Genomic DNA, 57671 nt, shown 5'->3' on the forward strand with positions numbered 1-57671 from the left:
GTAAATACAATCCAATAGAAAAACTGCCTTAACAGCTATGAATCATGTGCTGTTAAGGCAGTGTCGTTTTGCATTACTTATTTTGTTGTTTTCGTGCTTCGCGTTCCAATCGTCTGAAACGGCGTAATTCAGATTTGCGGATCGGCGGTGCTTCGCCGCGGATGATTTTGGTGAACGACCAAAGCATCAGCAGCAACAGCACCGTAAACGGCAGGGCCGATATGAGCGAGGCGGTTTGCAAGGCGCTAAGTCCGCCAGCGTAAAGGAGGACAGCTGCGATTGCAGACATCAAAACGCCCCAAATGACTTTGAACAATGTTGGCGGGTTCAAGCTGCCGAAACTAGTCATTGTCGCCAAGATGTATGTAGCGGAGTCAGCTGATGTCACTAGGAAAGTGAAGATCAGCAAAATCGCCAATACGGACATAATGGTCGACAACGGGAGCACGTCAAAGGTTTGGAACAATGCAGAAGTCAAATCTACATTGACCGCTTCCGCAATGCCTGATTGCTGGTTCAGGTCATACCATAAGGCCGTACCGCCGAAGACGGCGATCCACACGCAAGCGATGGCTGGCGGAATGACCAGCACACCAAAGACGAATTCGCGGATGGTGCGCCCGCGTGAAACCCGTGCAACGAACGCTCCGACAAATGGAGACCAAGCAGTTGCCCAAGCCCAGTAGAAAATGGTCCAGCCAAGCACCCATTCTCCTTCAGTATAGGGCTCCATGCGCAAGCTATACTGAACAAAATTGGTGATGTAATCGCCGATTGCGAGCGTAAACGTATCCATAATGAATACTGTCGGGCCTGCAAAGAAAACGAAGACCATTAACACAAGTGCCAAGCCTAAGTTCAAATTACTTAAATAAGCAATCCCTTTATGAAGACCTGTGGAAGAAGACAAAGTATAGGCGGCGAACATGACACCGATAATCGCCAATTGGATCGGAAAGGCATTGTCGATGCCAAAGACGGCGTTCAATCCGCCATTCATCTGCAAGACGCCTAGACCTAGTGAAGTCGCGATCCCCATGACAGTCGCAATGACGGCGAGTGAATCAATCGTATGTTTGACCACTGGTTTTGCACCGAGGACTGGTTCAAGTGCAGTCGAGACAAGTCCTGGCTTTTTGCGTCTGAACTGCAGGAAGCCGATAACCAACCCGACGATTGCAAAAACTGACCATTGGCTAATGCCCCAGTGGAAGAACGAATAGCCCATCGCAATGCGCGCGGCTTCTTCTGTTTGTCCTTCAGTGCCGAACGGCGTGGTGAAGAAGTGACTCATCGGTTCCGCAACGCCCCAGAATACGAGCCCTGCACCGAAACCGGCTGAAAATAGCATGCCGATCCAAGTGAAGAAAGGGAATTCCGGACGGTCAGAGTCGGCGCCAAGCCGAATGCTGCCATATTTACTAATAGCAATGATGATTAGGAAAAGGGTGATGATGAAGACTGCGAGTAAGTAGAACCAACCGAAGTTCAAAGTAGTGAAGTTAAATAAGGTGCCGGCGACTTCGCCGAAACGAATCGGCATGAATGCCCCAGCAACAACCAACAGCAGGATCACGGCTGTTGATATGAGAAACACGGGGTTTGTCAATAATTTTTTATCCATGATGACCTCCTTTAAAATATAGTGATTATCTTTTCCTATACCCTAGCGTATCGAAAATGATGCCTAAAAACCACCCATTTTCCGGAAAAATCAGAATTAGCTGGACAAAAGAGACCATATACACAGCAAATCAACCGTGCTAGAGGGTATGATAATTAGATAGAAGAAACAAGCAATTCACAAGAAAGGGAGTGTCTGCAGAATGAAATTGGATCACATCGTTCACTTTACCCATACAGACCCAAAAGCCAGTAGCAAGTTTTGGAATGACAATGGATTCCACGCCATTACAGGGGGCAGCCATAAAAACTGGGGCACTCACAATGCCCTTATGTACGGCCCGGATTATTATATAGAATGGCTTACAGTTGAAGATGAACATGTGGCACTAGGTTCTAAGCATCCATTAGTCGAGCAACTGCGCTATGACGACAGAGGCTTCGGAACAATTTGCCTGCGCTCTGACGATTTAGATCAATTGGCAAGAGAAATTGAAAGGAAAGGGTTCCAGACTATCGGGCCAATGGACGCTGAACGGTTGACCGAAACGGGTGAGACCATCCGTTGGCGTTTACTTTTCATCGATCAGCCCATTTCATCCGCTTTGCCCTTGCCGTTTTTTATTGAATGGCAAGAGCGGGATGAGGCGCGTTTTGCTGGCTTGAAGAAAAAAGGCGCCATTACGAAACTCAATGAAAGTTTGCGCTTGGAGGCGCTCGTTTTTTCGGTAAAAGATCCAGCGCAAAGTGAAGCGGAGTGGAAAAGCTTGCTCGGAAATTCCCTTGCCCTGGAAAATTGTCAGCTGTTGTTTGAGCTGGGAGATGGGCCGGAACGTTTGCGAGAAGTGCGTTTCGAATCAGTTGAGCGGGAAATCGTTTTTGAGAAAGGGATTTACCAGGCGCCGCGTTTCGGATAGGGCCGGCAGTGGTAGTGTGATACGATAGAAAGAAATGTGAAACGGATACCTATAGGAACGGGTGGAATGAAAGTTCTGCCGAAGGAGGCAACAAGAGATGGAACAATTAGTGGAAAAAGCGATTATTGTGGGTGTTCAATTGCAAAAAGACACTCATTTTGAATACAGCATGGAAGAATTACGGAATTTAGCAGGGGCGCTCGGCGTTGAAGTGGTGGGCGAACTTCACCAAAATTTAGAGCGCGTGAATCCGGCCCATTACGTTGGCACTGGGAAAGTGGAAGAAGCCAAAGTAATGTATGAGGAAACAGATGCCAACTTAATCATCTTCAACGATGAATTATCGCCGTCTCAAATCCGCAATCTGGAAGAAGAATTGGAATGCAAAGTCATTGACCGGACGATGCTTATTTTGGATATTTTCTCGAGGCGCGCCCGCACCCGTGAAGCACAAGTGCAGGTTGAACTGGCGCAATTACAGTATATGCTGCCACGCCTAGTCGGCTTGCGTGCTTCGCTCGGACGACAAGGCGGCGCTAGTAGCGGCGGGCTTGCCAACCGTGGTGCCGGGGAGACAAAACTTGAGCTAGACCGGCGGAAAATCGAAGACCAGATCACCAAGCTTAGACGGGAACTCGACCAAGTGAAAGAGCAACGTACCACACAGCGAAAGCAACGCTTGAAAAAGGGCTTACCGGTTGTATCGCTTGTTGGATACACCAACGCAGGCAAGTCGACGGTCCTCAACAGCTTATTGTTGAAGACGGGGCAGGACGCGGACAAGCAGGTTTTTGAAAAAGATATGCTGTTCGCAACTTTGGATACTTCCATTCGCCAAATCCGTCTAGAAGACAACAAGACGTTTTTGCTGTCGGACACGGTCGGATTTGTCAGTCGCTTACCGCACCATCTCGTCAAAGCATTCCGCTCGACATTAGAAGAAGCACGCAACGCAGATTTATTGCTTCACGTGGTCGACGTATCGAACGATGAGCGCGACTATATGATGGAAGTGACCGAGGCGACTTTGCAGGACGTAGGCGTCGAAAATGTTCCGACTTTATATGTCTATAATAAATCGGACCTCGCTGGCGTCGCGTACCCAAGAAAAAGTACCGATGCGGTCTGGATTTCTGCAAAAGAAGGCGCAGGGCTCGATGAACTGATCGAGAGCATCCGTGACCGGCTCTTTGCGAACCACGTCATGTGCCGAATGGAAATCCCATTTGGACGCGGGGATGTCGTCGCATATTTAAGTGATCATGCGAGCATTAAAGAAACCGAATACGGTGAAACTGGCACCTTGATCACCGTGGAATTAAGCCGCGCGGATTATGACCGTTACGAGCAGTTCGTCGTAGGCAAATAATTAAGCGTCTGAAAGATAAGGGAAGAAGCCGGGGAATATCTCCGGCTTCTTTTTTTTACGGAAAATCCTTATTCTTAGTGCGGGATAATTAAGCGGCTGTAAATTGGGTAAACTGTGAGTAAGGGCAGAATGCTGTATAATGGACGACAAGTCTTGATAAGGAGAGTGAACGCCATGAGAAAATGGGTGGCAGTCATCGGAACGAGTGCTGCTGTTATCGGCCTTGGCGCATGCAGTAGTGCGGAAGCGCCGACAACAACTGAAGAGGAAAATGAAAATCCAACACAGGAAACTCAGGACAAATCACAGAGCGCTTCAAAAGTTTACACACAAGCGGTAGAGGCTTCTCGGCAAGTTGAGAGTTTACGTGCAAAGTCACATACTGAACAACAGATGAAAATGCAGCCAGATGGCATGGAAATCGACATGACGGTGGATTCAGACATGGAAATGACCTATGAGCCTCTGGCATTTCACCAAAAAGGAGAGACCAGCATTGTATCCGAGGATATCGACAACACCAATCCGATGCTGACGGAAATGTATATGACCGAAGAAGGGTTATATATGCATGAAACGTCTGTCGACATGTGGCTGAAGATGCCGGAAGAAATGCAAGAAAACATGCAGTCGATTGCCGGACAGCAATCAGCCGACCCTGCGCGCCAATTGGACGAACTCGGTGATTTCGAGGAGGATTTCGTGCTGGAGGAAACAGATGAAGTCTACATCCTGACGCTCGATGCCTCAGGAGAAGAGTTCCAGGAACTGACGGATGAACAATTGGAGAAAACGCTGGGACAAATGGAGATCGAAGCCCCTCTAGCTCCGGAAGACCTAGAAGTGCATGCTGTGAACTACGTCATCACGCTGGATAAGGAAACGTATTTAGCGGACCGTATGGAAGTCGATATGGAGCTTGATGTCGATGTGCGCGGTGAAATGATGGCGATCGAATCGCAGATGCAAGTGGACTACAGCGATTACAACGCCATCGATCCGATCGAAATCCCGCCGGAAGTATTGGAACAAGCACAGGAAATCGAATTTTAATAATGAGAACGGCAAGCAGAGGGAACTTTCCTCTGCTTTTTTGTATGGGAACGATTCTGTGCAACCGGTGACGCCAAATCCTTCGCTACACTCTAACCCCCAACCCAGGAAGCGATTTCCCTACTAGCCGGAAACGCCTAAAGAAGCAGATCCGGCTAAACACACTTCAATCAATGAAATCTCGCAGCCGACCTGCGTCAAGGGTGAGCCGAAACAATGAGACAAGTGCTCTTTTTGGCTCATTGTGAAAGGCCAACCCAAAGCAGAGCGGCGACTCCACAAGCGACGCCAAATCCTTCGCTACACTCTAACCCCCAACCCAAGAAGCGATTCCCCAACTAGCAGGAAACGCCTAAAGAAGCAGATCTGGCTAAACACACTTCAATCAATGAAATGTCTCAGCCGACCTGCGTCAAGGGTGAGCCGAAACAATGAGACAAGCGCTCTTCTTGGCTCATTGTGAAAGGCCAACCCAAAGCAGGGCGGCGACTCCACAAGCGACGCCAAATCCTTCGTCCAACCTGATTCCCAACCCAGGAAGCGATTCCCCCGCTAGCCGGAAACTGTGTAAAGAAGCAGATCCGGCTAAACACACTTTAATCAATGAAATCTCCCAGCCGCCCAGCGCAAAGGGGTGAGCCGAAACAATGAGACAAGCGTTCTTCTTGGCTCATTGTGAAAGGCCAACCCAAAGCAGGGTGGCGACTCCAAAAGCGACGCCATTCACATGCTAAATTTGAAAACCCCGTGAACACTTAAAAATGCAAGCCTTCTCATTGAAAATAGTTCTCAATTATCCCTTGACGTCACTTTTTATACTGCTATACTAAAAAACAGTTAATCGTTGATAATCATTATCATTCTCAATTGGTAATCGCATTAGATAGGGAGCGGCATTACATGAAAAAACGTATTCTAATACCCATATTGATCCTTTTATCGTTCATCTCCCTGTTTGTCGGAGTTAGCAGTATTAGTCCGCTCGACCTTCTGGATTTTCAATCAGAAGAAACGCAGATTTTCCTCGTTAGCCGTTTTCCTCGACTCGTCGCGATTTTGCTTGCGGGAGCAGGCATGAGCATGGCGGGGCTCATCATGCAGCAATTGAGCCGCAATAAATTCGTCTCGCCGACAACTGCCGGGACGCTCGATGCGACACGTCTCGGGATTCTCGTCTCGATGTTATTGTTTGCGAATGCATCGATGATTGAAAAAATGGCGGTGGCTTTCTTCTTCGCACTCGCCGGCACGTTCTTGTTCATGCAAATCCTCAACCGCATCAAATTCAAAGATGCCATCTTTATTCCGCTCATCGGCTTGATGTTCGGCAATATCCTGTCTTCGATCACCACGTTTTTCGCCTACCGCGCAGACGTTATCCAGAACATGTCAGCTTGGCTGCAGGGCGATTTCTCGATGGTCATGAAAGGTAGTTATGAACTTCTTTACATCAGCGTGCCCGTTTTCATCATCGCTTATATGTACGCCAACCGCTTTACAGTCGCAGGGATGGGGGAGGATTTCTCCAAAAATCTCGGACTGAAATATCGCAGTGTTGTCAACATCGGCTTGACCTTGGTGGCGCTCATTACAGCGACTGTCGTATTGACTGTTGGAATGATTCCATTTCTCGGCTTGATTATTCCGAATATCGTCTCCATCTTCAAGGGAGACCATCTTCAAAAAACCTTGCCGCATACCGCAATGCTCGGAGCCATTTTCTTATTGGTGTGCGACATTCTCGGGCGGGTCTTGATTTATCCGTATGAGATCACGATCAGCCTGATGGTCGGTGTCATCGGAAGCTTTATCTTTCTAATCATGCTGTTTAGGAGGAAAGCATATGCGTGACATACATAAAATGTGGATTTTGATCTTACTTGCCACGGCAGCGTGCGGTTTGTATTTATTCGATAATTTGAATGGCAGTTTCGATTATGCATTGCCAAGACGAGGTGTCAAAGTCTTTGCGATGGTGCTGACAGGTGTGGCGATTGCTTATGCGACAGTGGTATTCCAAACCATTACACACAACCGCATTTTGACACCGAGCATTATGGGCTTGGATTCGCTGTATATGCTATTGCAGACATTGTTGATATTCTTCCTGGGGTCAGGGCACATCACGATCATCAACCAGCAAGTGAACTTCTTGCTGTCAATCGCCGTCATGGTCGTCTTCGCGTTATTGTTCTATAAATTACTGTTCAAAAAAGATAACCAGCCGATTTATTTCTTATTGCTAATCGGTATCATTCTCGGTACGTTTTTCGGCAGCGTCTCGACTTTCCTGCAGGTACTGATCGACCCGAACGAATTCCAGATCGTCCAAGACCGGATGTTCGCGAGTTTCAATAACGTCAATGCTGATTTGGTGTGGATATCACTGTTCTTCATTATTGTCTTGCTCGGTTTGGCTTGGCGCCATAATGCGTCGCTCGATGTGCTGTCTTTAGGTCGGGACACCGCGGTGAACCTTGGTGTCGGGTATGATGCACTTGTCAAAAAGATGCTTGTGCTTTCTGCAGTATTGATTGCGATTGCCACTGCCTTGGTCGGTCCGATTACGTTTTTCGGCTTGATCGTCGCCAATCTATCCTATCAATTTTTCAAATCCTATAAGCATTCGGTCGTCATTGCCGGTGCGAGCATCATCAGCATCGTGGCACTGGTCGGCGGGCAATGGGTCGTCGAACATATCTTCACGTTTAATACGACGCTCAGTGTCATCATCAATTTCATCGGCGGTATCTATTTCATCTATTTGCTATTAAAGGAGAGTCGGTCTAAATGATCCAAGTACGTGAACTGACGAAATTGTATGGAAAAAAACAAGTGGTGGAAAATGTTTCGGTCGATATTCGGCGGGGCCAGATCACTTCATTCATTGGGCCGAACGGGGCAGGGAAGTCGACGCTCTTGTCGATGGTCAGTCGTTTATTGGATGCAGATACCGGAGAAGTGTTGATCGACAAGACCAATACCAAAGCCATGAAGTCTAATGAATTCTCAAAGCGTGTGTCCATTTTGAAGCAATCGAATTTTATGAATGTGCGCTTGACGATACGAGAATTGGTTTCTTTCGGCCGCTTTCCGTATTCTAAAGGACGCCTGGACGCAGAAGATGAGCAAATGGTCGACCAAGCAATCGGTTATATGGACCTTGAGGACATGGAGCATTCCTATTTGGATGAATTGTCGGGCGGCCAGCGCCAGCGTGCATTTATCGCGATGGTCATTGCGCAAGATACTGATTATGTCCTGCTCGACGAACCATTAAATAACCTGGATATGAAGCACTCGGTACAAATCATGAAAATTTTGCGTCGTTTGGTCGATGAACTCGGCAAAACGGTCATTATCGTTCTTCACGATATCAACTTTGCTTCCGTGTATTCCGACCGCATCGTCGCGCTGAAAAATGGCCGCGTCGTCAAAGACGGGCCGACAGAAGAAATCATTCAATCGGATGCCTTGAAGGAAATTTACGATATGGACATCCCGATCCAACAAATGGATAACTGTCGAATTTGCGTCTATTTCAATTCCTGAACGGCGAAGTTATTGTGTGCGAAAACAAGGAAATGTGGAACCTGTGTGGAAGTGTATTCCATGCAGGTTTTTTAGTGCGCGAAGATTTCTAGAGTGACTGATCGATGTGGCAGGAAAGAAGGTGCAGAGATGAAGCGAGTCTTTTATCCGTTGGCGATGGCGACCTTACTTGGTTTTTTCGGCATCCTTTATTATTATCAACAAGAACCGGCCCGTGAACTGGACGAGCAGGCGGCATCTTGGTTCGGTGGGTTCGGGTGGCTTCAGGCCATGTCGTTCATCGGGGAGCAATGGACGATTTTTGCAGTGAGCTTTTTGCTTCTTGTGTTCTTATGGGCGTTCCGCCAAAACTACAGGGGGATGCTTTTCGTCTTTTTGACGGTGGGGGCAGGAAATGCGTTAAATCATTTGCTGCAGCAATGGTTCGCCCGGCCGATGCCGGGGTTTCCTGAGGAAGTAGCGTCTTATGGCTTTCCGTCCAATCACGCAATGGTTGGCTTATTGTATTTGTTTACCCTTGCTTATTTTCTTGGCGAAAGAGTTGGCACGAAATCGCTTCGCCTGGCGATCTGGCTGGCTGCGATTTTGCTGACATTGCTCACCGCTTTATCGCAAGTGGCCAGCGGTGTTCAATACTTGTCGGATGTGCTGGCAGGGCTGTTCCTCGGCTATACCTTATTCGTTTTGGTGGCCATTTGGTATGAAATGAGGGAGCGGCAATTCCGCAAGCGCCAGTATATGCGCACTGTCGAGCGGGAAGATGTAAATTAGGCCAATAAAAAAACGAACGGAGAATTTATCTCCGTTCGTTTCAGACTGTTGAAAAAGACGCTCTCAACTATGAGAAAGAGCGTCTTTTTCTGATTTTAACAATCAATGACCTCTCTAAGTATTTGGAGAAGCGTTCGCTCGACTCCGGTGGATCAGCGAGACGACCGAGACCCCGCAAGTCGCGAAGCGGCTGAGGAGGCTTGGGCGCGAGCCCACGGAAAGCGAGCGATAAGCTTCGGAAAATACGGTTATTTAACTTTCTCGACAAACTGAAACGAACGGAGAATTTATCTCCGTTCGTTCTTTGTTGAGAACCCCCAAGTTTTTTCTCTCTCTATTTTTATGCTTTGTTTGAAGCTGGCCGTTCTTCCCCCAGTTGGTTCAGGCGGTCTGCGAAATTATCCGCTCTGCCAGATGAACCGCGCAGCACATCTTGCATCGAATAAGCTTGCGAGCCGTGCTCTGCAAAATCCAAACCGGTTTCTTCTTCTTCTGCCGTTACGCGCAGTGGCGTCACGACGCTGATCAATAGCAGGACAGCTCCTGTGGACAAGGAAGCCCAAGCGATAACAGCCAATACACCGACAGCCTGGATGCCGAGAATTTCAGCTCCTCCTCCATAAAGCAATCCGCTGTTGACATCGAAGAATCCGATCGCGAGCGTTCCCCAAACCCCGGCGATTCCGTGAACCGATACAGCCCCTACCGGATCATCCACGCGGATTTTCGTATCCAATAGATGGACAGCTTCCGTCATGATGATACCGGCGATCAAGCCGATCAAGATGGCGCCAAGGAACGACACATTGGCAGCGCCGGCAGTGATGCCGACAAGACCAGCGAGCGCGCCGTTCATCGTCAAAGTGCCATCAATGCGGCCGTAGCGTAAGCGAGTGTAGCCGGCAGTCGCTAGAACACCAGCCGATGCTGCGAGCAAAGTGTTGGCTATGACAGGCGGCACGAGTGCAGGGTCTGCAGCGAGCGTACTGCCGCCATTAAACCCGAACCATCCGAGCCATAGGATGAATACGCCGAGTGCGCCGAGTGGCAAGCTGTGGCCAGGGATCGTATTGACTGTTTTGCCGGAATATTTACCGAGGCGCGGGCCGATTTTCCAAGCCGCGATAAAGGCGGCGACGGCTCCTGTCAAGTGGACGACGGTAGAACCGGCGAAGTCGATAAAGCCAATTTCAGCAAGCCATCCACCTCCCCATACCCAATGGCCGACAACTGGATAAATGATAGCAGTCATAGCGACGGTCAAAAGGATATAGGCAGTCAAATGCATGCGTTCTGCGACGGCGCCAGAAATGATTGTGGCACACGTTGCGGCAAAAACCGCTTGGAAGACGAAGAATCCAATATCCGTAACACCTGATAAAGCGAAACCTTCCGTGCCGATCAAGCCGAACGACGATGGTCCGAACATTAAAGCATAACCGACGATAAAGTAAAGGATTGAGCCGAGTGAGATGGTAATCATGTTTTTCATCAAAATATTAAGGGTATTTTTAGAGCGAGTGAATCCTGTTTCGACCATGGCGAATCCGGCGTGCATGAAAAACACAAGCATGGCACCGAGCATGATCCACAGCATATCAACTGAGCTTTGTACAGCTTCCATAATAATCTCTCCTTATCCTATCGCGACGGTGCCGCGTTCTTTTGTTCTAATCCGGATGGCTTCTTCTAAGGGATAGATGAAGATTTTTCCATCACCGACTTCGCCAGTAGAGGCATAATCGAGGAGTGCTTGGATGATGTCTTCGACTTTTTCATCTTCAACGACCATTTCTAACTTGAGCTTCGGAGAAAACTCCATGCGGTAGGCGTTGCCTCGAAACAGGCCAACGCGTCCTTCTTGTTTGCCGATTCCCGCGATTTCCGTTACGGTCAAGCCGTCGATTCCTTCAAGGGCCAGAGCTTGCCGAACGTCGGCAAAAACAGAATGGCGAATAATAGTTTCAATCTTTTTCATGCTACTTCCTCCTTATGTTAGGTTTTCTAACATGGTTTGCGTGTTAGGTTTGTTAACATATTAATCAATATTTTCTGACAATGCAAGTGTTATTTTTAATATATGTTAGGTTTTCTTACGTGAAAGCGATTGCAAATCGCGCTAATTAACGAAAAAATAAAATTCGATGAATGTAGGAAAGGGTGATAGGAATGTATAGAATTTCTCAAGAATTAGCGGAAATGGGCAAGAAGCGTATCGAAGGGTTTCCGGTAGATGGTTTTGTCTGGGGAACTGGCCCGGAGTCTCCTGCTTTGATGCTGGTTGGAGAAGCGCCAGGGGAGAACGAAGTGGAAACGGGCATCCCGTTTACTGGTCGCGCCGGCAAAGAATTGATGGCATCACTCGAAGGCGTCGGACTCACGCGAGAGGATGTCTATATTACGAGTGCGGTCAGAAGCCGGCCGTATAAATGGGGAGAAAAACGTAGCCGCGGGGGTGAAATGATAAAGCGTAAGTACAACCGTGCCCCCACCAAAAAAGAAATCATTGCTCATGCACCGATTCTGGATGAAGAAATCCGTGCGGTAAAACCGCCTGTAATTGTAACGCTCGGCAATGTCGGCCTGCAGCGACTCATTGGGCGAGAGGCTAAGATCATGCAATTGCACGGAGTTTTAATGGAAACGCCAATTCTTTACTGGGACGAAGAAGCGAGCGCGTTCTTGGAAACGAAAGAGAGCTATCATATTTTTCCGACGTTTCATCCGGCAAGCGTCTTTTACAACCCGCCTGTTCGGGAGCATAAAGATGCGGATTGGGAAAAGCTCGGGCGGTTACTGCGCAACGAAGTGTATAAATAATGGAAAAGCTCTCTTCATTGAAGAAAGTTGTGCAAAGGAAACTTCTGGAGTAGAATAGCTTTATTCATTACTACTGGAAGGAAGTTGGCTCTATGGACAGTACGGTTTTATTCGCCCTTGGCTTGACGCTTTTTGCAGGGCTTGCAACCGGGATCGGCAGTTTGATCGCATTCTTCGCTTCGCGCACCAATACGAAGTTCCTGTCCGTATCACTCGGATTTTCGGCGGGGGTCATGATTTATGTCTCCATGATCGAAATTTTCTTTAAAGCGAAAGACGCGTTGACAGCAGCGCAAGGAGAGACGACTGGCTATTGGCTGACGCTCGCGGGCTTTTTTGGCGGGATGGTTTTCATGGCAGTTCTTGACCGCATCCTGCCGCAAATGGGTAATCCCCATGAAGTACGGACGGTGGAAGACATGGATGAAGGGCCGACGAATGACGAATATGCCCGGCTCCGCAAGATGGGAATTTTCACGGCGCTCGCCATTGCGATCCACAATTTTCCGGAAGGCATCGCGACATTCATGTCAGCGATTCAGGATCCTGCGCTCGGCATCGCCATCGCGATCGCAGTGGCAATCCACAATATTCCGGAAGGCATCGCAGTGTCGGTACCCATCTACTATGCGACTGGCAGCCGCAAGAAAGCATTCCAATACAGCTTTCTCTCAGGGGTCTCCGAACCAGTCGGCGCGATTGCCGCATGGCTGTTTTTGATGCCGTTTTTGAGCGATACTTTGTTCGGCATTATTTTCGCGGGCGTTGCGGGGATCATGGTATTCATCTCGCTGGATGAGTTGTTGCCAGCTGCGAAGCGCTACGACGAAGCCCATCTATCGATTTACGGATTGGTTGCCGGAATGGCAGTTATGGCTCTTAGCCTTGTTCTTCTCGTATAACTTGAAACCTGACGCTTCTTTGGCCGTATAACGGGTCAAGGAGGCGTTTTTCGATGGAAGTCAAAAAAATCGAGGAAACTTACGAGCGGATTTCAAAAGCGCTAGGCTGGACGACTGATAAGCAGGTATCGCTTGCAGTTGCGATGATTTATTTGAGCCGCGGCCGTGAATTTGATGAGGACGCTCATCATCAGGTTTCTCAGCTTATCAAAAATCAAGAAGGATTCTTGTCGCCGCTGCGTGCGCACCTTCACCATATCGTCACGGCTTACCTGACGCTTGGAGAAAAGCCTGCACAAGAAGCGTTGGAATTGCTAAATGCTAACCAACGAGCTTTGAACGAGCACAAGTTCTGGAAGAGTTCCTATACTTATCTCGGCGGTTTGATGATGACAAAGCCAGAAGAAGCGGGGCGTGCGAGGGAATTGTATAAGGCCATGCAAACCCACCATCCTTTCCTTACGTCAAGTGAAGATATCCCATACGTTGCCTTGTTGTCGAATCAAGAAGGTGATGTGCGGGAGCGTGCGGAAACCATGAACCGTTATTATAAGGAGTTGCGCCCTCAAGGGTTTTCAGCCGGCAACCAGCTGCAATGGCTAAGTCAGGTCCTGACATTCGATTCGCCCGTATTTCAGCCGGAAGTGGCAGGTCGAGTCGTGGCAATTCGTGATTTTCTGAAAGCGGAAAAGATAAAAGTGCGTGTGGAACATTATCCCGTGCTGGGCTTTTTGGCTGTCGCAAAAGCGGATGGAGAAGCTTTGCGTAAGGTTGTGGATATGGCCCGTGAGCTAGAAGCGTCGAAATTATTCCGTTGGTACGGTCAGTGGGTTCTCCCATCAGCAATCCAATTGACCTTGGCAGAATCAGTGCAGCTTCATGAAAAAGGCGTGGCGGTATTCGCGGCTTCGATCGAAATGCTTTTGCAGGCCCAGCAAGCAGCGATGATGCTCGGCATGAGTGCAATCATCGCTTCTTCTAATAATTCCGGGAGCTGATTACGAAGCTCTCAGACATCCCTTGTCACTTTATGCCTGTAGCGGTATAGTTAGGGTGTAAAAAATAACAGACAAGTGTCAAGACAAGGGGAAAGAATATGACAACTACGACAGAAAAAAATACAAAACCTATTTCACAACGAAAATTATTGGGCGTCGCGGGACTTGGTTGGCTGTTTGATGCCATGGACGTCGGAATTTTGGCGTTTGTTATTGCGGCGCTTCACGAAGATTGGGGACTGACTTCCCAGCAGATGGGCTGGATCGGCAGCGTCAACTCGATTGGGATGGCTGTGGGCGCATTCGTCTTCGGCATTTATGCCGACCGTGTCGGGCGCAAGAAAATTTTCATCATCACCTTATTATTGTTCTCGCTGGCGAGCGGCATCTCGGCGTTTACTACGACGCTTGCCGCTTTCCTAATCTTGCGTTTCTTTGTCGGCATGGGACTTGGCGGAGAATTGCCGGTCGCTTCGACTTTGGTGTCAGAAAGTGTCCCGGCAAAGGATCGCGGTCGGGTGGTTGTATTGCTTGAAAGTTTTTGGGCTGCCGGCTGGCTGGTTGCTGCGATTATTTCGTACTTCATCATCCCTGAATACGGCTGGCGGATCGCGCTATTGCTGACGGCCTTGCCTGCTTTTTATGCATTGTATTTGCGCATCAATTTGCCGGATTCGCCGCAGTTCACAGCGAAAAAAGACGTGCTGCGCTCGGTTTCGACGAATATCCGTGATGTCTGGTCGAAAACTTACCGGCGTCCGACAATCATGCTGTGGATTGTTTGGTTTACTGTGGTGTTCTCTTATTATGGAATGTTCCTGTGGCTTCCGAGTGTTATGGTCATGAAAGGCTTTCCCCTCATTCAAAGTTTCCAATATGTGCTGATCATGACGCTTGCGCAATTGCCAGGATATTTCTCAGCAGCTTGGCTGATTGAGCGCGCTGGCCGGAAATTCGTGTTGGTGACGTATTTGATCGGAACAGCCGCTTCCGCACTAGCTTTCGGCAACGCCGATACGGTTACTGCGCTGGTAGTGTCTGGAGCGTTCTTGTCATTTTTCAACCTAGGGGCATGGGGAGCGCTTTACGCTTACTCGCCTGAACAGTATCCAACCGTTATTCGCGCCACAGGCACAGGAATGGCCGCGTCGTTTGGGCGCATCGGAGGCATTCTCGGGCCGCTTCTTGTTGGTTCCATGCTGACGGCAGGATTTGGGCTCAATGTGATTTTTGCGATTTTCTGCGTCTCGATATTGATCGGCGCAATGGCGGTCGCTTTCCTTGGGACTGAAACGAAACAGATGGAATTGGAATGAAGAAACGTGGGCCTGGGAGGGTCCGCGTTTTTATTTTCACTAAATCGTAAAGGGGAATGAGGGGGAAATGGCCAATAAGTTAAGAAACAACTGAATTTAATGGAAATGGGTGTGGGAACATGGAGTGGAAATGGTACCGAGAAATTGATTTGTATATGGAAAAAGTACGTCCGTTGTTGGAGCAAAGGGAAGATCTATATAGTTTATTTCTCGGCGTGCTCGGCCAGATCGAACAAGGGCGCTACAATAGCTTCTTTTTAGGGCTTGCAGAAGATGCGGAAGGAATGGCTGCACTGGCCTTGATAACACCGCCACATCCTTTGCAATTGATCGTTTTACGTGAGGAAGAAGTTGTGACAGCATTGGCGGCTGCAGAATTCCGCCGTGCCGAGATCGCTGTTTCCGGGGTCATCGGGGACAAGGCGACAGCTAGTAAATTTGCTGCGGCTTGGGGAGGAACTGCAGACATTGCGATGGACCAAGGCTTGTACCGAATCGACGCAGTGCAGAGAAAACTAGAAAAAAGCCCCGGCAGCTGGCGAGTGGCGAATCGTCTAGATGCGCCTTTGTTAGTGGAATGGTATCAATTGTTTAGTGAAGAAACCGATATTGGAAATCCCTCATTAGAAGAGTCCGAAGAAAAAATCGGCGACTTCATCTTGCGCAAGGAAGTATTTCTCTGGGAAGACGAAGGGCACGTTGTGTCTTGCATGAAAAAAGCGCGTCCATCCAAGCATGGCATTACCGTTTCGTTTGTTTTTACGCCCAAAGAATGGCGAAAAAAAGGCTATGCCCGGACACTTGTTGCCGAAGTTACAGAAGAGCTGCTGAATGAGTATGATTTTGCTATGCTTTATACAGACCTGTCAAACGGCACTTCCAATAAAATTTACAAGGAAATCGGCTATGAACAGATCGCCAATCCGGTCCACTTGAAACTTGAAGAGCCGGCGGGGGAGTAAAGCCCTGTGTATAAGGGTATAGAAAAACGACCAATTGAAAGGGGGCGAAGCGAATGATCCGCTTTGACAAGGTCACAAAACGCTTTCCAGATGGGACGGAAGCGTTGAAAGACATTACGCTCGATCTGCCCGCGCGCCAGCTAACGGCCATTATTGGCCCAAGTGGTTGCGGCAAAACGACCTTAATGAAAATGGTGAACAAGCTGGAAAATCCGACAGCAGGCGCCATATACATAGACGATGAGCCGATCACCGGCATGGACGAGGTGAAGTTAAGGCGGTCGATTGGTTATGTCATCCAACGCATCGGCCTGTTTCCGCATATGACCATTGCTGATAATGTCTCGCTGGTGCCGAAGCTATTGAATTGGCCTGCAGATAAAACCAACGAACGTTCAAGAGAACTGCTGCAACTTGTCGGATTGGATCCGGACGTCTTTATGGACAGGTATCCGTTGGAATTGAGCGGAGGCCAGCAGCAACGAGTCGGCGTCGTCCGTGCGCTCGCGGGAGACCCGAACATCGTCTTGATGGATGAACCGTTTTCGGCTCTCGACCCAATCAGCCGGGAACAATTGCAGGACGAGCTGCGCCATTTGCAGCAAGAAATCCATAAAACGATTATTTTTGTCACCCACGATATGGACGAGGCCTTGAAAATTGCCGATACCATCGTCGTGATGAAAGATGGCCAAGTCGAGCAAATTGGAACGCCGCAACAATTGATCGATGAACCCGCAAACGAATTTGTGCGGAATTTCATCGGTACCGAACGCATTAACCAGAAACGTTCATTTGGAGAGCGGCGTTTGAAGGAGTTTGTGTCTCTTTTTGAGACAGATTGGGCTGGAGAGGCCGAGCCGGCAGAGGCAGGAATGTCAGTCGGCGATGCCCATCAGCTATTGGAGCAAAGCGGCAAGCCGCGCCTCGCTGTAGTCGATAAAGGTGAAGTGGTCGGATTCGCCGGAGAACGTGAACTCTTGAGAGCTGCTCTTCAGGCAGGGAAGGGGGCAACGGCATGAATGCATTTTTCGATACACTTATTAGCAGGCAAGATATGATACAAGATGCCTTTATTGAACACATCTATTTATCATTTGTAGCAGTGGCGATTGGTATTGCTATCGCTTTGCCGACGGGCGTCATTATCGCTCGCTACCGGCGCTTTGCTGAACCGGTTATCGGTGTGACGGCGATATTTCAAACGATACCAAGTTTAGCGTTGTTCGGGTTTTTAGTGCCCATTCTTGGCATCGGCTCGCCGACAGCTTTAATTGCATTGATCATCTATGCGCTATTGCCAATCTTACGGAATACATATGCCGGCATTGTCGGAGTTGATGGATCGACGATTGAGGCAGGGCGCGGTATGGGCATGACGAGAACGCAGATTTTACGTCAAATCGAACTGCCGCTTGCGCTGCCGTTTATCATGGCAGGCGTCCGTACTGCAACGGTTTTGACGGTCGGCATCGCGACGCTCGCCACTTTTGTTGGTGCGGGCGGGCTTGGCGACATTATTTACCGCGGTCTGCAATCGTATAATAACTCTTTGGTGCTTGCGGGCGCCTTGCCGGTTGCTTTATTGGCGATCGGGTTCGACTTGATCTTGAAATGGATCGAAAAACGGGCCACGCCAAAAGGCTTGAAAATCTAAAGCAGGCAGTGATGCCGTGAGCGGAAATGGTATGATAAATAAGGAAAGTAGGCTCGAAACGGGCCGTAAAGGGGGAGCATCAATGAAAAAAACAGCATTTGGCATCTTGCTTGGAACGTCCGCAGTCTTAGCGGCATGCAGCGGCGGGGGAGCGGATTCGGAACCGATCATTATCGGAGGCAAGCCTTGGACAGAACAATACATTCTGCCACATATTGTCGGACAGTATATCGAGGCGAATTCCGATTATAGCGTGGAATACGAAGAAGGGCTCGGGGAAGTATCGATTTTGACGCCAGCACTTGAGCAAGGCGATATCGACATGTACGTCGAATACACCGGAACCGGCTTGAAAGACGTCTTGAAGCGGGAGTCGACGCCAGGACAGTCTTCTGAAGAAGTATTAGAAGAAGTGCGGGCGGGTTATGAAGAAGAATTGGGTGCTACATGGCTCGAACCACTCGGATTTGAAAACGGTTATACGTTGGCATACGCCAAAGACTACGACGCGGACACTTATTCGGATCTTGCGGAAATCTCGAAATCTGAAGACATGACTTTCGGGGCACCGCATCCATTTTATGAACGCCAAGGAGACGGCTATGATGACATGGTTGCCACATACCCATTCGAGTTTTCAGCGACTGAAAGCTTCGATCCGGCGATTATGTATGAAGCGGTCCAAAATGGAGACGTCGATGTGATCCCGGCCTTCACAACCGACAGCCGCATCGACTTGTTCGACTTAAAAACGACAGAAGACGACCAGTCGTTTTTCCCGAAATACGATGCAGTACCGGTCGTCCGGATGGAAACGCTCGAAGAATATCCTGAACTTGAGGAGTTGCTGAACGAACTTGCCGGACAGATCACAGAAGAAGAAATGCTTGCGATGAACTCGCGGGTTGATGCAGACCAAGAAATCCCGAACGAAGTAGCGCGTGAATTCCTGATTGAAAAAGGTTTAATCGAAGAATGATCACAAACTCTGCGGCATGTTGCTGCAGGGTTTTTTTATGTGCAAGAATGGTTGGTAGTTTTCCGTGTAGTAATCCGTGGAAGAGTCTTGTACAATAAATGAAGGTGAGTGAATAGTCATTCAATTCAGTTTAATATAATGAAAGCGATTTCATATTAGGAGTGATAGTAGATGAGAGAGGTAGTCATCGTTGAAGGGGTTCGGTCGCCAGTCGGCAGGCGCAAAGGCAAATTAAATGAAATGCGCCCGGATGAACTGGCAGCTGTCGTGCTAGAGGGATTGATGAAACGGGCGGGCGTCGACAAAGGCTTGGTAGAAGACGTCATTCTCGGTTGTGTTTCTCAATCGGGAGAACAAGGCGGCAATATCGCAAGAACCGCGGCATTGATCGCCGGCTTCCCGGATTCTGTGCCTGGGGTAACCATCGACCGCCAATGCGGATCGAGCCAGCAAGCTGTTCACTTTGGTGCGCAGGCGATTCTTGCGGGTGATATGGATATTGTTATTGCAGGCGGCGTGGAAAGCATGACGCGTGTCCCGATGTTCTCTAATATGCAAGGGGCGCAGCCGAGTGGAAAATTGACCGATCAATACGAAATCATCAATCAAGGTTTATCAGCAGAACGCATTGCGGCACAATGGGGATTCAGCCGGCAGCAATTAGATGCGTATGCAGTTAAGAGCCATGAACGCGCGCAAAATGCTATTGAAAGCGGACACTATGACAAGGAAATTGTCTCGATTGAAGTGCCGGAAGAACAAAGCGGTTTCCAGAAAGTCGCGACAGACGAAGGGCCAAGAGCTGGGACGACCGAAGAGGTGCTCGCTGGGTTGAAACCTGCTTTTGATGAACAAGGCGTTATTACGGCAGGCAACGCCAGCCAAATGAGTGACGGGGCATCCGCTGTCTTATTGATGTCGAACGAAAAAGCGCAGGAGCTTGGATTGAAACCGAAAGCGCGTATTCTTGCCCGCACAGTAGTCGGATCCGATCCAACGTTGATGTTGACGGGGCCGATAGCGGCGACGAAAAAAGTGCTGGCGAAAGCCGGACTGTCAATTGAAGATATGGACCGCTATGAAGTGAATGAAGCCTTTGCGCCTGTTCCGCTCGCATGGCTTTCAGATATCGGGGGAGATCCGGATAAGCTTAACGTCAACGGTGGCGCGATTGCATTGGGGCATCCTTTAGGTGCGACCGGAACGAAATTATTGGTATCGCTCGTTCACGAACTTGAGCGCTCGGATAGCCGTTACGGCTTGCTGGCTATTTGTGAAGGCATGGGAATGGCCAATGCGACGATCATTGAACGGCTTTCTTAATTTGATCAAGACATAATTAAAGGGGAGAGAGAAATGGATTTTTCTAAAGTGAAAGCAATCGTCACTGGAGGAGCTTCTGGATTAGGGGAAGCAACAGTGCGCCACATTGCAGAAAGCGGAGGTCGTGCAGTCATTTTCGATCTTAACGAAGAGCGTGCGCAGGCAGTCATGGCTGATTTCGACGAGGGGCAAGTCGGTTATATCGAAACGGATGTGACGAATGCGCTTCAAGTGGAAGAAAGTGTGGGAATAGCAGTCGATCAACTAGGCCATATCAATCTGCTGGTTAATTGCGCAGGCATCGCCACGCCAGGAAAAGTCGTGTCAAAAGGACAGCCGCTAGCATTTGAACGTTTTGAAAAAGTTATCCAAGTCAATTTAGTCGGCAGTTTCAATGTCTTGCGTGTGGTAGCGGCCGCAATGCAAGGCAACGAATCGAATGAAGAAGGAGAGCGCGGCGTCATTATTTCGACCGCCTCTGTCGCAGCCTTTGAAGGGCAAATCGGCCAAGCAGCTTATAGCGCATCAAAAGGTGGGATCGTCTCAATGACTTTGCCGATTGCCCGTGAACTCGCACGTGATGGCATTCGCGTCTTAGCGATTGCGCCAGGACTTATGCAAACGCCAATGTTCGAAGGCTTGCCAGAATCCACCATCGCTTCGCTGTCTGCGACGGTGCCGTTTCCCGCACGCCTAGGCCGTCCTGTTGAATACGCCAAATTGGTCAAAAGCATTGTCGACAATCCGTTATTGAATGGCGAAGTGATTCGTTTGGACGGCGCGATTCGCATGCAACCGAAATAAGGGAAGTAAAGGGAGTGGGAATGATGGCGAGATATCGTTTTGAAGAAGAAGAACATACAATGTTCCGTAAATCCTTGCGTAAATTTTTAGAGAAAGAAGCGGTGCCCTATTACGAACAATGGGAAAAAGACCGCCTCATCCCAAAATCATTCTGGAGAAAACTTGGGGATATGGGCTTTTTATGCCCTCAAGTAGAAGAGCAGTATGGTGGGCTTGGCCTTGATTTTCGCTACGGCGTCATTATCGGCGAAGAGATGGAACGCGTCGGGGCGAGTTTGACGGGTGTCGGACTTCACAATGACATTACCGTTCCTTATATTGAAGCATATGGAACAGATCAACAGAAACAAGATTGGCTTCCAGGGTGTATTAGCGGTGAATACATTACAGCCATCGCGATGACGGAACCGGGGGCTGGGTCGGATCTCGCCAGTATTTCCGCAACAGCTGTAAAAGACGGTGACCATTATATTGTTAACGGCCAGAAGACCTTTATCACCAACGGCATCAATTGTACGCATGTATTGGTAGTCGTCAAAACCGATTCGAAAGCGGAGCCGAAGCATAAAGGCATCTCGTTGTTGATGGTCGAAGAAGGGACACCTGGGTTCACGAAAGGACGCAAGCTCGATAAAGTCGGACTTCACGCACAAGACACCTCAGAGTTGTATTTCGAAGATTGCCGGGTGCCTACCGGAAATCTCGTGGGAGAAGAGAACCGAGGCTTTACATACTTAATGGAAAAATTGCAGCAGGAGCGGCTCGTCGTGGCGCTTGCCGCACAAATCGCATCGGAAGACATGCTCGAGATGACGATCGATTATGTGAAATCCCGCAAAGCATTCGGCAAGCCCATCAGCGCATTTCAGAACACTCAGTTCAAGCTAGTGGAGATGGCAACGGAGATTGAACTGGGCAAAGCGTTTTTAGAGTCGTTGATCGAAGACCATATGGCAGGAAAAGACGTCGTCTCGAAAGTGTCGATGGCGAAATATTGGCTGACAGAGACGGCGAAGAAAATTTCGAGCGACTGCATGCAATTACACGGTGGCTATGGGTATATGGAAGAATATAAAATCGCCCGTCGCTACCGGGACATTCCGGTGGCTGCGATTTATGCCGGATCGAATGAAATTATGAAAACCATCATCGCTAAACGGATGGGGCTGTGAAGAAGACGGTTCCAAGTCGCGGGCTTCTAGAAAGCTTGATTGGCTTGCAGGAGTTACCACTTGACAGAATATACAAAACCTTTTAGTATGAAGGACAACTTGTTGGTAGCGGCAAGTCTATTCGAGAGAAGAGTTAGCAAAGATGAGAACAGAACAGTAGAAATCTAAGAGTGAGACGAGTAGGCAGTGGTGTTCATGTAGAGAGTCAGCGGGTGGTGAAAGCTGATTGGATGCGCTGTGCGAATGGACTTATGAGAGCCAGCCGGAAAGCGGAAGCGAGTATGGCGGACGTATCCCTGCGTTAAAGGGAAAGGCTGAAGAAGCCTGATTAAGTGAGTGCAAAATGCATTAATGCGTGGTGGTACCGCGGTTAAAACCGTCCCCGCAACCGGAGTAAGTCCCGGTTGCGGGGATTTTTGCATTTAAAAACGAGACGAGGAGAGATTGAGATGAGCAGAGCAGAGAATATGAATGAACAAACAATGAAGCAACAAGCGATAGAATTATTAGAAGGACGCATGAGTCACCAGCAGATGACAGACTTGTTGAGTGGATTGCACGAAAAAGGTGAGACGGCCGATGAGTTGGTCGGTATGGTCCGCGCAATGCGCGAAAAAGCGGTGAAGCTCCCAGAAATGACGGGCGAACTGGTCGATGTTTGCGGGACGGGCGGCGACAAATCCTTTAGTTTTAATATCAGTACGTTGACAGCGTTTGTCTTGGCAGGATGCGGCATGAGAGTGGCAAAGCACGGCAATCGCAGCGTATCCAGCAAGACCGGCAGTTCGGACTTATTGGAAGAGATCGGGATTTCCACTCAATTGCCCTTAACTGAAATTCCGTCACTGGTTGAACAGACGGGTATCGCGTTTTTGTTCGCGCCAGCGGTTCATCCGGCGCTCGGGGGCTTGCGTGAAGTGCGCAAGGAAATCGGGACGCCAACCATTTTCAATTTGGTTGGCCCTCTCGCGAATCCTCTGCCTATAACCGTCCAAATGAGCGGGGTGTACCGTTCGGACATGATGGAACCGATGGCGGATGCATTGATGCGACTTGGCAGAAAACGTGGAGCCATCGTCCACGGAGCAGGCGGGCTGGATGAATTGTCGCTTTCTGGAACCAACCAATTGATTGTTTTTGACGAAAATGGCAAGCGTAGCATGACGGTTCACCCTCATGAAGTAGGACTTGAGACAGCACCGATCGAAGCGATTCGCGGTGGCGATTCAAAACGCAATGCCGAAATTTTCCAAGAAGTCATCAGCGGGACGCCGAGTGCTTATTTGGATACGGTGGCGCTCAATGCAGGAACGGTCCTTTACGTAAGCGGTCGCGCCGCAAGCATTTCTGAAGGCGTACATCAAGCAAGAAAATCCATCATTTCAGGAGAAACGGCGCGTGTTTACGAACTGCACCGCCTAACATCGGGGGTACTTATATGACCATATTGGATAAAATCATGGAGACAAAGCGGCAGGAAATCACCGCTTATGAAGAAAGCTATCCGGCCACTGAGCAATTTCCGGATAAACCGAAACTCATTGACACCTTGCGAAATGGCCGTGGAGTCATTTCAGAAATTAAGCGCGCATCGCCGTCTAAAGGTGCCATTCGCATGGAAGTGGATGTCGTAGAGCAGGGCTTGAAATACGAAGGAGCCGGTGCAGCAGCCATTTCCGTGTTAACAGATGAACAATATTTTAAAGGCTCTATCGAAGATTTGAAAAAAGTGGCGCGGACTGTTTCAGTACCAGTACTTTGCAAAGACTTCATGGTCAGTGAAATTCAAATCGAGCGCGCGAAAGCGGCCGGAGCGACGATCATCTTATTGATCGTCGCAGCGCTCACGGATGAAGAGCTAGAGCGCCTCTTCCGCTATGCAGAATCGCTTGGTTTGGAAATTTTAGTGGAAGTGCACGATACGGAAGAATTGCAAAAAGCCGTCGCACTCGGGGCGCAGTTGATTGGCGTCAACAACCGCAACTTAAAAACGTTTGAAGTTTCACTCGAACGGACGGCGGAACTAGCTGGTCAATTTCCATTCGGCAGCGGTTCGGTTCTGATCAGCGAAAGCGGCATGAATGACACAGCGGATGCGCACCGGGCTTATGAACTCGGAGCACAAGGTGTGCTGGTCGGAGAAGCGTTGATGCGTTCGGAAGACCCGGCAAGCTGGATCCTCCGGGCGACAGGACAGGAGGGTGCGTAATGACACGTGTTAAAATTTGTGGATTAATGGAAGAGCAGCACGTTAAAGCCGCATCACAAGCGGATGCCATCGGATTTGTCTTTGCCCCGAGCAGGCGGCGTGTATCGATCGAGCGAGCGCAGGAATTGTCGCGTCTTGCGACGAACGAAATGCAGCGGATCGGCGTATTCGTCAACGCTTCGTATGAAGAAATCGACAAAGCTGTCAAAACCGTCCCGCTGACGATGGTGCAATTGCACGGCGATGAACCGGACGAATTGATTCGGCGCATCGAAGTGCCAGTCATCCAAGCATTTTCGATACGCACACCAGACGATGTAGAAAAGCTGAACAACTCGATTGCAGATTATGTATTGGTCGATGCACCAGGCACCGATTACCGCGGAGGAAGCGGGCATGTGTTTGACTGGAGCCTTTTGGAAAACGTGAAATTAGATCATAGCCGCCTGATTTTAGCGGGCGGGTTAAATCAAGACAATGTGAAAGCGGCCATTAGCCAAACCAATCCATTCATGGTCGATGTGTCGAGCGGCGTGGAAACGGACGGCCGAAAAGACGAAGTGAAGATCCAGCAATTCATACTACAGGCAAAGGGTGATTCGATGGAGAGAACGCAGGAGAAAACAATAGATCCAGTAGGGTTTTTCGGGCGCTACGGCGGCCAGTTCGTGCCGGAAACTTTGATGAAGGCGGTCAAAGAACTTGAAGCGGCTTACGAAGATGCGAAAAATGATGCGGAGTTCCAAAAAGAATACCATCATTACTTGAAAGAGTACGTCGGTCGTGAACAACCACTGACGTTTGCGGCGCGCATGACAGAAGCGTGGGGCGGTCCGAAAATTTATTTGAAACGCGAGGATTTAAACCACACCGGCGCACATAAAGTAAACAATGCGATTGGCCAAGCCTTGCTCGCGCAGCGTATGGGCAAGCGCAAAATCGTGGCGGAAACCGGAGCTGGCCAGCATGGCGTGGCGACGGCTACCATTTGTGCGTTGTTCGATTTGGACTGTGTCGTCTTCATGGGTGAAGAAGATATCAAACGCCAGCAACTGAATGTATTCCGCATGAAATTATTGGGCGCGCGCGTAGAAAGTGTTACAAAAGGCAGCGGCACGCTGAAAGATGCGGTAAACGAAGCGCTGCGCTACTGGGTCACCAATGTCGAAGATACGCATTACTTGATTGGCTCAGCTCTTGGGCCGCATCCATTCCCGACGATGGTGCGCGATTTCCAAAGCGTCATCGGCAAAGAAACAAAACGGCAGATCCTAGAAAAAGAAGGGCGTCTGCCAGATGCGATTGTCGCATGTGTCGGGGGTGGTTCCAATGCGATCGGCATGTTCCACCCGTTTATCGAAGATGCATCGGTCCACTTGATCGGCGCAGAAGCGGCTGGAGCAGGCGTGGATACGGATCGCCATGCAGCTACTTTAACTAAAGGATCGGAAGGTGTGCTGCACGGGGCTATGATGAAGATCTTGCAAGACGATGCCGGGCAAGTGCAAGAAGCGCATTCGATTTCTGCCGGGCTCGATTACCCGGGCATCGGCCCGGAACACGCTCACCTTGCGGACAACGGGCGCGTGACCTATGAAGCGATTACAGATGATGAGGCGCTTGCCTCGGTCATTGAGATGTCGCGCCTTGAAGGCATCATTCCGGCTTTGGAATCTGCCCATGCGATTGCAGAGGCGAAAAAACAAGCCCAGTCGATGACAACGGATGAAATACTCGTCATTTGCGTATCCGGCAGAGGCGATAAAGATATGGCGACATACGCCGAGAAATTGGAGGGGCTGTCATGAAACGATTAGCAGAATTAAAGCAAGCAGGACATAAAGCCTTTGTCGCCTATATCATGGCAGGAGACGGTGGAATTGAAAAATTGGGTGAGCAGATCCAGCATTTGCAAGAGCGCGGCGTGACGGCGATTGAAGTCGGCATTCCGTTCTCGGACCCAGTCGCTGATGGCCCGACGATCGAAGCTGCAGGCAACCGGGCGCTTGCTGAAGGAATTACCTTAGAAAAAGTATTGGAAGAGATGCAGCGCTTTGACTTTGAAGTGAAAGTGCCGCTCGTCATCATGACTTATTTGAATCCGGTCATTCGCTTTGGCGCGGAGCGTTTTACACAAGAAGCGAAAAAAGCAGGGGCATCCGGCATCATCATTCCGGATTTGCCGTTTGAGCATCGTCAATTGATCGAGCCATTCGCCAAACAACAGGAGCTTGTGCTGATTCAACTCGTCACGTTGACAACGATCGACAGCCGCCTGGAAGAGATTTTGAAGCAGGCAGAAGGTTTTGTTTATGCAGTGACGGTCACTGGCATTACCGGGAGCCGCGATGAGCTGGCAGAAGAAGTCGGCGCATTTACACGCAAGGTAAGGGATTTAAGCCCTGTACCGGTCTATGCTGGATTTGGCATTTCTAAAGAAAGCCACGTCGATATGCTGCGGGATGATGTCGACGGGTTTATCGTCGGCAGCGCAATCGTCCAAGCTTTCCACGAAGGGCGCATTGAAGACGTGGAACCGTTGATTGATGCAGTAACGGCTCCTCATTCGGTATAATGCCCTCAGGAGGGATTCGTTATGTTCGAACCGTTGAATGCGAAATATTTCGAGGCGCCGACACTAGAGTTGTCGCGCGACTTGTTAGGGAAAATTCTGGTCCACGAAGGGCCTGAGGGAATTGTTGCCGGCCGGATCGTTGAGACCGAAGCCTATATGGGGGCGGAAGACCGGGCTGCGCACAGTTTTGGTAACCGCCGTACGAAGCGGACAGAAGTGATGTTTGGCAGATCGGGCCTTGTATATACGTATCAAATGCATACCCATACGTTAGTGAATGTCGTCAGCGGGCCGGAAGATGAGCCGCGTGCCATCCTGATTCGTGCGGTCGAACCGATTGAAGGCACCGAATTCATGGCAGAGCGCAGAGGCCACCACATGCCGATGAAGCAGTGGACGAATGGGCCGGGTAAATTGACAAAAGCGCTGGGCATCACGATGGACTATAACGGTCATCATTTTACCGAGCGCCCGCTGTACATTGCTGAGGGGGGTGCTGTTCATGCTGTATCGACAGGGCCTCGCGTCGGCATCGGAAATTCGCAGGAAGCGGTCCATTATCCGTACCGCTTCTGGGAGTCGGAAAATCCGTTTGTCTCAAAATTCCGTCCGTAATCCAGATGTTTAAGCTTTCCAATTCGTGGAATACTGAGAGGGAGCACATAAACAGAAGGAGTGAAGGAAAGTGGCAAAAATTGCAACGTTGATTACAGATATGTTCGAAGATGTGGAATATACAGAGCCGGCAAAAGCGTTTAACGAAGCAGGCCATGAACTGATCAATATCGAAAAGGAAGCGGGCAAGAAAGTGACCGGCAAGCAAGGTGAAGCCGTCGTCACGATCGATAAAGGCATCGATGATGTGAACCCGGATGAATTTGATGCGCTGTTGTTACCAGGCGGTTTCTCGCCAGACCAATTGCGCGGTGACGATCGTTTCGTGACGTTCACGAAAGCGTTCATGGATGCGGAGAAACCAGTCTTTGCGATCTGCCACGGGCCACAGCTATTGATCACGGCGAAAGCTTTGGAAGGGCGTAAAGCAACAGGCTTCAAGTCGATCCAAGTCGATATGGAGTATGCCGGTGCAACCGTCGTGGATGAAGAAGTCGTGGTCTGCCAGAATCAATTGGTGACAAGCCGCCAGCCGGACGATATCCCGGCATTCAACCGCGAGTCATTGAAATTGCTCGAAAACAAATAAGGAACCATCCAACCGCTCCCGTAATGGGGGCGGTTTTTTTGTATGAACACTTCTAGAAAATGGAGATGGCCTCTTGTATATATAAGCGATCGCTTATATAATGAAGGCTGTTGCTAAAAGGGGTGGATGAAATGGACTATCAACAAATGGAACAAAGCTTGAAAGCGGTCGGCGATGAAAATCGCATGTTGATATTAAAATACTTGTCGAAAGAGGCCTTGTGTATCTGCGAATTCACGGAGCTGCTGGATATGTCGCAGCCGGCCATCAGCCAGCATATGCGCAAGTTGAAGCAGGCGCAATTGATCTGCGAAGAAAAGCGGGGGCGTTGGACGATCTGGTCGCTTAATGAAGGGCATGAGCTTTTCGAGGTGCTGATCACACTTCTAGCGATGTTGCCAGAGCCCGAAAGAACAGTAGAATCATTGATCGCTGAAGGCAAGAAAGTGAATTGTACTTAAGGAGTTGTAGATGAAATGGATGTTTGGTTAGCAATTATTATTTTCCTTGTGACCTTGCTTTTTGTGATTTGGCAGCCACGCGGATTGTCGATCGGCTGGTCGGCGATTGCTGGGGCTGTGGTCGCGCTGATATTTGGCGTCGTGGACTTTGGCGATGTGTGGGACGTGACGGGGATTGTGTGGAATGCGACATTGACTTTTGTCGCTTTGATTATCATTTCCTTGATTTTGGATGAAATCGGCTTTTTCGAATGGGCAGCTTTACATATGGCGCGTTTTGCCAAAGGCAGCGGCTTGCGCATGTTCTTGCTGGTCACCTTGCTCGGTGCAGTAGTCGCTGCCTTATTCGCCAATGACGGCGCGGCGTTGATCTTGACGCCGATTGTTCTCGCAATGGTCAGGGCGCTTAAATTCCGCGATACGATGATTTTGCCGTTTATCATGGCATCCGGCTTTATCGCCGATACAGCGTCTTTGCCGTTCGTTATCAGCAACTTGGTCAATATCGTCTCGGCTGATTTCTTCGGTATCGGCTTTACGGAATACGCTTTGCATATGGTGGTTCCAAACTTATTCAGTATCCTGGCGAGCATGCTTGTGCTGTATTTATTCTTTAGAAAAGACATCCCGGGCCGTTTTGATCCGAGCGTGTTGAAAAAACCGGATACGGCGATTAAAGATATCCGCATCTTCCGCTTGTCTTGGGTCGTGCTGGCGATTTTACTGGTCGGTTACTTCATGAGTGAATCGCTGGAGATTCCAGTTTCCTTGATCGCTGGTTCCATCGCGATCATCTTCCTGGCGATTGCACGCAACAGCAAGCACGTCGAAACGATGACCGTGCTAAAAGGCGCACCGTGGGCGATCGTCTTCTTCTCGATTGGCATGTACGTCGTCGTCTACGGCTTGCGCAACGTGGGGCTTACGTCGGTGCTCGCACAGGCAATCGAATGGACCGCAGGACATGGATTGTACGCAGCGACGATCGGCATGGGCTTTATCGCGGCGATCTTGTCGTCGGGCATGAACAATATGCCGACCGTCATGATCAATGCATTGGCCATTGCGGAGACAAGTACGAATGGCGTCATGCGTGATGCTTTAGTTTATGCCAATGTCATCGGCTCTGACCTCGGGCCGAAAATCACGCCGATTGGTTCACTTGCGACACTTTTATGGTTGCATGTCTTGAAAACGAAAGGCGTCGAAATTAGCTGGGGCTATTATTTCAAGGTCGGCATCATCCTCACTGTCCCGACCTTGTTCATCACCTTGACCGGGCTGTATCTATGGTTAACAGTACTCAATTAATCGATGCAATAAAAAGCGCCCTCCATTCGACTGTGAATGGACGGGCGTTTTTTGAATTTCTTGGCTCAATCTAAAAACTTAGCCAGGTAGATTTCGTCGTGTTCTTTGCCATCGATGATCAATGAGCGCTGGCGTGTACCTTCTGCTTGGAAGCCTGCTTTTTCATACAGCTTACGGGCGCGGTCGTTAGCTTCGACGACTGTCAGTTCAAGACGCGAGATGTTTTTTTGTTTAGCCCAGTCTTCCGCTTTTTCAAGAAGTGACTTGGCGATGCCTTTTCCTTGCGCCTCCTTGAGCAGGCCGAGAACTAGTCCTGCCCGGTGCTCTGCCCGTTTTGCTTCGTTGCCGATGACCATCAGATAGCCAACGTGCTGGCCGTTCAAGATGGCGATAATAATGGCGGAGTGGCCGCTTTGTTTCCATTCGATGATTTGTTTACGGACGCGCTGGGTAGAGAGGGAACGTTCATCTTTGCCATAAAGCATGAAATCGGATTCAGCCTCTACAGCTTTTTGAAGCAAGGCTAGCGACCGGGCGTCCCCATGTTCTGCTGTGCGGATCAACAAAATGTCTTTATCCTCAGCCTCTGCGTTAGAGGCTGTGTTTTTAGCATCCGCTTTTTCGAACACCACATAACGATCAGGTTCAATATCTGTCACGCGGTAGCCAGCGTCCATCCAGGCATGGAAATGCTTCGCTGGAGGCTTGGATTTTTTCCACCAACTTTTGTTCAAATAGGCAGCGTTGGGCAAGGTCTGGCCCATAATCTGCTCAATTTCCGAGAAGGTCAAACGGATGCTTGAATTGGTGGCTGCTTCAAAGTAATGGGATAGTGGAATGTATTTCTTTTCCAATAATATAGTCACTGGCACCTCTTCCTTCCAAAATTATAGGATTAGTTAGTCATATAATACCATTCAAACGGGCTAAAGTACACATTAATTTTTAAAAATACTGATAATTCTAAAAATTATTGCTTATTTAGTTACAGAAAGCTTTGCTACAATAGGTTTTCTGTCGCAGATTTTTTCTGAAGAGCTAATTTGTGATAGAATAATCTCAGAAACTACACAAGCCAGGAGGCCATCATTCATGTCAAATGTTTTTGTATTAGGTCATAAAAATCCGGACACTGATTCGATTTGTTCGGCAATTGCTTATGCCCACTTGAAAAAAGAACTCGGAATGGACGCTGAAGCCATTCGCCTCGGTGAACCGAACAATGAGACTGTTTTTGCGCTCGAACAGTTCAACGCCCAAACCCCAAGATTCGTGAAACGCGCATCAGACGAAGTGAAGCAAGTCATCCTTGTCGACCATAATGAGCGCCAGCAAAGCATCGATGATATCGATGAAGTGCAAGTGATTGAAGTGATCGATCATCACCGGATCGCCAATTTCGAAACAACGGATCCGCTTTATTTCCGTGCAGAGCCTGTCGGATGTACAGCGACTATTCTTTTGAAACTCTATAAAGAACATGCGGTCGAAGTGCCAACTGATATCGCTGGACTCATGCTATCTGCCATCATTTCGGATTCTTTACTGTTCAAATCCCCGACTTGTACAGAGCAAGACATTCAAGCGGCGAAAGAACTGGCAGAGATCGCTGGTGTCGATGCCGAAGAATATGGCCTTGCAATGTTAAAAGCAGGAGCGGACTTGAGCAATAAAACGCTGGAAGATTTGATTTCACTTGATTCCAAAGAATTCGAAGCCGGCGAACATCGTTTTGAAGTGGCGCAAGTCAATGCGATCGATGTATCTGAAGTGCTGGATCGCCAAGCGGAGTTGGAAGTGCTGATCAACAACACGGTTGTGGCTAAAGACTTGGACCTTTTCGCCTTCGTTGTCACCGACATCCTGAACAATAATTCGGAAGCGATCGTCCTTGGACGCCGTTCAGATATCATCGAATCGGCTTTCCAATCGACTGTCGAGAACAACCGGGTAATCCTGCCGGGCGTCGTCTCGAGAAAAAAACAAATCGTTCCAGTCATTACTGAAGCCTTAAGCTGATTCCCTCATAGGGAGTCAGTTTTTTTGTGCTGGAAATTTTCTTCAAGCAAAAAAATTGTGGCGTATCTATGTCATTGCTATAGTAAGTGGCGAGGTGAATAGATATGGAAATCGAAGTTTGGTCAGATTACGTTTGCCCATTCTGTTATATAGGAAAGCGCACATTAGAACAAGCACTCAAACGTTCAGGCTACGAAAGCCAAGCGGAGATCAGCTTTAAAGCTTATGAATTGGACCCGCATGCGCCAGTGGATTCCAATAGGCTAGCCTACGAACATTTGGCGGAAAAAATGGGTCAAAGCATCGAACAGGCAAAACAAATGAGCACTGGCGTTGCAGAACAGGCGAAAGCATTCAATCTGCAATACGATGTGGAAAACATGCCGCACGCTAATACATTTTCGGCCCATAGGCTTGTGAAATGGGCGGCAACGCAAGGCAGCGAGCATCAGTTGACCGAGCTATTGATGCACCATTATTTCGAACAAGCACAAAATATCAGCAATGCGGATACTTTGTTATTGATTGTTGAAAAAGCGGGGCTAGACCGTGAACAGGCGGCGTCTGTACTCGATTCAGATCAATTTACAAGCGAGGTCGAACGGGACATCCAAGAGGCCGGTCAGATCGGCGTGCAAGGCGTGCCATTCTTTGTCGTCAACCGTAAATACGCCATTTCCGGCGCCCAGCCGCTCGAAGCCTTTATCGAAGCGCTAGAGCAAATCGGCGAAGAAGAAGGCTTGCGTCCAGCGTTGAAGCCAATGGGAAAAGCGAAAACGAGCTTTTGTACAGGGGACGCTTGCGACGGCGAATAGCTTGAGCAAGCGCGTTGACTTTATGTCTCGAATTACTTATAATTAAAAAGTCTCGAATTAAAGAATAATATTAATAGGATAAAGGGGTTTTTTAATTGAAAAATATTCTGGTCGTAAAAGCCAATAACCGCCCAGCTTCTGAGGGCGTTTCTAGTAAAATGCACGAAGTCTTCATGGATAACTTGAAGACGGATGCAGAGGTCAACACGTTTGATGTATTTGCAGAAGACATGCCGTATTTCGGGCAAGACTTCTTCGATGCCATGCAGAAATCCGCACAGGCTGAAGAATTAACGGAATTGGAACAGCGTATTTTGACGGCTGCTAACAAAGCAATGGACGCATTCATGGATGCTGACGTTGTCGTCTTTGCATTCCCATTGTGGAACTTGACGATTCCTGCCGCGTTGCAGACGTTCATCGATTATATCTACCGTGCGGGCATGACGTTCAAATTTACGGAAGAAGGCCCAGTTGGCTTGGTACCGGAGAAGAAAGTCATTATCTTGAACGCACGCGGCGGCGTCTATTCAACACCGGAAATGGCGCCTAGCGAAATGAGCGTCAACTATATCCGTGGCATCATGAATTTCTTTGGCATCATGGATATCGAAGAAGTCATCATCGAAGGCCACAATATGTACCCAGACCGTGCTGAGCAGATCATTGCAGAAGGCATGGAGCGTGTGAAAGAATCAGCAGGAACGCTTTCTAACGTAAATGCATAATGAATAACAAGACGGCAACGCTTCGGCGTTGCCGTCTTTTTTTGTGTAGATTTGCCAGTGTCCGAGCGGCAGCACTACTATCGCTAGTTGGCGCAGTTATTAGATCATTATCAACTTTGCTCGACTTTCGCTTTGCTCGACTTTCGCTTTGCTCAAGCCACGCAAGTGAATGTCTGAGGCAAGCCTCGTTCGCTTGCTCCCACATCTGCGGTGCAGATGCGTCGCAAATAAATAGACTCAGCTGTATTAGCTATTTATTTGCTCGACTTTCACTGCGTTCAAGCCTCGCAAACGAATGTCCGAGGCAAGCCTCGTGCATTCGTTGATTAGTAATTTCCACATGGGGGTAGACAGTCAATAAGCAAAACATTCAATAAAGGAGGGGCAGCATGTCTCAAAATGAACAGCATTACCGAATTCCCGAATCGAACGAATCTTTTTGGAGAGCTCATAAGGAACTGCCGGATTACTCGGAATTTTCCGGCAATAAATCTACGGAAGTCGCGGTAGTGGGAGCGGGCATCGCCGGCGTTATTACAGCCTATTTACTGGCGAAAGAAGGCAAGAAAGTGACGCTTCTTGATGCCGGGAAATTGATCGATGGCGTTACGGGCTATACGACTGCAAAAATTTCGGCACAGCATGGGCTTTATTATGCTTCGTTGATCAAGCTGGCGGGAGAGAAACAAGCGAAGCTTTATTATGAAGCTAATATGGCCGGGTTGAAGTTCATCGAAGAGACAGCCCGGGAATTGAACATCGATTGTGATTTCTCGCATAGAGATGCATTCATTTATTCAACCAAAGATGCCACGGTCAAGCTGTTGGAACAAGAGGCGGAAGCCTATGAAACACTCGGCATTGCCGGCGGTCTTGCGCGCGAGGAGTCCGAGCTGCCGTTTCCTGTGACCGAAGCGCTCGTCATGCGCAATCAGGCGCAGTTCCACCCTGTGAAATTTTTAGCAGGACTGGTCAAAGAAATGGAGAAAATGGGCGTGGACATTCATGAACAAAGCCGCGCCATGAAAATTCTCAGTAAAAAGGACCCGGTCCTCCAGATGGAAAATCTGTCTCATTTGTCTTGCGATCGAGTAGTGGTCGCTACGCATTATCCATTCAATGATTTCGACGGCATGTATTTCTCTAGGCTTTCCGTCAACCGATCTTATGCCATTGCGGTCCGAACCGAAGGCAAGATTCCCGAAGGCATGTACATCAGCGCTGATGGTCCGTCCCGGTCGATCCGGTTTACGCCAGGAGAAGGCGGAGAAAACCTCCTGTTGCTCGGCGGGGATGGTCATGCAACAGGCCAAAGTTCCGTCGAAACGATAGAACATTACCAGAACCTGGCGAAGTTCGGCGAAGATTATTTCGCTGCAAAAGACATTCCCTATCGCTGGTCGTCACAGGATATGACGACGTTGGATAAAATCCCATATGTGGGGACCATCACCGCGGGTTATGAAAATATTCTCGTCGCGACGGGATTCCATAAATGGGGGATGGCGAACGGTGCCATTGCCGGACGGATCTTGACAGACCAAATCGTTGGCCGCGACAACCCCTATGCCGAACTTTTCGACCCGACACGGCCGAAAGTGAAAGCGGCTGATGCAGCAAGCTTCTTGAAAGACAATGCATCGGTGGCGAAAGAACTGGTGAGCGGCAAATTGAAAAAAGCGTCCAAGACCATTGACGACCTGCAAAAAGGGCAGGGCGGTTTAGTCAAAGTGGACGGCAAAAAAGTGGGCGGTTACCGCGATGAATACAACCAAGTGCATCTAGTCAAACCGACTTGTACGCATATGGGCTGTGACGTGGCGTGGAATGACGCGGAAACTTCGTGGGATTGCCCTTGCCACGGCTCGCGCTTCTCGCATACCGGAGAAGTATTGGAAGGGCCTGCAGTCAAACCTCTGAAGAAACTAGAAGGCGGCATATAAAAAAAAGGAAGCAGCGCTGACTGCTTCCTTTTTCTTATGCTGGATTTCCTTGGATTTCCAAGTTCAATTTAATGTCTTCGCCGACGAGTACGCCGCCTGTTTCAAGTGCCTGGTTCCAAGTTAATCCGAAATCTTTGCGGTTGATTTTGCCGTTGACGTGATAGGCCACGACTTCAACGCCCCAAGGATTGGTGGCTTTGCCGCCGTATTCTGCTTCGAATGTTACAGGACGCGTAACGTCTTTGATCGTCAACTCGCCTCGAAGTTCGTATTCGTCATCATCTTTTTTCTGGATATCGCTCGCGTGGAATGTGATGTGCGGATACTGTTCAGCGTCAAAAAAGTCTGCAGAGCGCAAGTGGTTATCACGGTCTTCATTGTTGGTATCAATGCTAGTGACATCGATTTTAAAATCAATCAAGGCATTTTCCAGGTTGTTTTCGTCTGCTTCCACTTGTGCTTCGTAAGAACCGAAAGAGCCTTTTACTTTTGAGATCATCATGTGTTTTACGGAAAACCCAATTTCTGAATGCGCTTGGTCTACTGTCCATTTTTTCATAAGTTATTCCTCCAGTTTCGTATGTGTTAGCTTTACTATAGCTAGTTAATATCTCGAAGTCAATAGGTTTTAATTAATTTATTTTTAATTCAAGATAAAAATAGAATGACTTTAGTCCTTAACAAGGCAATATCACTTGTCAAAACTTGATGAAAAATGGATACTATTAAGAGCGAAAAGTTTAGAAGGGATTTGCTTGGAATGATGAAAGAAACTTGGTTGACGGATCTGCGCCGTTTTGTGGCGGAAGATCACGTTAAAATGGACGAGCCTTTGCATTTGCATACATTGACGAAAATGGGCGGGCCGGCCGATATATTTGTAGCACCGACAACTGAAGATGAAGTAGCTTATACTGTGAAATATGCATATGACAATGATATTCCCTTGTTGATGCTCGGAAATGGCTCTAATATGGTCGTCCGTGATGGCGGCGTCCGTGGAATCGTTCTGACCTTCAAAAAGCTGGATGGCATCATGATTAATGGAACAACGGTCATCGCACAAGGCGGGGCCGACATTAAAGTTGTATCTCGCGCAGCCGCGGACCGCCAACTGACAGGTTTGGAATTTGCCTGCGGCATCCCAGGTTCGATCGGCGGTGCAATGGCGATGAATGCCGGCGCATACGGCGGTGAGATTCAAGATGTGATCGTTCAGGCAACCGTCTTGACGAAAGAGGGAGAAAAGCTGGTCTTGTCTAAAGATGAACTTGACCTCGGCTACCGGAAAAGCATCATCACGAAAAAAGGCTTTTATGTTTTATCTGCTGAGTTTGGGCTCGAAGTTGGCGAACAGCGGGTCATTGATGCGAAAATGACTGATTTGACGTTCCAACGGGAAAGCAAGCAACCGCTTGAATTCCCTTCAGCAGGAAGTGTTTTCAAGCGGCCGCCGGGCAATTTTGCCGGTAAGCTGATTCAGGAAAGCGGATTGCAGGGCAGAGGATTTGGTGGGGCGGAAGTTTCGACAAAACACGCCGGATTTATCGTCAATAAAAACAACGCCACGGCCAATGATTATATTCAAACGATCGAAATGGTGAAAACAGCAGTGTTCGAAAACTTCGGCATCGATTTGGAGCTAGAAGTGAAAATTGTTGGCGAAGACATGGCATGATTTCAGTAAGCGGCACTCCGTATATGGAGTGCCGCTTTTTTAAGAAGGGCCATTATTATGATATAATGAATTCAAAGTAATTTACGGGAGAGGTGGTCAATATACAGAATTTTAGTGTAGACGGCATCATTTTGATCGGCGGGATCTTCCTGCTGGCTGGCGTTTTGATGACCAAAGTATCCGCACGCGCCGGTGTTCCCTCACTCGTTTTGTTTATGTTTCTCGGCATGGTTTTAGGAAGCGATGTTTCTGGTCTTATTTATTTTTCCAATGCAGAATTCGCACAAATGGTCGGAATTGTTGCCCTCATTATTATTCTCTTCGAAGGCGGATTGCAAACTCAGTGGAAGCATATCCGGCCTGTACTCGGTAGTTCAATCGTTCTGGCGACGCTTGGGGTTTTGATCACGACAGGCATTGTCGCTGTCGCAGCGTATTATGTGTTTGAGTTAACTTGGCTGCAAGCTTTGTTGTTAGGCTCCATTGTCGGTTCGACGGATGCCGCAGCAGTATTCTCAGTGCTCGCAGGCCAAAATATCAAATCCAAAATCTCTTCAACGCTCGAAGCGGAGTCAGGAACGAACGATCCGATGGCGATGTTTTTGACCATCGCTTTCGTGCAATTGATCATGATCCCGGATTCATCGGTGTGGACGATGCTCGGCAGTTTCCTGCTTCAAATGGGGTTGGGCTTAGTTCTCGGGCTCGCGCTTGGCTTTTTTGCGTCATGGACCATCAACCGGATCAGGCTTGATGCATCCGGGCTGTACGCGGTGCTTGCCGCGGGTTTTGCGATTTTCATCTATAGTTTTACATCTGTTCTTGGCGGCAGCGGCTTGCTCGCCGTTTACTTGGCAGCCCTTGTCATCGGTACGCGTGATTTGACGCATAGCTATTCGATTATTTCTTTCCATGAAGGATTCGCTTGGCTCATGCAAATCGTCATGTTCGTCATTCTCGGTCTACTTGTTTTCCCGAGCCAATTGGCTGATTGGGAATTGATTTGGAAAGGGCTTGTGCTATCGTTCGTGTTGATTTTTGTGGCGCGTCCGGTCGCTGTTTTCATCAGTACGGCATTTTTCGATTATGATGTGAAAGAAAAACTGTTCATGTCCTGGGCAGGGCTGCGCGGAGCGGTACCGATCGTTCTTGCAACGTTCCCAATGCTCGCCGGCATGGAAAACAGCATCTTGTTTTTCAATATCGTATCATTCATCGTGTTAACGTCTGCCTTGCTGCAAGGGTCGACCATCCCATTTTTTGCAGAGAAACTCGGCTTGAACGGCCGTCCAGTCCCAAAACGCATCCATTCCTTGGAACTGGTGTCGATGGACCGGGCCAATGCTGAAATGCTCGAAGTCGAGCTGTCGGAGAAATCGCCTTTTGCTGGCCAATTGGTTCAGACGATCGGCTTGCCGAACCAAACCTTGATCAGTGCCATCATCCGTTCAGGTAAACTGGTCATGCCGACGGGGACGACGCGTCTCAGAAAAGGGGACGTTTTGTATGTGCTCACGGAAAAGAAGCAAGTGCCAAAAGTGAAACTGGTGCTTGGAGAAGAAGATTTTGTCAATTAAGCTTGCCGCTGCGGCAAGCTTTTTTCAATGGAGAGGAAGGATTTTCCACGCCCTCAGTCGAAAGAAAAACGAAAAGGGGGATTCATTCATGAACAAGAAAAAGTGGGGGAAGTGGCTATTGATCGCATTCGGCACGTTGGTCGTGCTGGGCATCGCCGCAGTTATTTTTGCAAACGTTTACATATCGAAGTCGAAACCAGTCATTGAAGGAGAAGTAGCCGTCGCGGCATTGGAGGAACAAGTGACGGTCGTACGGGACGACATTGGAGTGCCGCATATACGGGCTGAAAGCGACGCGGATCTGTACCGCGCGCAAGGCTATGTACAAGCGCAGGACCGCTTGTTTCAAATGGATTTATCCAGACGGCAGGCAAGCGGCCGATTGGCTGAAGTGATTGGGGAAGCGGCAGTCGATACCGATAAATACTTTCGCACCTTTAGCTTGCGCCGAGCGGGTGAAGCGTCCTGGGATGGCTATGGTGAACAAGCGAAGCAAGTGCTCGAGTGGTATGCAGAAGGCGTCAATGCCTACATCGAGGAAGCAAAAGAAGAGGGGCGACTGAGCTATGAATTCGCGTTGCTCGGCTATGAACCGGAACCTTGGACACCGGTTGATTCTTTGGCAATCGGCAAATTCATGGCTTATGATCTCGGCGGCCATTGGAATTCGCTGGCGGTCAGGCACTGGGCGCTAAATGAATTCCCGGAAGATAAAGCGCGTGAATTGTTCATCCGCTATCCGGAAGAGGCACCTGCGATTTTAGCGGCCAATCAACAACAGCCGGTGACGGTTGCCGGCGCGTTCGATCCAGCGGTCATCCCGCCGGAATTCAACGGCAGCAATAACTGGGTTGTGTCTGGGGATAAGACGGAAAGCGGCTTGCCGCTGTTGGCGGACGATCCGCATCTCGGGCTCAGCACGCCATCGATTTGGTACCAAATGCATTTGGAGTCACCCGAGCAAAATGTCAGCGGCGTCATTTTTGCAGGCATTCCGGGAATCATTCTTGGCCATAACGAGCAAATCGCGTGGGGCGTGACGAACGTCGGACCGGATGTGCAGGATTTGTATATTGAAACGCCGAATCCTGATGATCCGACACAGTTCCGCTACGAAGGAGAGTGGGAGCAAGCAGAGGTGCTAGATGAGCCAATCCAGGTAAAAGACGGAGAGACCGTCGACTTTGAAGTGCTCGTTACTCGCCACGGCCCAATCGTCTCACCGGTCTTGTACGAGGAAGAAGAACCATCCGCCGTCTTTTCGATGCAATGGACGGCACTGGAGCCGACACTGGAATTGCAAGCTGTGTTAAATTTCAACAAAGCGGAAAACTGGGAACAGTTCGAAACGGCATTGGAAGATTTCCAGGCGCCTGCACAAAATTTCGTCTTTGCATCGACCGATGGAACAATTGCATACAAAGCGAACGGTCGCATCCCGATCCGCAAGCAAGGCGATGGACAATTGCCGGTGCCAGGCGATTCTGCAGAATACGGCTGGGATGGCTATGTGCCATTCGATGAATTGCCGCGCTCGGTCAATCCGGAATCTGGCTTTATCGCAACGGCCAATAACCAGGTGGTAGATGATAGCTATCCCTACCACATCACAGATTTTTGGGCGCAATCTTACCGCTATGAGCGCATAGCGGAAGTGCTGGAGAGCAACGATAAACTGACCGCACAAGACATGATGGACTTGCAAATGGACCAGAAGAATTTGTACGCTGCCGAATTTCTTGAAGGGATGATCGGAGAAGTCGAAAACGTGACGGATGAACACGAAGAATTATTCGAAATGCTGCGCAGTTGGGACCAAGTCGATAGTGCCGGGCAAGCAGCGCCTTTTGTGTTCCATACGTGGATGCGTCAATTGCCAGACACTTTATTTGAGGACCAATTTCCTGAAGACGTCTATGCTATGCTGTCGGGCAAAAATCATATCACAGATGCTTTATTGCGCCGGTCTTTTGAAGGAGACGAGGGCGCGTGGGTCAGTGAATACGGCGGCACCGGAAAATGGCTAGCCGACTCACTGGAGCTGGCACTTGAGGATATCGAAACAGCGCAAGGCAGCGATCCGGAAGACTGGGAATGGGGCGAGTATCATCAATTGACCTTCCCGCATCCAGTTGCTGGGGCGTCGCCAATTCTCGAGCAGTTCTTAAATCCAGATAAAGTGCCGGTGGGCGGTTCGAACATCACCGTCCAAGCAGCGGCGTTCAACGATAATGGCGATGTTGACCACGGGGCATCGTGGCGTTTTGTCGCCGATTTGGCTGATTTGTCGAAAGCCTATCATATCGTTGGCCCAGGGCTCAGTGGACATATGAAATCCGACTTTTTCCATAACCAGGTCGACAAATGGGCGCAAGGCGATTTTCATGAAACCCAGATCGAAGGCGAAGTGGAAGGGGCCGAATTAACGCTTACTCCTGAATAAGGTATACTGAAGAAAAATGTACGGAGGATTTTATGAAAAAGATATTGGCTGTAGGATTTGGCGGCATGGCCGGATCGCTGCTTCGCGCGGCCGTGTTTCAATTCGTTGGCGCGGGGATGGGCTTGTGGCTGGTGAATATTGTTGGGAGTTTTTTCATCGGCATCGCAGCCGCCCGGTTAGTAACCCGTTCAGCGGAGACGCGGTTGTTCGTCTCGACTGGGCTAATCGGTTCGTTCACGAGTTTTTCCGCCTTTTCGGCAGATTGGTTTCGCTTGCTTGACTCGTCTTTGCTGGCTGGCCTGATATATGCTTGTGGCATGACGGCTGCATCGATTGCAGCAGCAGCTTTCGGACTCTTGGCGGGACGCAAGGGGGCGGTCGAATGATCAATATCGCCGTATTCGGTTTTCTCGGGGCGGTTGCGCGCTATCTTTGTTACGTGGCGGTGGAAACCCGTGCGCATCAGCCGAAGCTCGCGACATGGTTCGTCAACAGCGCCGGTTCGTTCGTGATCGGTGCGTGTATTGGGGCAGGCTTGCCGGCATCTTCTAGCATCTTTGCCTTTCTCGGAGCGTTCACGACGTTTTCAACAATGGCGCTCGATAGCGTGAAAGATTTTGAAGATGGCCAGTGGAAACGCGGTGCATTTTATATTTCCGCGACGCTTATTTGTGGCTTGTTGCTGTTTGCGGCCGGCTATTCCATTGCTTCTGTATAAAAAAACCGTTCCGCTAAATCAGCGGGACGGTTTTTGCGTTTTATTTGATGACTAAGACTGGCGCTTTAACGCGCTTGGCTACTTTGTGGCTCACGCTGCCGAGCACAAATTCCTGCACAGGATTCAAGCCGCGACTGCCGATAATGACTAGATCGTAAGGGTGTTCGTTGGCATGTGAGACGATTGCTGGCCCAGGCGCTCCATGGACAATAGCGCTTTTCACAGAGATACCTGCCTGATGGAAAATGTCTTCGAAAGGCGCCAAGTACTCACGGGTAGCTGCGGCGATTTGCTCGCTTGTGAGCCCGCGATTGCTTTCCTTTTCGGATTTTCCATAGTCGACGGCACAAATCAATGTCACTTCTGCTTCTACGTGGTTTTTAACAAGTTGCATCGCATGGTGTGCGGCGCGTTTTGAATGATCAGATCCATCGATAGCGACCAATACGTGTTGGTACATAATTCGTCTCCCCTGTTCTATGGTGTCATTGTTTTTCTTAGTATAGCATTCCTTGAATTAACAGAGGAGCTTCCTTATCATTCAAATCATGGTTTGACTGTTTGTTTGAGAAGACGTATACTGGAGTCAATCAAATGAAGGTTTGAATGAAAGGTGTGAGCAGTATGACAGAAGTGTGCGAGATTACAAAAGTTCATCCTGAGTCAGTCGATCGTGTCCAAAAACATATGGTCGAGCTAGCAGGCGTTTCGTCGCTGTTCAAAGCGCTAGCGGATGAAACACGCTTAAAGATCGCCTATGCGCTGACGATTGAAGCTGAAATGTGCGTCTGCGACATCGCGGCTGTGATCGGTTCTTCAACGGCGACCGCATCTCATCATTTACGGTATTTGCGTGAACGGGATTTGGCGAAATCCGAGCGCAAAGGCAAACAAATTTATTATTCACTGGCGGATGACCACGTCCGTCAGCTGGTGACCATCGCGAATGAACATGCGAAAGAAGGTGTTTCAGTTGAGCAAAACCTATCGTCTTGAAAATTTATCATGCACCAGCTGTGCGGCAAAGTTCGAACAGAACATCCGCAATCTGCCAGAGGCGAAAAACGTTGAATTGAATTTCGGCGCATCCAAACTGCGGGTCGATGGCAATGTGTCGATTGAAGAATTGGAAAAAGCGGGCGCATTCGACCATATCCGCGTCTATCCAGAAAAACAACGCGTTCCGCATGTCCCATTTTACAAACGGCGCCAGACGGTAGAGACGGCCATTTCCTTTGTCTTTCTGCTCGTCGGCATTATCGCTTCCTTCCAGCTAGGTGAGACGCATCCAGCGTCGATCGGCTTGTTCGGTGCATCGATGCTCATTGGCGGCTACCGGATGTTCACGACCGGTTTAAAAAACCTCGGCCGTTTGGAATTCGACATGAAAACTTTGATGACTATTGCTATTATTGGTGCTGTCATTATCGGGGAATGGCGGGAAGGCGCAGTTGTCGTATTCTTATTTGCCATCAGCGAAGCGCTTGAATCGTTCTCGATGAACAAAGCGCGCCAATCGATTCGTTCACTGATGGATCTTGCTCCTTCCCGCGCATTGATTCAGCGCGACGGGGAATTAATTGAGCTAGAGACCGAAGACATCCGGATCGGCGACGTGTTAATCGTCAAGCCTGGCCAAAAAATTGCTATGGATGGAACCGTTTTGCGTGGTGAGTCGGCTGTCAATCAAGCGGCGATCACCGGGGAATCGATTCCTGCCACAAAACAGCCGGGTGACGAAGTATTTGCAGGAACCATGAACGAAGAAGGCGCGTTGGAAGTGACTGTCACTAAGCGGGTAGAAGATACAACCATCGCGAAAATCATCCATCTAGTAGAAGAGGCGCAGGCGGAAAAAGCACCTTCTCAGCAATTTGTCGACCGTTTCGCCAAATACTACACGCCGGCGATTATCGCTGTCGCATTTTTGGTCGCACTCGTTCCAGGATTCATTACAGGGAATTGGGATTTATGGGTCTATCAAGGCTTGGCCGTTCTCGTTGTTGGCTGCCCATGTGCACTTGTCGTGTCGACACCTGTTGCGATTGTAACAGCGATTGGCAATGCGGCGAGGCAGGGAGTTCTTATCAAAGGCGGTATTCATTTGGAAGAAACCGGGCGCATCCAGGCAGTCGCATTCGACAAGACCGGCACTTTGACAAAAGGCTATCCGGAATTGACTGATGTATTGCCAGAAGAAGGCTATACGCGGGAAGAAGTCGTCAAGCTTGCGGCGTCTGTGGAATCTCTGTCACAGCACCCGCTCGCCCGCGCCATCACGAAACAAGCACCTGAACTGTATCCATCTGAGCGTTTCCAATCCTTGACCGGTAAAGGCGTGCACGCGGAAATCGGCGGTACGCGTATCCGTGTCGGCAGCTTGAAATGGGCAGAGGAGCACGGATTCCACGCACCAGAAGCTGCATATCGCCTGCAAGAAAGCGGGAAATCCGCAATGGCGGTATTTTCCGGCAAGCATTTATTCGGAGTAATCGGCGTGGCAGATGCCATCAGGGAGGAAAGTCCCCGCATCATCCAAGAGTTAAAAGATATCGGGGTGCAGCAGACCATCATGCTGACGGGCGATCATCCTGCGACGGCGAAAGCCATTGCCGCGGAAATCGGGGTAACGGATATCCGTGCCGGCTTGATGCCTGAAGATAAACTGACCGCCGTCAAAGAGCTGCAAGCGCAGTATGGCCGCGTGGCGATGATCGGCGACGGCATCAACGACGCACCGGCACTCGCCGCGTCCGACATTGGAATCGCGATGGGCGGAGCGGGCACAGATGCAGCGCTTGAAACAGCCGACATCGCCTTGATGGCGGATGATTTGGAAAAACTTCCATATACTATTCGACTAAGCCGAAAAACTTTGCGTATAATAAAGGAAAATATCATCTTTGCACTGGCACTGAAAATCTTGGCGCTTTTATTGATCATTCCAGGTTGGCTCACTCTATGGATTGCGATTTTTGCGGATATGGGGGCTACGCTATTGGTCATCTTGAATGCATTGCGCCTGGTGAAAGTCCAGAAGTAAGAGGCGTTTGGAGGTTACGATTTGAAGTTAACAGAATGGACTATGGAAGAGCACGAAAAATTAATTGAATTTATGACCACAAACTCGTGGCCTTATCATGGCCATGAGCACCCGGTGCGTGCCTTGATCGAAAAAACAATCGTTGAAGGCGGCTATAAATCAGATCAAGTCAAAACCTTTTGGATCGAAAATGATGAAGGTGAACAAGTCGGATTGGTGAAAATCTTCGACTTACAAGATGAGATTCCGCTGTTCGATTTGCGGATTGCCGATTCCTACCGTGGCCAGGGCTATGGCCCGAAAGCGCTGCGCATGATCGCCGATTTCGTCTTTTCCTTGCCGGAGAAAAAAATCCGCCTAGAAGGCCATACACGCCACGATAATTTTGCGATGCGCAAAGCTTTCGAACGTACCGGATTTGTAAAGGAAGCGCATTTGCGCCAGGCGTGGTTCTCGCCCAAGCAAAACCGTTACCACGATGCGGTGACTTATGGCATGACTCGTGAAGACTGGCAAGCGGGCGTGACGACACCGGTCATGTGGGATGATGCGGTCCAAGCAAAGGCAGAGCCGCCGTTCAATCCGGTGTTGCTGGAGTTTCCGGAAGTTTTCGAGTCCGAGCGTTTGTTGATCCGTGCGCCGAAAAAGGAAGACGCTATACTTAGCTACGAAGCGGTGCGCCATTCACTCGAAGCATTGCGGCCATGGATGCCATTCGCGCAAAACGAGCCGGACCTTGCGGTGATGACGGCGAATCTCATCGAAGCGGCAGCGGATTTTGAACTGCGTAAAGACCTGCGGCTGCATTTCTTCGATAAAAACAGCGGACAGTTCATCGGTTCGAGCGGCTTGCACCGCATTGACTGGGAAGTGCGCAAATTTGAAATCGGCTATTGGGTGGACAGCCGCTTTGAAGGACAAGGCTATGTAACAGAAGCGGTCGAGCGCATCACCCGTTTTGCCTTTGAAGAGCTGCAAGCGAACCGCGTCGAAATCCGTTGTGATCCGGATAACGTTAGAAGCCGTGCGGTAGCGGAGCGTCTTGGTTTTGACCTAGAAGGCATCTTGCGTAAGGATAGCCTGTCGAGACATGACGGTAAGATCCGCGATACATGTGTGTATGCAAAAGTGAGAGCATAAAAAAACCCCCGAAACAGCAGAGGAAACTGCTGTTTCGGGGTTTTTAAAGGTCAGGTGTTTAGCTAAACACCTTTCCTGCCTGTCACTAAGTTCACGATCAAGACGATTGCTGCGATGATCAAAAGAATGTGAATAAGTCCGCCTGCTACGTCTAATAAGAATCCGATCACCCATACCGCAAGAATTACTACCAAAATAATCCAAAGAATACGTCCCATGTTCTGCACCTGCCTTTCCTGTTTATCGATCTTTTGTGTTATACCTATTAGTACCCTGAGCGAAAAAACCCTAAACCTCCAGATAACCACCCAATACAAAATTTATGAAAGTTGGAAAATTGCCTTTATTCCGCGCTTTGGCGTGCTCGCGTCTAGGGCTTGTGCTCAGTTGTTCACAAAGCGGCAGTATAGTAAACTGAACATAGCGACGCGAGGGAGGAACGGAATTTGCCTACTCCAAGTATGGAAGATCATATTGAAATCATTTATTCATTGATAGAGCAAAAAGGATACGCGCGCGTCTCGGATATTGCCGAGGCGCTATCGGTGCTGCCATCATCCGTGACGAAGATGGTACAGAAACTCGATAAAGACGGCTATTTGATTTATGAACGCTATCGTGGGCTGATGCTCACGCCGAAGGGACAGAAACTTGGAAAACGCTTGTTGCAGCGACATGACTTGCTCGAGCAATTCCTGCGGCTAATCGGTGTGGACGAGGACAAAATCTACGATGACGTAGAAGGAATCGAGCATCATTTGAGCTGGAATTCCATCGACCGCATCGCTGACTTGGTCCAGTTGCTTGAAGAAGATCAAGATGTAGTGGAAAAATTGAAGAAGTTGAGCAAAGAACAAAAAAACAGCTAACCCAAATAGAGGAGGTATGCAGCATGGCTTTGCATCCAGGATTGAAAGCATTATTGCACATTAAAGACCGTTCCACATCCCAGTGGATCTTAACAGATGGTTCAGGGGATGAGGTAACAATGAACGCATCGGAAATCGAAGAAGGGCAAGAGGTCGGCACGGAGATTGAAGTCTTCTTATACCGCAACCGTCAAGGCGGCATCTCCGCCACTCCAATGATTCCGCATATTTTGCCGAGTGAATACGGCTGGGCAAAAGTATTGAAAATTTCACCGCGAGAAGGCGCAGTTGTTGATATCGGCACGACACGTGAAGTATACGTGCTGCCAGCCGATTTGCCGCCAGTTCAAGAACTATGGCCAGCGCAAGGAGATCATATCTTCATGACACTCCGAACAGACCGCTATGGCGATCTATACGGGCGTTTGGCGACAGAAGAAAAAGTGCTGGAGCTCTACGAAGCGGCACCTGCAGAAGTTTATAATAAAGACTTGAAAGCACGCGCTTATCGCTTGCTGCCGGTTGGCTCATTCATGCTGACGGTACCAGAGAACTACCGCGTCTTTGTCCACGAATCAGAACGCGAAGCAGAACCACGCCTCGGCGAAGAAAAAACCGTGCGCGTCATCGATGTCAAAGACGATGGAACGCTTAACGGCTCGCTATTGCCACGCAAACAAGAACGCCTGTCAGACGATGCCGAAGAAATCTTGCGCTATTTAGAAAACGCGGGTGGCCAAATGCCGTTTACCGATAAATCGTCGCCTGATGAAATCATGGAAATGTTCGGCATGAGTAAAGCAGCATTTAAGCGCGCGCTCGGCCGGCTTTACAAAGAACGTCGCATCTTGCAAGAAGACGGCTGGACAAAAATGCTCGGTTAAGGAACCTTTCTGCCTCAAATGCGTACTACTATTTGAAGAAAGGGGCAAAAAAAGATGAAAAAATTAATGACACTGGCCGCTTTGGCGCTTGCTTTTATGTTGGCGTTTGCCGGCGCAGCATCCGCGAATGTCGGAATAAATGAGAAATTCGGCTTGCCAATCGTCGTCTATGGAGGCGATTTATCCGCCGACGAAAAGGCGCAAGTCGCTGAAAGCCTGGACGTGGCTGGGGAAGCAGAAGTGGAAGAAATCGAAGTGACCGGACAAGACTTGGTCACTTACATTCAGGACGGGGACGCGCGTGCGCGCATGTATTCTTCGGCTAAAATTACCCGCACCGAAGAAGGCGAAGGGCTGGTCATTGAGATCACTACCCCAGACAATATTACTCAAGTGACAACAGATATGTATGCCAACGCCATGCTGACGGCGGGCATTGAAAATGCAACGGTCGAAGTCGCTGCGCCAAAAGCGGTAACGGGGCATTCAGCACTTGTTGGGATTTATAAAGCTTATGAAGTGAACGGGGAACAACTTGATCCTGAACGGACGGATGTCGCCAATGACGAATTATCCGTTGCAACGGAATTGTCTGAAGGCGGCGTCGACCAAGATAAAGTCAGCGAATTGCTGACGGAAATCAAAAAGCAAATCGCCGAGCAAAATCCGGCTACACGTGAGGACGTTGAACAAATCGTCGAGGAGCAATTGAGCCGTCTCCAGATCGAACTGAGTCCAGAAGACCGCCAATTACTGGTCGATTTGATGGACCGTATCCGTCAACTCGATATCGATTTCTCGAAATGGTCAACTGAATTGGAAGACTTGAGCAAGACAATCGGGGATAAAATCGAAACCGTCGTCAATGACGAAGGATTCTGGGAAAGTGTTAAACAATTTTTCCGTGATTTGGCCAATACGGTCCGTGGCTGGTTTAACTAATCCGCTTGCTTATAACCAGTATGGATAAAGTAAAAACAACATAATTGAACGAAATGAAGGCTGATCCGACAAATCATTTACATGGTTTCGAGGTCAGCTTTTTTAGTATGTCTGTACTGCTTAGTGAACTGCAAACAGCTATCTTGCAGAAAAATGCTGTGGAATGCTAAACTAAAGGTAACAATCTCGAATTCGAGATAAAGAAAGGGTGTTTTTCATGCAAGTTGCAGGCATACACCATGTTTCAGCGATTACAGCCAATGCAGATCAAAACCATGACTTTTTTACGCGCGTTCTCGGAATGCGCCTTGTTAAAAAAAGTGTCAATCAGGATAACCCATCTTCCTACCATTTGTTTTATGCAGATGCAGTAGGAACGCCGGGAACCGACATGACCTATTTTGATATCCCGATGGCGGGAAGGACCTATCCGGGCGTCACTTCCATCAGCAATACCGGTTTCCGTATCCCGTCTCAACAAGCGATGGATTATTGGCTAGAGCGTTTTCGTGAATTTGGCGTTCCGCACGGCGAACCAACCCAGCGCTTTGGCCGTGACACTGTCGAATTTCAGGATTTTGAAGGCTCCCGTTTAATGCTGGTCGTCGATAACGGAGAAGGTATTCCATTCGGCAAACCATGGACAAGAGCAAGTGTGCCGGAAGCGTTTGCCATCCGGGGGCTTGGGCCAGTCAGACTGACGGTGAGGAAAGCAGAACGGACAGCCAATGTATTGACGGATGTCCTTGGCTTTTCAAAGGTTGGTGCCTACGCGCCAGTGGTGGAAGGACAACCCGAAATAATTGTCTACACTACAGGAGAAGGCGGCCCAGGCGGCGAAATACATTTAGAAGAACGCTCAGATCTTCCGCCGGAGCGTCCTGGCCGCGGCAGTGTGCACCATGTAGCGTTCCGTGTGAAAACTGATGAAGAGTATCATCGGTGGAACGAACGATTACGGGCGCGTGGTTTTCAGACGTCTGGAGAAGTGGATCGCCATTATTTCAAAGCGATTTATTTTAGAGAACCGAACGGAATCCTGTTTGAATTATCGACAGATGGCCCCGGCTTTGCGACTGATGAAAACGCAGACGAACTTGGAGAAGGCTTGGCTTTGCCGCCATTCCTCGAACCGAGGCGCAAGGAAATCGAGGACTCTCTTCGCCCGTTGAAGATAAACCTGTAAGCGGCAGGATTACGCAAGCTTGTATAAATTAAATAGACTTGAGGAGGAATGGGATTAATGGAATTAAAATTTACAGAACTTGGCCATGATGAGTTTGCTTTCCGGGAGACGGAGGGCGATTTAGTGAAAGCCGAAATCACATGGACACAAATGGCTGATTTGATGGTCATGGAATATACCTTTGTCGAAGAAAACTTACGCGGTCAAGGGTTCGCTAAACAATTGGTCGATCATGCGGCAGCTTATGCCCGTGATAATCAATTCAAGATGCAGGCGGTTTGTTCTTACGTAGCAGAAACATTTGAGCGTTCTGACGACTACAACGACATCAAAGCCTGACCGCTAAAATAGACATAAAAAAAGCAATCCGTTTCCTCTTGGGATGGATTGCTTTTCTATGTATAATTGACTAGTTTGCTCATAGGCTCACTCCTTCTTACAGGCTTGTCATGAAGAACACGATCGCTGTAAGGATGGATGCGCCGCCTACCCCGTACATGAAATCTGCTTGGTTAAAAATTAATTTGTTTTCCATTATCTGCAACTCCTTTATTATATTATGTCTATTATTGGCTGATAGTAATAAAATACCCATCATGATAAAACTTAAACAAGTTTTATTAAGTTTTTAGCGGGAATGAAAATAATGCGAAACCAAAACGGTTTACAAGCGTATGTATGTAAGAAGCAACAAATTATCAATAGTTGAGGGGCTTGGCCTAATTCTAGGCGTTCGCATCAACGGGGTCCCCAAAAAACAGAAATGGGAGGGTTTTTTTATGAATCAAGCACCAGAGAATTACGGAACCATTAAAAGGACAGGCGAAAAAGCTCTTGGCATCATCGGTTCTATTTTTAATGTCATCGGCATTATCCTATCGATCATCCTCATCACCAGCTTGAGCGGTTTTGAAGGCAGCCAGATGCAAATGCAGTTGGAAGAGGAAATCCGCAATGATCCGAACTTGACGAATCCGCAAGATGTCGAGATGACCATGGATATGGTCAATTCATTCATGCAAGGATTTGATGTACTTGGCTGGATCGTCGTTGTGTTACTCGTTGTTAGCACAGTCTTTGCCGTATTGGCCATGACGAAATTGAAGACAAACGATAAGGCAAATACAGCGGGAATTTTCTTCATCCTTGCCGGAATTTTTGCCGGGATCTTGTCGCTGACATCGATTCTTTTCTACATCGCTGCCATTATGTGCTTCGTGCGCAAGCCGCCGCTCCGTGAAGATGAATTGATGGGCTATGGCAATGAACCTGCTGATCGAAACGATACGGCAACGCGTGAAGACGACACACCGTACCGTCCGTTATAAAAGAAAATAGTTCAAGCAAAAAACCCCCTCGAAACGAATTCGAGGGGGTTTTTATGCAGTTACAGGCCTATTGTGCCTGACTTGAGAGATCGAAAACGTATTTCGCTGTCTGAAGGGGATGCCCTTCGAACAATTCCTCGAACTCTTCTAGCAGCAGGAAGCCATTTGCTTCATAGAAATTGCGGCCTTTCTGGTTATCGCTTTCCACATAGACGAATAATTGTTGGCCGCCTTTTAAGCGCGACAACCCATCCGACAATAACTTTTTGCCAAAACCTGAACGTTGATGCTCGGGTTTCATGTACATGGCGATCAATTCGGCATCGCCGTCTTCGTCGACTTTTGTGAAATTGGCGAAGCCCACAGCTTGCCCGTCTTGCTCGGCAAGCAGGAGGATCGTCCGCTCCATGCGCATTTCAAGCATGGGGGTGGAGTAAGATTGCTCCAAAAACTTCTGTTGTATAGGAGATGGAATGATCCCTTCGTACGTATCATTCCAGCTAATGTGAGCGATTTCCCGTACAGATTCAATATCTGCCGGTGTACCTGTGCGAATCATGCGATCACCTCTGGAATTATTTTTGCTATCATATCAAACTCTAGCCTGAATAGCCATCGATGTGGAATAATGAAATGACAGGAGGCGATTGATTATGGCATGGAAATACTGTCAATTTGACGATTTCACAGCACAAGCATTATACAATATATTAAAGCTTCGTGTCGAAGTATTTGTGGTAGAACAGAATTGCCCTTATCCGGAACTGGACGGCTTGGACGAAGTGTCCACTCATATCGTTTACGAAGAAGATGGGGAAGTACTGGCTTATTCACGGCTAGTACCGGCAGGAAAGAAATACGATGCGCCGTCAATCGGCCGTGTAATCGTGAGAAAAGAAGCGCGTGGCCGCGGATTGGCAAAAGAACTTCTTGAACGTTCGATTCATTATATCGACGAACAATGGCAAGAACCTGAGATTCAATTACAGGGGCAAGTGTATTTGAAGGAATTCTATGGCTCATTCGGGTTTGAAGCAATATCAGGAGTTTACGATGATGACGGGATCCCGCATATTGACATGAAGCGCTCAACTGCAAAAACAGCTGGATGAACTGTGATTAGCTTTAAATAATTAGGGTAAACAAGAGGTAATAAGAAAAGTAAAAGGAGTGCTGCAAATGGCTAGGAAAAAAGGTGGCGGCAGAGGCCTGCTTTTAGCAGGACTGGCAGCTGGTGCATATGCATATTTCAAAAAACCGGAAAACCGCGAAAAAGCGACGGTTGCATTTAATGACGTGAAAGCGAAGGTGAATGAGTACATGGAATCTCAAAACTTGGATCAAAACAATAGCCAGCAAGACAAAAAGGACGAAGGCTTGGACAAAACCGACCTGCAGGAAAACAAGATGACGGCAGAGGGTGGAACGCAAGCAACCGTGCAATACTATAACGAAAAAGAACAGAAAGAGAAGAAAGAAGACAAGGACGATGCAAAGCTTTCTTCTAATGACGATAGCAAAGAAAAATCAGAAAACACGGATTCAGTTTCATCTGAGCCGCGTTTGAATACCGATAAGTTGTAAGTCCCAAAAACCGCCTTGGCATAGATGCCAAGGCGGTTTTTTTATGGACTAAGGGGTTAACGTTTGAGCGTTAGCCAATTGGCCAAAGCGACCAGCAATAAGAGTGAGCCGCTGAATAAGAAACCGCTATCTGCAGAAAGCGCCAAGGCTCCGGTGACCCCGGACCCGGCTACGACACCGATCGAGAAGAGGGCGTAGAAATATCCATAAGCACGGCCTCTTGAAGCATATTCTGTGGCATCGATTAATAAGGAATTGATCGATGGGAACAGCAGCGCAAACCCGAAGCCATAGGCACACATCGCCGCATATAAAAGCGGTTCTGTTGAGATATTGGCGAGCGCGAACAGCGAAGCTCCCATGACGGAAAAACCGAGGACCAAGGTAATAATCGGACGAACGGCATCGAACAGTCGGTTGATGGGCAACAGAAAGACGAGGATAGCCGATAAGCCGAATGCGCTTAACAGCAAGCCGCTTAACTGAGAGGGAAGGCTAAGCGATTCCACTTTCAACGGCAGCATATAAGCAAGCACGCCTTGTGAAAACATTAAGAAGAACGCGCCTGAAAAAGATCGATAGAGCCCTGGATTCCAGTGGAAAGCTTGGCGCTTAGCGGCTGAATTCTCTTTTTTCTTGTTCACTCGATGTGTCCGCAGTAATAGGAACGCAGCAATCGCAAGAAGACCAATCAATGAGCCAGTCGCAGCCATCGTCTCAGGAACGCTGCCCTGTCCCGTGTAAATCGCTCCGTAAGCCGGGCCAATAATAGCGGCGAGGCCGACGAACGCACCGGAAATCGCTGCGTTTTTGCCGCGGCGGCTGTGATCGGTACGATTCGCTAAATAAGTGAAGGCGGCTGGAACCGTCAATCCTGCCGCTAAACCATGAACAAAGCGAACGGCAAGAAGGCTGTAAGGGCCGTCCGCCAAGTTATAAGCAAATAGCGCGGCACTAGTCGCCGCAAGACCTGCCAACAGAATGGCGAATGGCCCTTTGCGGTCGGAGAAGATGCCAGAGATGATATTGCCGATAGTGTTCGACAACGAATACATTCCGACGGCAAGGCCTGCCAGGAATGGGCCAGCGCCGAGTGATACCGCAAACGGGCTGATGATCGGCAACTGGGCAAATAAGTCGAAAAATGCAAAGAAGATGATAAGATAAATGAACAAGCGCAAAGGGGTTCCCAACTTCCTTTAAGGTGTATTGGTGCGTGGAACTGCCAATTTCAACATTACCTGCGCAAGCGAGAGCCGCTGGACTAAACAGAAATAAATGCGGCAAGGTGGATTACCTTTTGCTTTGTTTAGGGTATTGAAACACATGACCTTATTATAGCACCGGAGGGAAAAAGATGAAAAAAGCGATGTTCATATGGAATCCTTCTTCAGGGAAGGAAAAAGCGGCGGATTATAAAGATTTTGCCGAGAAAACCTTAATTGAAATGGGCTACGAAGCCGATACCCGTGAAACGACAGGGCCAGGAGATGCCACGCATTTTGCTGAGGAAGCTTGTGAAAACAGCTATGATCTTGTCGTGGCGATGGGTGGCGACGGAACGATCAACGAAGCGGTTTCTGGCTTGGCGGAAAAACAACACGAACCGCTCTTTGGATTGGTGCCGCTCGGTACAGTGAACGACTTTGCGCGTGCGCTCGGTATTTCATTGGACCCAGAGGAAGCGATTGAAGGCTTGAAAACGGGACGTGAAAAACGCGTAGACATCGGAAAAGTCGGAGATCAATACTTCATGAATATCCTGGCGATCGGTGAGATTGCTGAGTCGACCTACGAAGTGGATGCGGAGCAAAAGACCAAGCTCGGCGCGTTCGCTTATTTTGTTGAAGGCGTTAAGGCAGTCGCTTCTGATGAAGTCACTACATTTGTCATTGAACATGACCATGGAACATGGGAAGGGGAAGCCAAACTCGTTCTGGTAGCCTTGACCAATTCTGTGGGGGGCTTTGAGAAGTTGGCACCAGAGGCCTTAACAGACGACGGGCTGCTTCATTTATACATTGTGGAAAATGCCGCGCTTCCGGCATTTGCTCGTATGGCGACTGCCTTGGTCCGTGGCAAATTCGAAAAAGACCCAGCAGTGCAAGCCATTCATACGACGCGCGTCTCGATTCGTACGAGTGAGCCGCTGTCGTGCAATATCGACGGCGACGAAGGAAGCACCACGCCTTTTAATATTGAAATTATGCCGAGCCATATTCGAGCGGTTGTTCCAGGTGAAACCGATTAATAGCTGAGCTACGTGGCGATATCACTTGTCGGGTATACGGCAGGCTTGTATAGGACACGTGTTCCAGATAGCCTGTTTTGATTTTTTTGTAAAAACATTGGAAATTGGAACTTTTTCATCGCTGAAACGTACAGATAAGTGTATAATTGGTTTTAACTGTTACTGATGTCATATGTTTGTAAAAAAAATTAGCTCAATTTACTTAAAAACTTGTAAATTTATCTGTAAAACGCTATTATTATTATTTATTCAAGCAGTTTATTAGAAGAAGCAGTTCGTTAAATTTTTTGCATAGAAAGCCGGGGAGAAGATGAATATACTCGAAACACCATCCATTCAGGAAACCATTTCCAGAATCTTTATGAACGAAACTGAAAACGTCGCGCAGCTGGAGGGGCTGGAGCGGTTTTTTGAAGTGGAGACTCAATTAATGCACGAAATCCATAACCTGGAGAAAGACCGTGCCAAAGAAACATTGCGTGAATTGATCGACATGCTCGCCCTTCATGCAGGTAAAGACATTATCCGCACCGTTCGCAATTACTACATCATTTTATCGTCTGTTATGGCACGCAAATTGTATGAGATGCGCGTCCCACCGAAAAAAGCGTTCGCGTTTAACGCAGCATGCGTTGAGTTGGTCGATAAGCATATGAACGATTCGGAATTCATGTACGTAGCCGATGAACTGATCGAGTTTTTCACGTCGATCATTTCGGAACGCAAACAGCCATCATTTGGCCACCAAACCGTCAATAAAGTCGTCATTTTCATTAACGATGAAGTTGAACGTGATTTGTCGGTAGAGGAAATTGCCAAGCACTTCAATATTTCCACAAGCCACTTATCCCGCATTTTCCGCGAACATGCAGGAATCACCTTGGTCGAATACTTGAACGTGCGACGCGTCGAAGAATCACAATATTATTTGCGCCATTCGAATAAAGGGATCTCTGAAATCTCTAAGCAGTTCCATTTCTGCAACCAGAGTTATTTCACACGGATTTTCAAAAAGTATACCTCGGTAACGCCAAAGCAATTCCGCGACAGCCAGCACATTCCTTATTTCCGTTATACCTTGCCAAATGCTAAATAAAGGAGAAGTTATTCTCCTTTTTTTTATGCCTAATTTTCGTCACAAGAAATGAAAAAAGCAGCCAGTCCATGGACAGTGCATTGAATTTTTGCGCTCATATCGTTATACTTCTTAGTAGTCCAAAAAGGTGAAGGTGACAAACGTGAAAAAGAAACTTACATTACTGCTCATGCTTGCGGCAACGATTGCATTTTTAAGCGGCTGTTCGGCAGTTGAAAACAAAGAAGGATTTTTCTACTCGATTTTTGTAGCACCATTTGATTTCTCGCTCGATTATTTAGGCAACCTCTTCGGAGGAAGCTACGGTATGGCGATTGTGGTCATCACGATCATCATCCGCCTCGTCTTGATGCCGTTTATGCTGCGCACGTACAAGCGCCAGCAAGGAATGAAAGTCAAGATGGATAAAATGCGCCCGGAAATGGAAGACATCCAGAAGCGCTTGAAGGAAACGAAGGAAAAAGAAGAGCAAATGAAACTCCAGCAGGAAATGATGGGGCTCTACAAGAAGCATGACGTCAATCCGCTCAATATGGGCTGTTTACCGGTCGTCATTCAAATGCCGATCATCATGGGCTTGTACTTTGCGATTCTCTATTCGCCAGATGTGCGTTCTCACGAATTCCTCTGGTTCAACCTCGGTTCACCCGATATCGCCATGACCTTGATCGCAGGGGCTGTATACTTCTTCCAAGCCAGAGTGTCGCTATGGACCATGCCGGAACAGCAGCAAAAGCAGATGAAATTTTTCATCTACCTGTCTCCAATCATGATTATGTTCATCTCGTTCACATCGATGGCGGCATTGCCTGTTTACTGGGCGGTTGGCGGGATCTTGTTGATCATCCAAACGTTCATTGGCCGGAAATTCTACTCGGCGCACCCAGAAAAAGCATTGGAATCGGTTGAAGAAACTGAAACAATCGAAGAGAAAAAATAATCAAAGAAGCCGGCGCAATTGCCGGCTTTTTTTTCAGGAGAGATCAGTGATGAACCCAAAAATTTTGCAAGGTATCTTGATTTTGTTGCTCAGCATACTGGCGATCGTCTTCTTGTTCATGGGCAGCATGGAAATCGCGGTCTTGTTCATGACACTGTTGTTCGTTTTGACGAACACGTTCCGCTATAAGCAAATGAAAGAAATGGGCATGGTCCGTGAGGCGAAATGGACGAAAGGGATGGCCATTCTCTTTGCTGTTTTGTTCGTTGTCGTTTCGATTGTGATCTTTATCTAAAAAAACAGCACAGGCTAATTAGCCTGTGCTGTTTCTGTATAATGGTGTTTATCTTTTTTGCGTTCTTCCAATAGAAAATCTAACTGACTCATGAGGGTCAGCAAGTCATGCTTTGAGATGTCTTTCACTAGTCCCAGCTCCCTTAACAGTTATACCAAATGATTCGAAGCAGTGAACGCCGTTAAGGGGGTCGGGGTATGATTTTTAATTATTT

At 48.6% G+C, this 57671-nt stretch carries 60 protein-coding genes and 1 other annotated feature (1 of these 61 cut by a window edge); of the genes, 50 read left to right on the plus strand and 10 right to left on the minus strand.

Translation table 11 applies throughout. From position 1 onward, the window contains the following. Positions 1-73 precede the first annotated feature (73 nt). Positions 74-1624, minus strand: coding sequence for a BCCT family transporter (locus tag BBI11_RS02335; protein ID WP_068460259.1), 1551 nt, complete (start codon positions 1622-1624; stop codon positions 74-76). Between the two features lie 202 nt (positions 1625-1826). On the opposite strand from BBI11_RS02335, the gene BBI11_RS02340 reads away from it, so the two are divergent. The 7 genes from BBI11_RS02340 to BBI11_RS02370 all read left to right on the plus strand — a co-directional run bounded on the left by BBI11_RS02340 (position 1827) and on the right by BBI11_RS02370 (position 9285). Next, a complete protein-coding gene (locus BBI11_RS02340) occupies positions 1827-2540 on the plus strand; it encodes a VOC family protein (protein ID WP_068460261.1) in 714 nt (237 codons plus the stop codon). 97 nt (positions 2541-2637) lie between these two features. After that, positions 2638-3909, plus strand: coding sequence for a GTPase HflX (hflX, locus tag BBI11_RS02345; protein ID WP_068460263.1), 1272 nt, complete (start codon positions 2638-2640; stop codon positions 3907-3909). 174 nt (positions 3910-4083) lie between these two features. Next, positions 4084-4962 (plus strand): DUF6612 family protein, encoded by an 879-nt coding sequence (locus tag BBI11_RS02350; protein ID WP_068460266.1) that lies wholly within the window; start codon positions 4084-4086, stop codon positions 4960-4962. A gap of 900 nt (positions 4963-5862) precedes the next feature. Then, positions 5863-6813, plus strand: coding sequence for an ABC transporter permease (locus BBI11_RS02355; protein ID WP_068460268.1), 951 nt, complete (start codon positions 5863-5865; stop codon positions 6811-6813). After that, positions 6806-7756, plus strand: a complete 951-nt coding sequence (locus BBI11_RS02360; RefSeq protein ID WP_068460270.1) for an iron chelate uptake ABC transporter family permease subunit — start codon at positions 6806-6808, stop codon at positions 7754-7756. The genes BBI11_RS02355 and BBI11_RS02360 overlap by 8 nt, the downstream gene beginning before the upstream one ends. Continuing rightward, the gene (locus BBI11_RS02365) at positions 7753-8514 is read left to right on the plus strand and encodes an iron ABC transporter ATP-binding protein (RefSeq protein ID WP_068460272.1); all 762 of its coding nucleotides are present in this window, start codon (positions 7753-7755) and stop codon (positions 8512-8514) included. The genes BBI11_RS02360 and BBI11_RS02365 overlap by 4 nt, the downstream gene beginning before the upstream one ends. Positions 8515-8643: 129 nt before the next feature. Then, the gene (locus BBI11_RS02370; protein WP_068460274.1) at positions 8644-9285 is read left to right on the plus strand and encodes a phosphatase PAP2 family protein; all 642 of its coding nucleotides are present in this window, start codon (positions 8644-8646) and stop codon (positions 9283-9285) included. Between the two features lie 340 nt (positions 9286-9625). Here BBI11_RS02370 and BBI11_RS02375 read toward each other — a convergent pair whose 3' ends face one another. Next, positions 9626-10909: an ammonium transporter gene (locus tag BBI11_RS02375; protein ID WP_068460277.1), complete on the minus strand. Its 1284-nt coding sequence runs from the start codon at positions 10907-10909 to the stop codon at positions 9626-9628. A gap of 12 nt (positions 10910-10921) precedes the next feature. Beyond that, the gene (locus BBI11_RS02380; protein ID WP_068460279.1) at positions 10922-11263 is read right to left on the minus strand and encodes a P-II family nitrogen regulator; all 342 of its coding nucleotides are present in this window, start codon (positions 11261-11263) and stop codon (positions 10922-10924) included. A gap of 191 nt (positions 11264-11454) precedes the next feature. On the opposite strand from BBI11_RS02380, the gene BBI11_RS02385 reads away from it, so the two are divergent. From BBI11_RS02385 to BBI11_RS02475, 19 genes are all read left to right on the plus strand, one after another. Beyond that, positions 11455-12105, plus strand: coding sequence for a uracil-DNA glycosylase (locus BBI11_RS02385; RefSeq protein WP_068460281.1), 651 nt, complete (start codon positions 11455-11457; stop codon positions 12103-12105). Between the two features lie 92 nt (positions 12106-12197). Then, entirely contained in the window at positions 12198-13007 is an 810-nt protein-coding gene (zupT, locus tag BBI11_RS02390) for a zinc transporter ZupT (RefSeq protein ID WP_068460283.1), read from the plus strand. 53 nt (positions 13008-13060) lie between these two features. Further along, on the plus strand, positions 13061-14005 hold the full coding sequence (locus BBI11_RS02395; RefSeq protein ID WP_068460285.1) for a DUF4003 family protein: 945 nt from the start codon (positions 13061-13063) through the stop codon (positions 14003-14005). A 98-nt stretch (positions 14006-14103) separates the two neighbouring features. After that, positions 14104-15321, plus strand: coding sequence for an MFS transporter (locus BBI11_RS02400; RefSeq protein ID WP_068460287.1), 1218 nt, complete (start codon positions 14104-14106; stop codon positions 15319-15321). A gap of 119 nt (positions 15322-15440) precedes the next feature. Then, positions 15441-16283 carry a GNAT family N-acetyltransferase gene (locus tag BBI11_RS02405; RefSeq protein WP_068460289.1) on the plus strand — a complete coding sequence of 281 codons (843 nt, stop codon included), beginning with the start codon at positions 15441-15443 and terminating at the stop codon, positions 16281-16283. Between the two features lie 53 nt (positions 16284-16336). Further along, the gene (locus tag BBI11_RS02410) at positions 16337-17305 is read left to right on the plus strand and encodes an ABC transporter ATP-binding protein (RefSeq protein WP_068460291.1); all 969 of its coding nucleotides are present in this window, start codon (positions 16337-16339) and stop codon (positions 17303-17305) included. Then, positions 17302-17940, plus strand: coding sequence for an ABC transporter permease (locus tag BBI11_RS02415; RefSeq protein WP_068460293.1), 639 nt, complete (start codon positions 17302-17304; stop codon positions 17938-17940). Before BBI11_RS02410 ends, BBI11_RS02415 begins: the two co-directional genes overlap by 4 nt. A gap of 82 nt (positions 17941-18022) precedes the next feature. Further along, positions 18023-18919, plus strand: a complete 897-nt coding sequence (locus BBI11_RS02420) for a glycine betaine ABC transporter substrate-binding protein (protein WP_068460295.1) — start codon at positions 18023-18025, stop codon at positions 18917-18919. Between the two features lie 171 nt (positions 18920-19090). Continuing rightward, positions 19091-20242, plus strand: coding sequence for a thiolase family protein (locus BBI11_RS02425; RefSeq protein ID WP_068460297.1), 1152 nt, complete (start codon positions 19091-19093; stop codon positions 20240-20242). 33 nt (positions 20243-20275) lie between these two features. Then, the gene (locus BBI11_RS02430) at positions 20276-21046 is read left to right on the plus strand and encodes an SDR family NAD(P)-dependent oxidoreductase (protein ID WP_068460299.1); all 771 of its coding nucleotides are present in this window, start codon (positions 20276-20278) and stop codon (positions 21044-21046) included. 23 nt (positions 21047-21069) lie between these two features. Continuing rightward, the gene (locus tag BBI11_RS02435; protein ID WP_068460301.1) at positions 21070-22218 is read left to right on the plus strand and encodes an acyl-CoA dehydrogenase family protein; all 1149 of its coding nucleotides are present in this window, start codon (positions 21070-21072) and stop codon (positions 22216-22218) included. 157 nt (positions 22219-22375) lie between these two features. Next, positions 22376-22605 (plus strand) — a binding site (T-box leader). A 62-nt stretch (positions 22606-22667) separates the two neighbouring features. Beyond that, complete coding sequence (gene trpD / locus BBI11_RS02440; RefSeq protein ID WP_068460303.1) at positions 22668-23660, plus strand: anthranilate phosphoribosyltransferase; 993 nt, start codon at positions 22668-22670, stop codon at positions 23658-23660. Continuing rightward, positions 23657-24427 (plus strand): indole-3-glycerol phosphate synthase TrpC, encoded by a 771-nt coding sequence (gene trpC / locus BBI11_RS02445; RefSeq protein WP_068460305.1) that lies wholly within the window; start codon positions 23657-23659, stop codon positions 24425-24427. The genes trpD and trpC overlap by 4 nt, the downstream gene beginning before the upstream one ends. After that, positions 24427-26235, plus strand: coding sequence for a tryptophan synthase subunit beta (trpB, locus tag BBI11_RS02450; protein ID WP_083388980.1), 1809 nt, complete (start codon positions 24427-24429; stop codon positions 26233-26235). The genes trpC and trpB overlap by 1 nt, the downstream gene beginning before the upstream one ends. Next, positions 26232-27002, plus strand: a complete 771-nt coding sequence (gene trpA, locus BBI11_RS02455; protein WP_068460307.1) for a tryptophan synthase subunit alpha — start codon at positions 26232-26234, stop codon at positions 27000-27002. Before trpB ends, trpA begins: the two co-directional genes overlap by 4 nt. A gap of 21 nt (positions 27003-27023) precedes the next feature. Beyond that, positions 27024-27617: a DNA-3-methyladenine glycosylase gene (locus BBI11_RS02460; RefSeq protein ID WP_068460309.1), complete on the plus strand. Its 594-nt coding sequence runs from the start codon at positions 27024-27026 to the stop codon at positions 27615-27617. A 70-nt stretch (positions 27618-27687) separates the two neighbouring features. Then, complete coding sequence (locus BBI11_RS02465; RefSeq protein ID WP_068460311.1) at positions 27688-28206, plus strand: type 1 glutamine amidotransferase domain-containing protein; 519 nt, start codon at positions 27688-27690, stop codon at positions 28204-28206. Between the two features lie 131 nt (positions 28207-28337). Beyond that, positions 28338-28667, plus strand: coding sequence for an ArsR/SmtB family transcription factor (locus tag BBI11_RS02470; RefSeq protein WP_068460313.1), 330 nt, complete (start codon positions 28338-28340; stop codon positions 28665-28667). Positions 28668-28682: 15 nt separating this feature from the next. Continuing rightward, on the plus strand, positions 28683-29978 hold the full coding sequence (locus BBI11_RS02475) for an arsenic transporter (protein WP_068460316.1): 1296 nt from the start codon (positions 28683-28685) through the stop codon (positions 29976-29978). Between the two features lie 65 nt (positions 29979-30043). Here the strand turns inward: BBI11_RS02475 and BBI11_RS02480 are convergent, their stop codons facing one another. Further along, positions 30044-30844 carry a GNAT family N-acetyltransferase gene (locus tag BBI11_RS02480; protein WP_068460318.1) on the minus strand — a complete coding sequence of 267 codons (801 nt, stop codon included), beginning with the start codon at positions 30842-30844 and terminating at the stop codon, positions 30044-30046. A gap of 226 nt (positions 30845-31070) precedes the next feature. Between BBI11_RS02480 and BBI11_RS02485 the strand changes: the two genes are divergently transcribed. The 4 genes from BBI11_RS02485 (at position 31071) to BBI11_RS02500 (ending at position 35483) form a co-directional block, all read left to right on the plus strand. Next, on the plus strand, positions 31071-31997 hold the full coding sequence (locus tag BBI11_RS02485) for a manganese-dependent inorganic pyrophosphatase (RefSeq protein ID WP_068460320.1): 927 nt from the start codon (positions 31071-31073) through the stop codon (positions 31995-31997). A 104-nt stretch (positions 31998-32101) separates the two neighbouring features. Next, entirely contained in the window at positions 32102-32812 is a 711-nt protein-coding gene (locus BBI11_RS02490; protein ID WP_068460322.1) for a DsbA family oxidoreductase, read from the plus strand. A 95-nt stretch (positions 32813-32907) separates the two neighbouring features. Further along, positions 32908-33540: an FMN-dependent NADH-azoreductase gene (locus BBI11_RS02495; protein WP_068460324.1), complete on the plus strand. Its 633-nt coding sequence runs from the start codon at positions 32908-32910 to the stop codon at positions 33538-33540. 389 nt (positions 33541-33929) lie between these two features. Further along, positions 33930-35483: an FAD-dependent oxidoreductase gene (locus tag BBI11_RS02500; protein WP_068460326.1), complete on the plus strand. Its 1554-nt coding sequence runs from the start codon at positions 33930-33932 to the stop codon at positions 35481-35483. A 34-nt stretch (positions 35484-35517) separates the two neighbouring features. On the opposite strand, the gene BBI11_RS02505 is transcribed toward BBI11_RS02500, so the two are convergent. Continuing rightward, positions 35518-36042: a YceI family protein gene (locus tag BBI11_RS02505; protein ID WP_068460328.1), complete on the minus strand. Its 525-nt coding sequence runs from the start codon at positions 36040-36042 to the stop codon at positions 35518-35520. Between the two features lie 201 nt (positions 36043-36243). Here BBI11_RS02505 and murB point away from each other — a divergent pair, with 201 nt between their 5' ends. The 5 genes from murB (at position 36244) to BBI11_RS02530 (ending at position 41899) form a co-directional block, all read left to right on the plus strand. Then, the gene (gene murB, locus BBI11_RS02510) at positions 36244-37161 is read left to right on the plus strand and encodes a UDP-N-acetylmuramate dehydrogenase (protein WP_068460330.1); all 918 of its coding nucleotides are present in this window, start codon (positions 36244-36246) and stop codon (positions 37159-37161) included. 101 nt (positions 37162-37262) lie between these two features. Further along, positions 37263-38738, plus strand: a complete 1476-nt coding sequence (locus BBI11_RS02515; protein WP_068465550.1) for a potassium/proton antiporter — start codon at positions 37263-37265, stop codon at positions 38736-38738. A gap of 88 nt (positions 38739-38826) precedes the next feature. Next, positions 38827-41181, plus strand: coding sequence for a penicillin acylase family protein (locus BBI11_RS02520; protein ID WP_068460332.1), 2355 nt, complete (start codon positions 38827-38829; stop codon positions 41179-41181). Between the two features lie 32 nt (positions 41182-41213). Next, positions 41214-41567, plus strand: coding sequence for a fluoride efflux transporter FluC (locus BBI11_RS02525; protein ID WP_083388982.1), 354 nt, complete (start codon positions 41214-41216; stop codon positions 41565-41567). Further along, entirely contained in the window at positions 41564-41899 is a 336-nt protein-coding gene (locus BBI11_RS02530) for a fluoride efflux transporter FluC (RefSeq protein ID WP_068460334.1), read from the plus strand. Before BBI11_RS02525 ends, BBI11_RS02530 begins: the two co-directional genes overlap by 4 nt. A 40-nt stretch (positions 41900-41939) precedes the next feature. Here BBI11_RS02530 and BBI11_RS02535 read toward each other — a convergent pair whose 3' ends face one another. Then, entirely contained in the window at positions 41940-42359 is a 420-nt protein-coding gene (locus BBI11_RS02535; protein ID WP_068460337.1) for a universal stress protein, read from the minus strand. Positions 42360-42523: 164 nt separating this feature from the next. Here BBI11_RS02535 and BBI11_RS02540 point away from each other — a divergent pair, with 164 nt between their 5' ends. Genes BBI11_RS02540 through BBI11_RS02550 form a run of 3 tightly spaced genes read left to right on the plus strand, consistent with a single transcriptional unit; the run spans position 42524 to position 46082 of the window. Further along, entirely contained in the window at positions 42524-42895 is a 372-nt protein-coding gene (locus tag BBI11_RS02540) for a metalloregulator ArsR/SmtB family transcription factor (protein WP_068460339.1), read from the plus strand. After that, positions 42852-44942 carry a heavy metal translocating P-type ATPase gene (locus BBI11_RS02545; RefSeq protein WP_156889095.1) on the plus strand — a complete coding sequence of 697 codons (2091 nt, stop codon included), beginning with the start codon at positions 42852-42854 and terminating at the stop codon, positions 44940-44942. Before BBI11_RS02540 ends, BBI11_RS02545 begins: the two co-directional genes overlap by 44 nt. 21 nt (positions 44943-44963) lie before the next feature. Next, complete coding sequence (locus tag BBI11_RS02550) at positions 44964-46082, plus strand: GNAT family N-acetyltransferase (protein ID WP_068460343.1); 1119 nt, start codon at positions 44964-44966, stop codon at positions 46080-46082. Between the two features lie 62 nt (positions 46083-46144). Here BBI11_RS02550 and BBI11_RS16290 read toward each other — a convergent pair whose 3' ends face one another. Then, entirely contained in the window at positions 46145-46300 is a 156-nt protein-coding gene (locus BBI11_RS16290; protein WP_121300999.1) for a lmo0937 family membrane protein, read from the minus strand. A 228-nt stretch (positions 46301-46528) separates the two neighbouring features. Between BBI11_RS16290 and mntR the strand changes: the two genes are divergently transcribed. The 6 genes from mntR (at position 46529) to BBI11_RS02580 (ending at position 51291) form a co-directional block, all read left to right on the plus strand. Next, on the plus strand, positions 46529-46951 hold the full coding sequence (gene mntR, locus BBI11_RS02555; RefSeq protein ID WP_068460345.1) for a transcriptional regulator MntR: 423 nt from the start codon (positions 46529-46531) through the stop codon (positions 46949-46951). Between the two features lie 23 nt (positions 46952-46974). Next, on the plus strand, positions 46975-47835 hold the full coding sequence (locus BBI11_RS02560) for a CvfB family protein (RefSeq protein ID WP_068460348.1): 861 nt from the start codon (positions 46975-46977) through the stop codon (positions 47833-47835). 54 nt (positions 47836-47889) lie between these two features. Then, the gene (locus tag BBI11_RS02565) at positions 47890-48777 is read left to right on the plus strand and encodes a DUF1002 domain-containing protein (protein ID WP_068460350.1); all 888 of its coding nucleotides are present in this window, start codon (positions 47890-47892) and stop codon (positions 48775-48777) included. Positions 48778-48994: 217 nt separating this feature from the next. After that, on the plus strand, positions 48995-49963 hold the full coding sequence (locus BBI11_RS02570) for a ring-cleaving dioxygenase (RefSeq protein WP_068460352.1): 969 nt from the start codon (positions 48995-48997) through the stop codon (positions 49961-49963). 57 nt (positions 49964-50020) lie between these two features. Next, positions 50021-50302, plus strand: a complete 282-nt coding sequence (locus BBI11_RS02575) for a GNAT family N-acetyltransferase (RefSeq protein ID WP_068460354.1) — start codon at positions 50021-50023, stop codon at positions 50300-50302. Between the two features lie 440 nt (positions 50303-50742). Further along, positions 50743-51291: a DUF4064 domain-containing protein gene (locus BBI11_RS02580; RefSeq protein WP_068460356.1), complete on the plus strand. Its 549-nt coding sequence runs from the start codon at positions 50743-50745 to the stop codon at positions 51289-51291. A 67-nt stretch (positions 51292-51358) separates the two neighbouring features. On the opposite strand, the gene BBI11_RS02585 is transcribed toward BBI11_RS02580, so the two are convergent. Beyond that, a complete protein-coding gene (locus BBI11_RS02585; protein WP_068460358.1) occupies positions 51359-51850 on the minus strand; it encodes a GNAT family N-acetyltransferase in 492 nt (163 codons plus the stop codon). Positions 51851-51944: 94 nt separating this feature from the next. Between BBI11_RS02585 and BBI11_RS02590 the strand changes: the two genes are divergently transcribed. Together BBI11_RS02590 and BBI11_RS02595 are read left to right on the plus strand one after the other, a co-directional pair. Next, on the plus strand, positions 51945-52403 hold the full coding sequence (locus BBI11_RS02590) for a GNAT family N-acetyltransferase (protein ID WP_068460361.1): 459 nt from the start codon (positions 51945-51947) through the stop codon (positions 52401-52403). A gap of 67 nt (positions 52404-52470) precedes the next feature. Further along, positions 52471-52875 carry a hypothetical protein gene (locus BBI11_RS02595; RefSeq protein WP_068460363.1) on the plus strand — a complete coding sequence of 135 codons (405 nt, stop codon included), beginning with the start codon at positions 52471-52473 and terminating at the stop codon, positions 52873-52875. A gap of 56 nt (positions 52876-52931) precedes the next feature. On the opposite strand, the gene BBI11_RS02600 is transcribed toward BBI11_RS02595, so the two are convergent. Further along, entirely contained in the window at positions 52932-54056 is a 1125-nt protein-coding gene (locus BBI11_RS02600) for an MFS transporter (protein WP_068460365.1), read from the minus strand. Positions 54057-54232: 176 nt separating this feature from the next. On the opposite strand from BBI11_RS02600, the gene BBI11_RS02605 reads away from it, so the two are divergent. The 4 genes from BBI11_RS02605 (at position 54233) to BBI11_RS02620 (ending at position 57457) form a co-directional block, all read left to right on the plus strand. Then, entirely contained in the window at positions 54233-55126 is an 894-nt protein-coding gene (locus tag BBI11_RS02605; RefSeq protein WP_068460367.1) for a diacylglycerol/lipid kinase family protein, read from the plus strand. A gap of 310 nt (positions 55127-55436) precedes the next feature. After that, positions 55437-56222, plus strand: a complete 786-nt coding sequence (locus tag BBI11_RS02610) for an AraC family transcriptional regulator (RefSeq protein ID WP_058381804.1) — start codon at positions 55437-55439, stop codon at positions 56220-56222. A gap of 142 nt (positions 56223-56364) precedes the next feature. Further along, positions 56365-57162 (plus strand): membrane protein insertase YidC, encoded by a 798-nt coding sequence (gene yidC / locus BBI11_RS02615; protein WP_068460368.1) that lies wholly within the window; start codon positions 56365-56367, stop codon positions 57160-57162. Positions 57163-57211: 49 nt separating this feature from the next. Next, the gene (locus BBI11_RS02620; protein ID WP_068460370.1) at positions 57212-57457 is read left to right on the plus strand and encodes a hypothetical protein; all 246 of its coding nucleotides are present in this window, start codon (positions 57212-57214) and stop codon (positions 57455-57457) included. Positions 57458-57670: 213 nt separating this feature from the next. On the opposite strand, the gene BBI11_RS02625 is transcribed toward BBI11_RS02620, so the two are convergent. Continuing rightward, position 57671, minus strand: a 1-nt sliver of a protein-coding gene (locus BBI11_RS02625; RefSeq protein WP_068460372.1) for a 3-phenylpropionate MFS transporter. Its footprint extends 1151 nt past the window's final position; only 1 of the gene's 1152 nt is visible here; the start codon falls outside the window, past its right edge; only part of the stop codon is in view: it crosses the right edge, with 1 base visible at position 57671.

Source organism: Planococcus maritimus (genome assembly GCF_001687625.2).
GTDB classification, from domain to species: Bacteria; Bacillota; Bacilli; order Bacillales_A; family Planococcaceae; genus Planococcus; species Planococcus maritimus.

Excerpts from the sequence above, each read along its gene's own strand:
- BBI11_RS02410 (WP_068460291.1), top strand. The coding sequence starts at position 16,337 with ATGATCCGCTTTGACAAGGTCACAAAACGCTTTCCAGATGGGACGGAA.
- BBI11_RS02415 (WP_068460293.1), top strand. The coding sequence starts at position 17,302 with ATGAATGCATTTTTCGATACACTTATTAGCAGGCAAGATATGATACAA.
- BBI11_RS02595 (WP_068460363.1), top strand. The coding sequence starts at position 52,471 with ATGGCTAGGAAAAAAGGTGGCGGCAGAGGCCTGCTTTTAGCAGGACTG.
- BBI11_RS02405 (WP_068460289.1), top strand. The coding sequence starts at position 15,441 with ATGGAGTGGAAATGGTACCGAGAAATTGATTTGTATATGGAAAAAGTA.
- BBI11_RS02365 (WP_068460272.1), top strand. The coding sequence starts at position 7,753 with ATGATCCAAGTACGTGAACTGACGAAATTGTATGGAAAAAAACAAGTG.
- BBI11_RS02605 (WP_068460367.1), top strand. The coding sequence starts at position 54,233 with ATGAAAAAAGCGATGTTCATATGGAATCCTTCTTCAGGGAAGGAAAAA.
- BBI11_RS02490 (WP_068460322.1), top strand. The coding sequence starts at position 32,102 with ATGGAAATCGAAGTTTGGTCAGATTACGTTTGCCCATTCTGTTATATA.
- BBI11_RS02435 (WP_068460301.1), top strand. The coding sequence starts at position 21,070 with ATGGCGAGATATCGTTTTGAAGAAGAAGAACATACAATGTTCCGTAAA.
- BBI11_RS02420 (WP_068460295.1), top strand. The coding sequence starts at position 18,023 with ATGAAAAAAACAGCATTTGGCATCTTGCTTGGAACGTCCGCAGTCTTA.
- BBI11_RS02335 (WP_068460259.1), bottom strand. The coding sequence starts at position 1,624 with ATGGATAAAAAATTATTGACAAACCCCGTGTTTCTCATATCAACAGCC.
- BBI11_RS02585 (WP_068460358.1), bottom strand. The coding sequence starts at position 51,850 with ATGATTCGCACAGGTACACCGGCAGATATTGAATCTGTACGGGAAATC.
- BBI11_RS02570 (WP_068460352.1), top strand. The coding sequence starts at position 48,995 with ATGCAAGTTGCAGGCATACACCATGTTTCAGCGATTACAGCCAATGCA.
- BBI11_RS02485 (WP_068460320.1), top strand. The coding sequence starts at position 31,071 with ATGTCAAATGTTTTTGTATTAGGTCATAAAAATCCGGACACTGATTCG.
- BBI11_RS16290 (WP_121300999.1), bottom strand. The coding sequence starts at position 46,300 with ATGGGACGTATTCTTTGGATTATTTTGGTAGTAATTCTTGCGGTATGG.
- BBI11_RS02525 (WP_083388982.1), top strand. The coding sequence starts at position 41,214 with ATGAAAAAGATATTGGCTGTAGGATTTGGCGGCATGGCCGGATCGCTG.
- trpC (WP_068460305.1), top strand. The coding sequence starts at position 23,657 with ATGACCATATTGGATAAAATCATGGAGACAAAGCGGCAGGAAATCACC.
- BBI11_RS02620 (WP_068460370.1), top strand. The coding sequence starts at position 57,212 with ATGAACCCAAAAATTTTGCAAGGTATCTTGATTTTGTTGCTCAGCATA.
- trpD (WP_068460303.1), top strand. The coding sequence starts at position 22,668 with ATGAGCAGAGCAGAGAATATGAATGAACAAACAATGAAGCAACAAGCG.
- BBI11_RS02565 (WP_068460350.1), top strand. The coding sequence starts at position 47,890 with ATGAAAAAATTAATGACACTGGCCGCTTTGGCGCTTGCTTTTATGTTG.
- BBI11_RS02545 (WP_156889095.1), top strand. The coding sequence starts at position 42,852 with ATGCGAAAGAAGGTGTTTCAGTTGAGCAAAACCTATCGTCTTGAAAAT.
- BBI11_RS02535 (WP_068460337.1), bottom strand. The coding sequence starts at position 42,359 with ATGTACCAACACGTATTGGTCGCTATCGATGGATCTGATCATTCAAAA.
- hflX (WP_068460263.1), top strand. The coding sequence starts at position 2,638 with ATGGAACAATTAGTGGAAAAAGCGATTATTGTGGGTGTTCAATTGCAA.
- BBI11_RS02425 (WP_068460297.1), top strand. The coding sequence starts at position 19,091 with ATGAGAGAGGTAGTCATCGTTGAAGGGGTTCGGTCGCCAGTCGGCAGG.
- murB (WP_068460330.1), top strand. The coding sequence starts at position 36,244 with ATGATGAAAGAAACTTGGTTGACGGATCTGCGCCGTTTTGTGGCGGAA.
- BBI11_RS02580 (WP_068460356.1), top strand. The coding sequence starts at position 50,743 with ATGAATCAAGCACCAGAGAATTACGGAACCATTAAAAGGACAGGCGAA.
- BBI11_RS02530 (WP_068460334.1), top strand. The coding sequence starts at position 41,564 with ATGATCAATATCGCCGTATTCGGTTTTCTCGGGGCGGTTGCGCGCTAT.
- BBI11_RS02340 (WP_068460261.1), top strand. The coding sequence starts at position 1,827 with ATGAAATTGGATCACATCGTTCACTTTACCCATACAGACCCAAAAGCC.
- BBI11_RS02590 (WP_068460361.1), top strand. The coding sequence starts at position 51,945 with ATGGCATGGAAATACTGTCAATTTGACGATTTCACAGCACAAGCATTA.
- BBI11_RS02370 (WP_068460274.1), top strand. The coding sequence starts at position 8,644 with ATGAAGCGAGTCTTTTATCCGTTGGCGATGGCGACCTTACTTGGTTTT.
- BBI11_RS02540 (WP_068460339.1), top strand. The coding sequence starts at position 42,524 with ATGACAGAAGTGTGCGAGATTACAAAAGTTCATCCTGAGTCAGTCGAT.
- BBI11_RS02520 (WP_068460332.1), top strand. The coding sequence starts at position 38,827 with ATGAACAAGAAAAAGTGGGGGAAGTGGCTATTGATCGCATTCGGCACG.
- BBI11_RS02430 (WP_068460299.1), top strand. The coding sequence starts at position 20,276 with ATGGATTTTTCTAAAGTGAAAGCAATCGTCACTGGAGGAGCTTCTGGA.
- BBI11_RS02375 (WP_068460277.1), bottom strand. The coding sequence starts at position 10,909 with ATGGAAGCTGTACAAAGCTCAGTTGATATGCTGTGGATCATGCTCGGT.
- BBI11_RS02360 (WP_068460270.1), top strand. The coding sequence starts at position 6,806 with ATGCGTGACATACATAAAATGTGGATTTTGATCTTACTTGCCACGGCA.
- BBI11_RS02475 (WP_068460316.1), top strand. The coding sequence starts at position 28,683 with ATGGATGTTTGGTTAGCAATTATTATTTTCCTTGTGACCTTGCTTTTT.
- BBI11_RS02470 (WP_068460313.1), top strand. The coding sequence starts at position 28,338 with ATGGACTATCAACAAATGGAACAAAGCTTGAAAGCGGTCGGCGATGAA.
- BBI11_RS02355 (WP_068460268.1), top strand. The coding sequence starts at position 5,863 with ATGAAAAAACGTATTCTAATACCCATATTGATCCTTTTATCGTTCATC.
- BBI11_RS02610 (WP_058381804.1), top strand. The coding sequence starts at position 55,437 with ATGAATATACTCGAAACACCATCCATTCAGGAAACCATTTCCAGAATC.
- BBI11_RS02380 (WP_068460279.1), bottom strand. The coding sequence starts at position 11,263 with ATGAAAAAGATTGAAACTATTATTCGCCATTCTGTTTTTGCCGACGTT.
- BBI11_RS02350 (WP_068460266.1), top strand. The coding sequence starts at position 4,084 with ATGAGAAAATGGGTGGCAGTCATCGGAACGAGTGCTGCTGTTATCGGC.
- BBI11_RS02400 (WP_068460287.1), top strand. The coding sequence starts at position 14,104 with ATGACAACTACGACAGAAAAAAATACAAAACCTATTTCACAACGAAAA.
- trpA (WP_068460307.1), top strand. The coding sequence starts at position 26,232 with ATGAAACGATTAGCAGAATTAAAGCAAGCAGGACATAAAGCCTTTGTC.
- BBI11_RS02500 (WP_068460326.1), top strand. The coding sequence starts at position 33,930 with ATGTCTCAAAATGAACAGCATTACCGAATTCCCGAATCGAACGAATCT.
- BBI11_RS02560 (WP_068460348.1), top strand. The coding sequence starts at position 46,975 with ATGGCTTTGCATCCAGGATTGAAAGCATTATTGCACATTAAAGACCGT.
- BBI11_RS02505 (WP_068460328.1), bottom strand. The coding sequence starts at position 36,042 with ATGAAAAAATGGACAGTAGACCAAGCGCATTCAGAAATTGGGTTTTCC.
- BBI11_RS02385 (WP_068460281.1), top strand. The coding sequence starts at position 11,455 with ATGTATAGAATTTCTCAAGAATTAGCGGAAATGGGCAAGAAGCGTATC.
- BBI11_RS02460 (WP_068460309.1), top strand. The coding sequence starts at position 27,024 with ATGTTCGAACCGTTGAATGCGAAATATTTCGAGGCGCCGACACTAGAG.
- BBI11_RS02395 (WP_068460285.1), top strand. The coding sequence starts at position 13,061 with ATGGAAGTCAAAAAAATCGAGGAAACTTACGAGCGGATTTCAAAAGCG.
- trpB (WP_083388980.1), top strand. The coding sequence starts at position 24,427 with ATGACACGTGTTAAAATTTGTGGATTAATGGAAGAGCAGCACGTTAAA.
- zupT (WP_068460283.1), top strand. The coding sequence starts at position 12,198 with ATGGACAGTACGGTTTTATTCGCCCTTGGCTTGACGCTTTTTGCAGGG.
- BBI11_RS02575 (WP_068460354.1), top strand. The coding sequence starts at position 50,021 with ATGGAATTAAAATTTACAGAACTTGGCCATGATGAGTTTGCTTTCCGG.